Origin of the sequence: Hahella sp. CR1, assembly GCF_029813005.1 — a bacterium.
GTDB lineage: Bacteria > Pseudomonadota > Gammaproteobacteria > Pseudomonadales > Oleiphilaceae > Hahella.
The window spans coordinates 1-57424 of sequence record NZ_JAPELK010000001.1 but is presented as its reverse complement, the minus strand read 5'-3'; the positions used below and the strand labels follow the sequence as shown (position 1 = coordinate 57424).

At 55.8% G+C, this 57424-nt stretch carries 55 protein-coding genes (1 of these 55 cut by a window edge); 39 read left to right on the top strand and 16 right to left on the bottom strand.

Going from position 1 to position 57424, the window contains the following annotated elements:
- From ONV78_RS00275 to ONV78_RS00205, 15 genes are all read left to right on the top strand, one after another.
- On the top strand, positions 1-151 hold the end of the coding sequence (locus ONV78_RS00275; protein WP_279500138.1) for a protein-tyrosine phosphatase family protein. It extends 350 nt beyond the left edge of the window; only the last 151 of its 501 coding nucleotides appear in the window; the start codon falls outside the window, past its left edge; the stop codon is at positions 149-151.
- Positions 152-367: 216 nt separating this feature from the next.
- A complete protein-coding gene (locus ONV78_RS00270; protein WP_127968078.1) occupies positions 368-1492 on the top strand; it encodes a TRAP transporter substrate-binding protein in 1125 nt (374 codons plus the stop codon).
- Positions 1493-1650: 158 nt separating this feature from the next.
- Complete coding sequence (locus tag ONV78_RS00265; protein WP_216738947.1) at positions 1651-2196, top strand: TRAP transporter small permease subunit; 546 nt, start codon at positions 1651-1653, stop codon at positions 2194-2196.
- Positions 2193-3479 carry a TRAP transporter large permease subunit gene (locus ONV78_RS00260; RefSeq protein ID WP_216738948.1) on the top strand — a complete coding sequence of 429 codons (1287 nt, stop codon included), beginning with the start codon at positions 2193-2195 and terminating at the stop codon, positions 3477-3479. Before ONV78_RS00265 ends, ONV78_RS00260 begins: the two co-directional genes overlap by 4 nt.
- Positions 3480-3540: 61 nt before the next feature.
- Entirely contained in the window at positions 3541-4881 is a 1341-nt protein-coding gene (locus ONV78_RS00255) for a cache domain-containing protein (RefSeq protein ID WP_216738949.1), read from the top strand.
- 10 nt (positions 4882-4891) lie between these two features.
- A complete protein-coding gene (locus ONV78_RS00250) occupies positions 4892-5515 on the top strand; it encodes a response regulator transcription factor (RefSeq protein ID WP_216738950.1) in 624 nt (207 codons plus the stop codon).
- A 47-nt stretch (positions 5516-5562) separates the two neighbouring features.
- Positions 5563-6048: an NlpC/P60 family protein gene (locus ONV78_RS00245; RefSeq protein WP_216738951.1), complete on the top strand. Its 486-nt coding sequence runs from the start codon at positions 5563-5565 to the stop codon at positions 6046-6048.
- Between the two features lie 22 nt (positions 6049-6070).
- A complete protein-coding gene (locus ONV78_RS00240) occupies positions 6071-6598 on the top strand; it encodes a tyrosine-protein phosphatase (protein WP_279500133.1) in 528 nt (175 codons plus the stop codon).
- A gap of 133 nt (positions 6599-6731) precedes the next feature.
- Positions 6732-7058, top strand: coding sequence for a hypothetical protein (locus ONV78_RS00235; RefSeq protein ID WP_216738953.1), 327 nt, complete (start codon positions 6732-6734; stop codon positions 7056-7058).
- Between the two features lie 263 nt (positions 7059-7321).
- A complete protein-coding gene (locus tag ONV78_RS00230; RefSeq protein ID WP_253938580.1) occupies positions 7322-8020 on the top strand; it encodes a hypothetical protein in 699 nt (232 codons plus the stop codon).
- Positions 8021-8702: 682 nt separating this feature from the next.
- Positions 8703-9326 (top strand): LysE family translocator, encoded by a 624-nt coding sequence (locus ONV78_RS00225; protein WP_279500130.1) that lies wholly within the window; start codon positions 8703-8705, stop codon positions 9324-9326.
- Positions 9327-9338: 12 nt separating this feature from the next.
- Positions 9339-9857 carry an alpha-ketoglutarate-dependent dioxygenase AlkB gene (locus ONV78_RS00220; protein WP_279500128.1) on the top strand — a complete coding sequence of 173 codons (519 nt, stop codon included), beginning with the start codon at positions 9339-9341 and terminating at the stop codon, positions 9855-9857.
- Positions 9858-9868: 11 nt separating this feature from the next.
- A complete protein-coding gene (locus tag ONV78_RS00215; protein ID WP_279500126.1) occupies positions 9869-10573 on the top strand; it encodes an MOSC N-terminal beta barrel domain-containing protein in 705 nt (234 codons plus the stop codon).
- Between the two features lie 154 nt (positions 10574-10727).
- Positions 10728-11351 (top strand): hypothetical protein, encoded by a 624-nt coding sequence (locus tag ONV78_RS00210; RefSeq protein WP_279500123.1) that lies wholly within the window; start codon positions 10728-10730, stop codon positions 11349-11351.
- Between the two features lie 4 nt (positions 11352-11355).
- The gene (locus ONV78_RS00205; RefSeq protein WP_279500121.1) at positions 11356-11826 is read left to right on the top strand and encodes a hypothetical protein; all 471 of its coding nucleotides are present in this window, start codon (positions 11356-11358) and stop codon (positions 11824-11826) included.
- Positions 11827-12023: 197 nt separating this feature from the next.
- Here the strand turns inward: ONV78_RS00205 and pyk are convergent, their stop codons facing one another.
- Together pyk and gap are read right to left on the bottom strand one after the other, a co-directional pair.
- Positions 12024-13472: a pyruvate kinase gene (gene pyk / locus ONV78_RS00200; protein ID WP_216738960.1), complete on the bottom strand. Its 1449-nt coding sequence runs from the start codon at positions 13470-13472 to the stop codon at positions 12024-12026.
- Positions 13473-13497: 25 nt separating this feature from the next.
- On the bottom strand, positions 13498-14502 hold the full coding sequence (gene gap, locus ONV78_RS00195; RefSeq protein ID WP_127968092.1) for a type I glyceraldehyde-3-phosphate dehydrogenase: 1005 nt from the start codon (positions 14500-14502) through the stop codon (positions 13498-13500).
- A gap of 222 nt (positions 14503-14724) precedes the next feature.
- Between gap and edd the strand changes: the two genes are divergently transcribed.
- Genes edd through ONV78_RS00180 form a run of 3 tightly spaced genes read left to right on the top strand, consistent with a single transcriptional unit; the run spans position 14725 to position 18399 of the window.
- Entirely contained in the window at positions 14725-16548 is a 1824-nt protein-coding gene (gene edd / locus ONV78_RS00190) for a phosphogluconate dehydratase (RefSeq protein ID WP_279500115.1), read from the top strand.
- Positions 16541-17509 (top strand): glucokinase, encoded by a 969-nt coding sequence (locus tag ONV78_RS00185; RefSeq protein ID WP_279500113.1) that lies wholly within the window; start codon positions 16541-16543, stop codon positions 17507-17509. The genes edd and ONV78_RS00185 overlap by 8 nt, the downstream gene beginning before the upstream one ends.
- Positions 17510-17511: 2 nt before the next feature.
- Positions 17512-18399 carry an aldo/keto reductase gene (locus ONV78_RS00180; protein ID WP_279500111.1) on the top strand — a complete coding sequence of 296 codons (888 nt, stop codon included), beginning with the start codon at positions 17512-17514 and terminating at the stop codon, positions 18397-18399.
- A 31-nt stretch (positions 18400-18430) separates the two neighbouring features.
- Here ONV78_RS00180 and ONV78_RS00175 read toward each other — a convergent pair whose 3' ends face one another.
- The 4 genes from ONV78_RS00175 to ONV78_RS00160 form a co-directional block, all read right to left on the bottom strand.
- Positions 18431-18772 (bottom strand): YfiM family lipoprotein, encoded by a 342-nt coding sequence (locus tag ONV78_RS00175; protein ID WP_279500110.1) that lies wholly within the window; start codon positions 18770-18772, stop codon positions 18431-18433.
- Positions 18757-19449 (bottom strand): aspartate/glutamate racemase family protein, encoded by a 693-nt coding sequence (locus ONV78_RS00170; protein WP_279500108.1) that lies wholly within the window; start codon positions 19447-19449, stop codon positions 18757-18759. Before ONV78_RS00170 ends, ONV78_RS00175 begins: the two co-directional genes overlap by 16 nt.
- Positions 19450-19580: 131 nt before the next feature.
- Positions 19581-19970, bottom strand: a complete 390-nt coding sequence (locus tag ONV78_RS00165; protein WP_216738965.1) for a hypothetical protein — start codon at positions 19968-19970, stop codon at positions 19581-19583.
- A 204-nt stretch (positions 19971-20174) separates the two neighbouring features.
- Entirely contained in the window at positions 20175-22295 is a 2121-nt protein-coding gene (locus tag ONV78_RS00160) for an alpha-amylase (RefSeq protein WP_279500106.1), read from the bottom strand.
- A 257-nt stretch (positions 22296-22552) separates the two neighbouring features.
- Between ONV78_RS00160 and malE the strand changes: the two genes are divergently transcribed.
- The 5 genes from malE to ONV78_RS00135 all read left to right on the top strand — a co-directional run bounded on the left by malE (position 22553) and on the right by ONV78_RS00135 (position 27508).
- Positions 22553-23746 carry a maltose/maltodextrin ABC transporter substrate-binding protein MalE gene (gene malE, locus ONV78_RS00155; protein ID WP_216738967.1) on the top strand — a complete coding sequence of 398 codons (1194 nt, stop codon included), beginning with the start codon at positions 22553-22555 and terminating at the stop codon, positions 23744-23746.
- A gap of 128 nt (positions 23747-23874) precedes the next feature.
- Positions 23875-25425, top strand: a complete 1551-nt coding sequence (gene malF, locus ONV78_RS00150; protein WP_279500103.1) for a maltose ABC transporter permease MalF — start codon at positions 23875-23877, stop codon at positions 25423-25425.
- A 10-nt stretch (positions 25426-25435) separates the two neighbouring features.
- The gene (gene malG / locus ONV78_RS00145; protein WP_216738969.1) at positions 25436-26326 is read left to right on the top strand and encodes a maltose ABC transporter permease MalG; all 891 of its coding nucleotides are present in this window, start codon (positions 25436-25438) and stop codon (positions 26324-26326) included.
- A gap of 156 nt (positions 26327-26482) precedes the next feature.
- Positions 26483-26971: a hypothetical protein gene (locus ONV78_RS00140; RefSeq protein ID WP_279500099.1), complete on the top strand. Its 489-nt coding sequence runs from the start codon at positions 26483-26485 to the stop codon at positions 26969-26971.
- Positions 26972-27229: 258 nt separating this feature from the next.
- Positions 27230-27508 (top strand): RNA-binding protein, encoded by a 279-nt coding sequence (locus ONV78_RS00135; RefSeq protein ID WP_011394431.1) that lies wholly within the window; start codon positions 27230-27232, stop codon positions 27506-27508.
- Between the two features lie 255 nt (positions 27509-27763).
- Here ONV78_RS00135 and yjjX read toward each other — a convergent pair whose 3' ends face one another.
- Positions 27764-28291 carry an inosine/xanthosine triphosphatase gene (gene yjjX / locus ONV78_RS00130; RefSeq protein WP_279500094.1) on the bottom strand — a complete coding sequence of 176 codons (528 nt, stop codon included), beginning with the start codon at positions 28289-28291 and terminating at the stop codon, positions 27764-27766.
- A 144-nt stretch (positions 28292-28435) separates the two neighbouring features.
- Between yjjX and ONV78_RS00125 the strand changes: the two genes are divergently transcribed.
- Entirely contained in the window at positions 28436-28759 is a 324-nt protein-coding gene (locus ONV78_RS00125) for a TraR/DksA C4-type zinc finger protein (RefSeq protein ID WP_279500092.1), read from the top strand.
- A 21-nt stretch (positions 28760-28780) separates the two neighbouring features.
- Here the strand turns inward: ONV78_RS00125 and ONV78_RS00120 are convergent, their stop codons facing one another.
- Positions 28781-29944, bottom strand: a complete 1164-nt coding sequence (locus ONV78_RS00120) for a hypothetical protein (RefSeq protein ID WP_216738973.1) — start codon at positions 29942-29944, stop codon at positions 28781-28783.
- A 204-nt stretch (positions 29945-30148) separates the two neighbouring features.
- Here ONV78_RS00120 and ONV78_RS00115 point away from each other — a divergent pair, with 204 nt between their 5' ends.
- From ONV78_RS00115 to ONV78_RS00105, 3 genes are all read left to right on the top strand, one after another.
- A complete protein-coding gene (locus ONV78_RS00115) occupies positions 30149-31366 on the top strand; it encodes a methyl-accepting chemotaxis protein (protein ID WP_279500089.1) in 1218 nt (405 codons plus the stop codon).
- A 238-nt stretch (positions 31367-31604) separates the two neighbouring features.
- Complete coding sequence (locus tag ONV78_RS00110) at positions 31605-31907, top strand: STAS domain-containing protein (protein ID WP_279500087.1); 303 nt, start codon at positions 31605-31607, stop codon at positions 31905-31907.
- Between the two features lie 29 nt (positions 31908-31936).
- Positions 31937-33619, top strand: a complete 1683-nt coding sequence (locus ONV78_RS00105; protein ID WP_279500085.1) for a fused response regulator/phosphatase — start codon at positions 31937-31939, stop codon at positions 33617-33619.
- 27 nt (positions 33620-33646) lie between these two features.
- Here ONV78_RS00105 and ONV78_RS00100 read toward each other — a convergent pair whose 3' ends face one another.
- Both ONV78_RS00100 and ONV78_RS00095 read right to left on the bottom strand, forming a co-directional pair.
- Entirely contained in the window at positions 33647-34393 is a 747-nt protein-coding gene (locus tag ONV78_RS00100; RefSeq protein ID WP_216738977.1) for an MBL fold metallo-hydrolase, read from the bottom strand.
- Positions 34394-34492: 99 nt separating this feature from the next.
- The gene (locus ONV78_RS00095; protein WP_279500080.1) at positions 34493-35143 is read right to left on the bottom strand and encodes a hypothetical protein; all 651 of its coding nucleotides are present in this window, start codon (positions 35141-35143) and stop codon (positions 34493-34495) included.
- Between the two features lie 287 nt (positions 35144-35430).
- Here ONV78_RS00095 and ONV78_RS00090 point away from each other — a divergent pair, with 287 nt between their 5' ends.
- The 11 genes from ONV78_RS00090 to ONV78_RS00040 all read left to right on the top strand — a co-directional run bounded on the left by ONV78_RS00090 (position 35431) and on the right by ONV78_RS00040 (position 49442).
- On the top strand, positions 35431-35793 hold the full coding sequence (locus ONV78_RS00090) for a response regulator (RefSeq protein WP_011394441.1): 363 nt from the start codon (positions 35431-35433) through the stop codon (positions 35791-35793).
- Positions 35794-35822: 29 nt separating this feature from the next.
- A complete protein-coding gene (locus ONV78_RS00085) occupies positions 35823-37901 on the top strand; it encodes a chemotaxis protein CheA (RefSeq protein WP_279500078.1) in 2079 nt (692 codons plus the stop codon).
- A complete protein-coding gene (locus tag ONV78_RS00080) occupies positions 37885-38394 on the top strand; it encodes a chemotaxis protein CheW (protein ID WP_279500076.1) in 510 nt (169 codons plus the stop codon). The genes ONV78_RS00085 and ONV78_RS00080 overlap by 17 nt, the downstream gene beginning before the upstream one ends.
- A 45-nt stretch (positions 38395-38439) precedes the next feature.
- Positions 38440-40761 (top strand): methyl-accepting chemotaxis protein, encoded by a 2322-nt coding sequence (locus tag ONV78_RS00075; RefSeq protein ID WP_279500074.1) that lies wholly within the window; start codon positions 38440-38442, stop codon positions 40759-40761.
- 92 nt (positions 40762-40853) lie between these two features.
- Positions 40854-43190, top strand: a complete 2337-nt coding sequence (locus tag ONV78_RS00070) for a methyl-accepting chemotaxis protein (RefSeq protein ID WP_279500072.1) — start codon at positions 40854-40856, stop codon at positions 43188-43190.
- 81 nt (positions 43191-43271) lie between these two features.
- Positions 43272-45995 (top strand): methyl-accepting chemotaxis protein, encoded by a 2724-nt coding sequence (locus ONV78_RS00065; RefSeq protein WP_279500070.1) that lies wholly within the window; start codon positions 43272-43274, stop codon positions 45993-45995.
- A complete protein-coding gene (locus tag ONV78_RS00060) occupies positions 45995-46510 on the top strand; it encodes a chemotaxis protein CheW (protein ID WP_011394446.1) in 516 nt (171 codons plus the stop codon). The genes ONV78_RS00065 and ONV78_RS00060 overlap by 1 nt, the downstream gene beginning before the upstream one ends.
- Positions 46507-46806: an STAS domain-containing protein gene (locus tag ONV78_RS00055; protein WP_279500060.1), complete on the top strand. Its 300-nt coding sequence runs from the start codon at positions 46507-46509 to the stop codon at positions 46804-46806. Before ONV78_RS00060 ends, ONV78_RS00055 begins: the two co-directional genes overlap by 4 nt.
- Positions 46807-46819: 13 nt before the next feature.
- Positions 46820-47668, top strand: coding sequence for a protein-glutamate O-methyltransferase CheR (locus ONV78_RS00050; protein ID WP_279500058.1), 849 nt, complete (start codon positions 46820-46822; stop codon positions 47666-47668).
- A gap of 1 nt (position 47669) precedes the next feature.
- Entirely contained in the window at positions 47670-48305 is a 636-nt protein-coding gene (cheD, locus tag ONV78_RS00045) for a chemoreceptor glutamine deamidase CheD (protein WP_279500057.1), read from the top strand.
- Between the two features lie 51 nt (positions 48306-48356).
- The gene (locus ONV78_RS00040) at positions 48357-49442 is read left to right on the top strand and encodes a chemotaxis response regulator protein-glutamate methylesterase (protein WP_279500054.1); all 1086 of its coding nucleotides are present in this window, start codon (positions 48357-48359) and stop codon (positions 49440-49442) included.
- Here ONV78_RS00040 and ONV78_RS00035 read toward each other — a convergent pair.
- Positions 49439-49900 (bottom strand): GNAT family N-acetyltransferase, encoded by a 462-nt coding sequence (locus ONV78_RS00035; RefSeq protein ID WP_279500053.1) that lies wholly within the window; start codon positions 49898-49900, stop codon positions 49439-49441. The two genes, ONV78_RS00040 and ONV78_RS00035, sit on opposite strands and share 4 nt — an antisense overlap.
- Before the next feature lie 3 nt (positions 49901-49903).
- Positions 49904-50614 (bottom strand): UTRA domain-containing protein, encoded by a 711-nt coding sequence (locus ONV78_RS00030; RefSeq protein ID WP_279500051.1) that lies wholly within the window; start codon positions 50612-50614, stop codon positions 49904-49906.
- 363 nt (positions 50615-50977) lie between these two features.
- Between ONV78_RS00030 and ONV78_RS00025 the strand changes: the two genes are divergently transcribed.
- Positions 50978-53365 carry a metallophosphoesterase family protein gene (locus tag ONV78_RS00025; protein WP_279500049.1) on the top strand — a complete coding sequence of 796 codons (2388 nt, stop codon included), beginning with the start codon at positions 50978-50980 and terminating at the stop codon, positions 53363-53365.
- A 57-nt stretch (positions 53366-53422) separates the two neighbouring features.
- Here the strand turns inward: ONV78_RS00025 and ONV78_RS00020 are convergent, their stop codons facing one another.
- From ONV78_RS00020 to ONV78_RS00005, 4 genes are all read right to left on the bottom strand, one after another.
- Complete coding sequence (locus ONV78_RS00020; RefSeq protein WP_279500048.1) at positions 53423-54610, bottom strand: aspartyl protease family protein; 1188 nt, start codon at positions 54608-54610, stop codon at positions 53423-53425.
- Between the two features lie 659 nt (positions 54611-55269).
- Entirely contained in the window at positions 55270-55683 is a 414-nt protein-coding gene (locus ONV78_RS00015) for a hypothetical protein (RefSeq protein ID WP_279500047.1), read from the bottom strand.
- A gap of 5 nt (positions 55684-55688) precedes the next feature.
- Entirely contained in the window at positions 55689-56060 is a 372-nt protein-coding gene (locus tag ONV78_RS00010; protein WP_279500046.1) for a hypothetical protein, read from the bottom strand.
- Between the two features lie 16 nt (positions 56061-56076).
- Positions 56077-57424, bottom strand: a 1348-nt coding sequence (locus ONV78_RS00005; protein ID WP_279500045.1) for an RHS repeat-associated core domain-containing protein, incomplete at its 5' end; no start/stop codon positions are given.

The window sequence follows — 57424 nt, the reverse complement described above, 5'->3', positions numbered from 1 at the left end:
TGGCACGATCGCCGCCTCTTTGCTGGTGCGTCATGGCTGGACCCCAGAGCAGGCTTTCGCTGAAATCAGCTTGAAACGCGGCGTGGAAGTGCCGGATACGGACGCGCAGCGGCGCTGGGTGATAGAGCATGCCCGCGCCTTATCCCAATAATGTCAACTTCTCGTCTACGTAGTACTACTTAGATTGAGTCCGTAGTTATGCGGGCGTATTCGCCCACCGCCTAACGGCGCTAATACGGATAGAATTTGATCAGTCAAAAAGAGAGCATTTTGTGAAGCGCCCGGGTACGAGTGCGACGCGAGCCCATTGCCGTTTAACGGCGACGGCGGTTATTACGCGAAAATAAATATAAGAAAGGTACACAATATGACTCTTAAGCGATTCCTGAGAATCCTTCCCGTATCTGTTTTGTTGGCTTTCGGAATCTCCGGATGCAACGAATCCAGTCCGGCCGCCAGTGCGCAGGCCGCCTCCCCAGAAGCCAAAGCCCCGGAACAAGTGTATACCTTGAGACTGGCGGAAACCTGGCAGCCTAACTTCCCGATATTCGGCGATGCGCCCCGCAATATGGCGGCGATGGCGGAGAAGATGTCCAATGGCCGGCTGAAAATCACCATTGATTCCGCCAACAAGCACAAAGCGCCCTTCGGCGTGTTCGATATGGTCAAGACTGGCCAGTATGACATGGGGCACTCCGCCTCCTATTACTGGAAAGGCAAAGTGCCTGAGACGCTTTACTTCACCACCATGCCTTTCGGCATGATCGCGCCGGAGCAATACGCCTGGTTTTACTACGGCGGCGGCATGGATCTGATGGAGAAAGTCTACGCCAAGCACAACATACTCTCGTTCCCTGGCGGTAATACCGGCAACCAGATGGGTGGTTGGTTCCAGAAAGAAATCAACTCGCTGCAGGACCTGCAGGGTCTGAAAATGCGTATTCCTGGGTTCGCCGGCGAAGTGTTGGCCAAAATCGGCGTGAGCCCCACCAATATCCCATCCGGCGAGCTGTATACCGCGTTGGAGCGTGGCACCATCGACGCTCTGGAGTGGGTCGGTCCTTCTCTGGATTTGCGGATGGGCTTCCACAAAATTGCGCCTTATTACTACACCGGCTGGCATGAGCCTGCGACCGAGTTGCAGTTTATGATCAATAAGAAATCCTGGGAGAAACTGCCTGCGGACCTGCAGGAGATTCTGCGGGTATCCATGCGCACCGCCGCCTACGACATGTATATTCAGTCCACTCACGAAAGCGCGGTGAATTGGGCGACCATTCAAACGGAATTCCCCAACGTCAAACTGCGCACGTTCCCCAAAGAAGTTATCGCCGCCATGCGTAAGGCGAACGACGAGCTGCTGGCGGAAAAAGCCGCTACCGATCCCATGGCTGCGGAAATCCTCAAGTCGCAGCACGATTACATGCTGAAAGCGCGTCGCTGGACCGAGATTTCCGATCTCGCCTACCTCAACAGCCAACCCCAAGGCTAATCGCAGTTAAACCCGGAGCCGCTCAGACAGAGCGCGCCTCCGGCGGAACTTTCACTGGCGTCTACAAAGCGCCTGCCTGTTATAGGCGGGCCTGAGGAGGCGCTGTGTGTGGGAGCAATCTGCTGGAGGGCTGTCCTGCGCCCGGGCCGGAGTGGAATATGCAGTGGATTAAGATCTTCGATCGCCTGTTCGAGCGGGCGTCTCACCTCTGCGGCCTTATCGCCGCAGGCTGTTTCCTGCTGATGCTGGTCAACGTGTTTTATGACGTGGTGATGCGATATCTGTTCAATCAGGTGTCTATCGGCATGCAGGAATTGGAGTGGCATCTGTTCGCCGCCGTCTTTTTATTAGGCGTTCCTTATGCGCTGCGTACGGATGGCCATGTGCGCGTGGATGTGCTGTATGAAGGCTGGTCGGATCGAGTGAAAGCCATCGTCAACATGGTTGGGGCGATCGTATTCGTCACGCCATTCTCACTGCTGGTGATGTATTTCGGTTTTGGCTTCACCGTGGATGCTTTCGATCTGATGGAAGGCAGCGGCGATCCAGGCGGTTTACCTTATCGCTGGATCATTAAGTCATTGATTCCTCTGTCCTCTCTGCTGATTCTGCTGTCCGGCCTGGGCATGATCACTCAGGCGCTGAGAGTGCTGCTGTTGGGAGAGAAGTACGCAGAGTCTCATGCGAAGGAGGGCTTGGCGTGATCGGCATTATTATGTTCGCGGTGGCATTGCTGATGTTGATGTTCGGCTTCCCCGTCGCATTCACTTTTGGCGGCGTGGCGTTGGTGTTCGGCTTGATCGCCCAGGGGCCGGAGCTGTTCGCTTTTATGCCGTACCGCATTCAAAGCATCATGGAAAATACCGTGATGATGGCCATTCCCATGTTCATTTTCATGGGGTTGGTGTTGCAGAAGACACGATTGGCGGAGCAGCTGCTGGAGGCCATGGGACGTCTTTTTGGCGGCGTGCGCGGCGGCTTAGCCATTTCCACCGTACTGGTCGGCGCCTTGCTGGCGGCTTCTACGGGCGTGGTCGGAGCCAGCGTGGTGGCCATGGGGCTGATTTCATTGCCGGTCATGCTGAAGTACGGCTATCACAAGGGTTTGAGCACCGGGACCATCTGCGCCTCCGGCACCTTGGGGCAGATTATTCCTCCCTCTATTATTCTGATTATTCTGGGCGATGTGATGGGCATTCCCGTAGGCGACCTGTTTCAGGCGGCGGTGGTTCCCGGTGTGGTGCTGATCGTCGCCTACATTGCCTATATTCTGATCGTCGCCTGGCTGAATCCCGATATGGCGCCGGCATTGCCGGACAACGGCGAGAACCGGGCGCAGCAGGTGAAAATCGCGCTGTTCTCTATCCTGCCGCCATTGGCGTTGATTCTGGTGGTGCTGGGTTCGATCTTCACTGGCGTCGCGACGCCGACGGAGTCCTCCGCTCTGGGGGGCGTGGGCGCCTTGCTGCTGGCGGTGTGCTATCGCCAGTTTTCCTGGAAAATGGTGTGGGAGTGCAGCCGCGAAACCGTGACGGTCACCGCCATGGTGTTTGCGATTCTGCTGGGCGCGACGGCGTTTTCCATGACCTTCACCTATGCGGGAGGCGATACGCTGGTGGAGCACTGGATGACGCAATTGCCCGGTGAGAAGTGGGGCTTCCTGATCCTCACCATGCTGGTTATTCTGGTGCTGGGATTTTTCATCGATTTCGTGGAAATCTCTTTTATTATTGTGCCGATCCTGGCGCCGGTGGCGGAATCGCTGGGCATCAGTATGGTCTGGTTTGCGGTGCTGATCGCCATGAACCTGCAGACCAGCTTCCTGACGCCGCCGTTTGGGTTTAGTTTGTTCTATCTTAAAGGAGTCGCTCCGAAAGAGGTGACTACGATGGACATCTACCGGGGCGTGACGCCATTCATCATCCTGCAGGCGCTGGTGCTGATTTTGCTGCTGGTCGCGCCAGGGTTGTTTGGCTTTGAAGTCTGATTGAGGCGATGCGCAGGGAGGCGCTCCGCCAGATCCTGTTTATCTGCTGGAGGCTTGCGTCATGACGCTGCGCACTAAAGTTGTTCTGTTGGCGTTAGCGCCGTTGCTGCTGATTTCCATCGCATTTGCGCTGGCGATGGTGAATCTGGCGGATGAGCTGGCGCAGCGTGAACTGGAGACCTTTGAGAACAATCTGCTGCGCTCCAAGGAAACAGCGCTGAAAAGCTATGTCAGCATCATGCGCATCACCTCCGGCTACCTCATTGAGAAGGCGGAGTCCGACGAAGAGGCGAAGCGCAGCATTCAGGAACTGATGCAGCGCATGCATTTCAGTGAGGACGGCTATTTCTTCGCCTACACCCCCAGCGGCGTGAATCTGGTGCACGCCACCCAGCCCGGACTGGTGGGCATGGACCTGCTGAATATTAAGGACAACAACAGTAACTACGTTATCCGCAATCTGCTGGCGCGCGCCACGGAAGGCGGCGGCTTTCACAACTATCTCTGGCAGAAACCCACCTCCCGGGTGACTGTGGACAAGATCAGCTATGTGGAGTCCCTGCCGCCCTGGAACTGGATGTTCGGCACTGGTCTCTATCTTGATGATATTCAACAGGAGATGGAGCTGATCAAAGACGGTGTGGACGAGAACGTGGCGGATGCGCTGCTGACCTTCGTCATTATCGCCTTGCTGGCGGTGATGGGTGTGCTGATTGCATCAATCTGGTTCAACGTGCATGAACATCGCCTGGCGGATCAAAGCCTCAAGGAACTCAGTCATAAAACGGTGCAGTTGCAGGAGGAAGAGCGGCGAAGGGTGTCGCGGGAACTGCACGATGGCATCAATCAATTGCTGGTGTCGGTGAAATATCGTATCGAGACGGTGCTGGGCCTGCTGCAGGAAAGCCAGCAGACCTTGCGCGAACCTCTGCTGAAAGGGCGGGAAACTCTGAAGCAGGCGATTCAGGAGGCGCGGCGTATCAGTCACGACTTACGCCCCAGCATTTTAGACGATCTGGGTCTGGTGGCGGCGTTGGAGCATCTGGGCGAAGATTTTGAAGAGCGCTCCGGCATCGACGTATCCGTGTATCTGCAGGTATCGGAAACCAAGTTGGATGAAGATATCGCCACGACCCTCTACCGCATCGCCCAGGAAGCGTTATATAACGTGGAAAAACATGCCGGCGCCAGGCAGGTGACGTTACGCCTGGAGCAGGATGCGGAAGGGCTGTTTCTGGAAGTGAAGGACGACGGCGCAGGATTTTCGTTGCGGCGTCTCGGCCACGGCAGAGGCATCGGGATTCGCAATATGCGCGAGCGAGTGGAGTTTCTTGGCGGAAACTTCAGTGTACATTCGGAAGAAGGCAAAGGGACCTGCATTCAGGTGACCTTCATGGGATAAAGAGACAAGAATGATAAGACTGGTATTGGTTGACGATCATATTCTGGTGCTGGAAGGCATCCGCGCCCGGCTGGAGCAGGAGCCGGACATTGATGTAGTGGCTCAGGCCACCGACGGTCAGCAGGCGATTGAAGCGGTGGCGACCCATCAACCGGATGTCGTGATGATGGACGTGAGCATGCCGCGCATGAACGGCATCGACGCCACGGAGTATATGGCGCAGCACTTTCCCGATACCCGCGTGCTGATTCTCAGCATGCACAACAATAAAGAGTATGTGTCGCAGATTCTGCACAAAGGCGCCAAGGGCTATATTCTTAAAGATGTGTCTGTGGATGAAATGATTCGCGCCATTCGCACAGTGTATGAAGGCGGCACCTATATCAGCAGCGGCGCCTCCGCAGCCCTGTTTTCCCAGCCGCAGTTGCGCGGCGAGACGTCCGCCAGTCTGACTCACCGGGAGGCGTCAGTATTGAAGAAAGTGGCGGAAGGCAAGAGTAACAAGGCGATTGCGGAAGAGCTTGCCATCAGCGTGCGTACAGTGGAAACTCACAGGCAGAATATCAAGGCGAAACTGGGACTTAGCTCCACGGCGGAATTAACCAAGTACGCCATTAAGCATGGGTTAATGTAAGTCGGTTTATCGTTTCGCCTGTCAGCGCAAGTTTAGAGGATCGGCCGATGCGTATATCCGGGTTCATATTAATCACCATTCTGATGGCGTTCGCCTCCGGGTGCAGCTCTGTGCGGGTGAATCATCCGCCGACGGCGATACCCTCTCCAGAACAAATATCCAGCCCTGTCGCCGCCGCTTTGTATGACCAGTATGACGAGTGGCGCGGCGTAGACTACCGCTATGGAGGCCTTGATAAGTCCGGCGTGGACTGTTCAGGCCTGGTGTATCTCACTTTTCAGGAGCGTTTCGACGCCAGGCTGCCCAGAACCACGAAAGGGTTGGCGCAAAAAGGGCGTCAGGTGAGCCGCAAAGAACTGCAGCCCGGCGATCTGGTGTTCTTCAAACCCGGCGGCTGGAAAGGGCTACATGTCGGCATTTACGTGGAAAATAACCGTTTCCTGCATGCATCCACCAGTAACGGCGTGGAATTGGCCTATCTGCATAACGGCTACTGGGCCGACCATTTTTGGCAGGCGCGGCGGGTAAAGTAAGTAAAGACAAGCGTCGTCTAGAGTGATTCCCAATCTGCGTGACGTCGGAGAGGCAGTGAACTGCCTTTCCGGGCGCGAGTTAATGCGTGAGGGCGTGTTATTCCGCGGCGGCACGGTTAATGAGCTATTCAGCGTGTCAGAACTTCCGCCCGTGGATTGCATCCTTAATCTGAGAAGCGGTCCAGATCAAGTCTTTGTAGGCAAAAAGCAGCTCCATATTCCCGCCGTGGACAGTGTTGAAAATTACGTCACAGCAAGCGGCGCGGTGCGTAACTGGCTCAATCGAGTGCTCGCGGCAATATGTGCAGACGCCGCCTTCCCGCTTTTGATTCATTGCACGGCGGGTAAAGACAGGACCGGCGTTGTTGTCGCGCTGATCCTTGCTCTCATTGATGTGCCTCAAGACATCATTGTTGAAGAATATCTTCTGTCCGACGGCGTAGCGGATAGCGTTAATATAGAAACCGCCTTACAAGGCATCGGCAGCGCATCTGATTATGTGTACAGTCCTGACGTGTCCGCCTTTCTCAAGCAAGCCTTGCTAATCTGATTTTAGGTGACAATCCGTAGCGGTTTTCTTGCGGCGGAATTAACCAATTTTTAATCAACTAACGCCAGTCTAAACAGGTTTCTTTCCTTTATGATGGTTCAATTTAATATTGAACCCTTGTGTGGGACTGACCATGAAAATGACGAATCTTCTTGAAAGGAAGTTGATCGGCGTCGATCCATTTTGGGTCGTCAGAATCGACTATTCTCCTTTGACCGCAAAATTGTGTCTGGATCTCACACCGGAGCCGGAATCCGGCATCGTTACCAGAAGAGCAATTTTTTCCGGGGTCACTACCTGCAAAGCGGATTATTTTGACGCCGTCGGCGACGCTGACTATATGCCCACTGTTATTGGCGTGCTGAGCGCGCAGAAAGGCGCGCAACAAAAGATTATCGTTACGACGGATGCGTTCGAACTGACCTTTGACTGCGCTGGAGAGCCCGAAATCGACCTCTAATTTCACAAAATTTTTCCCGCCATGCACATTTGAGACTGTTTGTCAGCCCTTATAATTTTCGGTTATCTCTTTATAATGTTCGGCCCTCTCGAAGTTAGGTCTTCGAGCAGGAAAAAGAAGAGTGTGCGGCAACGAATTTGAGGTTTTTGGTGATAGTTTTTACTGCTACCGATCAAGTTACGGGGAAAGTTTTTGCGGGCAGCACCCGCAGGTCATTGGAGGATCATTGGGGGCATTTGTTGGTCCAGGAATCCGAAGGCGCAATGGGTGAGTTCTTTGAAACTCTGCGGTCCAGCGGCGCGGACTCTTTCAAAATGGAAGAGTGGGGTTATTCTGATAACCCTAAAGAACTTCGGGAAATGTTGGCTGAAGCGATGGAAGCGCTGGGCGCCAAAGCAATCAAAGTCACACTGACTCGACCAGAGAACAAATCCAAACCATCAATGGATCTGATGAAAGAGTTGGAAGCATTGAAACAGGAAATGTCGGACGGCTCTGACGATCCCGACTATACGCCGAAGAAAAAAGAGGCTGTGGTTAAGCCGGAAGCTCCAAAGCCCGCCCCTAAAGCGGAACCGAGACCACTGCGTCACACTGCTTCCACCCGTGAGGCGGAAGAGATGCGCGCATTGATTGCCGGTATCGAGGCCCGCCGTCGCGGTGGGACCAAAGCGGGGCAGAAGGCGGCGAAGAAAGCCGGCGCTGCAGGTCTGGCGAAAGCAGCCAAATCTGCGACTGGCGCAACCGCTCCCGCTCCAGTGAACCGTCCCAAGCTGTCTGAAGGCCGTACTGGCTCAGCAGCGAAGGAAAAACGCATTCGCGAAGCGATTGCGGCTGAGAAAGCGGAAATGGAAGCGCAGAAGCGTAACCAGGCTTCAGAAGAAGCGAAAGAAATGCGCGAGATCATGGCGCGTTTGGATCAGCGCACCAAAGAAGGCGCGCGTATCCATCGTCGTCTGTAGTACAGCGTGTTCTAAGCAGGGCTCTGTGATCAACAGGCCCTGCGACCTCTCCCGAATATCCTCTCTTTCCTCATCTGTAGTAAGTATAGTAAGCAACACTGTTATCTATTCCAGACTTGTCCCTGTTCGTCTTCCTGATGTTGTCGGCGCTATTTTGCCGAACGCGTTTCTAGTGCTATGATGCCGCCTCTCCGCCGTTAGGCGAGAGGAACAACAATGACGGAAACATCAATGGAGGTGTGTCATGCGTACCAAATACGAAGAAATGCTGTGCTTTCGAGGTCATCAGTAAGCGCAGGAAAGGTTATCCATCTGAAACTCAGGTGAAGCGCGGCTACAGAGTCGTTCATGGAGACAAAGATCTGCATGAGAAGCTGGGGAGAAATGACCCCTGTCCCTGTGGCTCACGGAGGTTGTTTCAAACAATGTTGTCTTAAGTCAGGTTGCTTTCGACGGCGTTAACCGAGACGACTATTTCCGCTAAGCAGGCGCTTGCGACCCCCATGTTGGCAAGCGCGCAAAGTCAGACTTACCTAAGCCATCGCCGCCGCTCATGCAAGCGGGGCGATGGCCTCCAGATACTTCCCTATCTATACCTCCTTCTACTTCATTGACCCCCTGTGCGTGAGCGGGTTACATTGCTGGGAGCAATATTTGATCTACAGCGTTATGGCGGTGGCGTATGAGTCTGGATACCTATTTGATGTTTGTGGTGGCCTCTCTGGTCGTGGTGATGATCCCAGGGCCTTCCGTCATGCTGGTGGTCAGCCAGGCGCTGTCGTCAGGCAAAAGCTCTGTCGCGCCATTGGCGGCGGGCGTGGGATTGGGAGATCTGGTCGCCATGACTTTGTCCTTTCTCGGCCTTGGCGCTATTCTGGCGGCTTCCGCCTTTACGTTCACGATATTGAAGTGGGTCGGCGCGTTATATCTGGCCTATCTGGGCGTGAAAATGTTTCGCTCTTCCACGTCGCTGAGCGCTGACGATGGGCAGACGACTGGCGTCAGCGGGCGCAGTCAGTTCATCAGCGCGTTTATCACCACGGCGCTTAATCCCAAGAGCATCATCTTCTTTATCGCCTTCGTGCCGCAATTTGTCTCCACTGAGGCGGCGCTGGCTCCACAATTTGTCATACTCGGCGCTACTTTTCTGGTGTTAGGCGTTCTCAACGCCGCCATGTATGCGGTGTTCGCAGGCAAACTGCGCTCCATGTTACGTGATCCCAAAGCGCTAAAGCGTTTCAACCGCGTCGGCGGCTCCCTGCTTGTTGGCGCAGGCGTGCTAACCGCTGCGGCGAGGCATGGCTAGGCGGTTTGCGAGGTGATTCCCGATATCATTCTGCAAACGGCCTTTGTGGAACGCCCGGATGCGCTGTTTCGCGAGCTGAAAGATAACGTGGCGTGGGATGAACGTCTCAAAGCCAGGAAAACGGCGAGCTTTGGCGTCTCATATGATTATTCAGGCATGAGCTATCCGCAAACGGAGCTACCGGAAAATCTGGCGCGAGTAGGACGCGACATTGAAAAGACGCTGGGCTTTTACCCGAATAATTGTCTTTTGAACTACTACCCCGATGGCGAATCGTCCATGGGATATCACTCCGACTCCTCGGAAGAGCTGGCGCCGGGAACGGGCGTGGCGATCATTTCTCTGGGCGCCGAGCGGCGTATTTCCTACCGTAATAAAGCGGATAAGGCGCATGTTGTAACTTATATGCTCGAACATGGTGCGCTGCTGTACATGGATAAAGGCGTACAGGACCGCTGGATGCATGCGATTCCCAAAATGCCGGGCGTAGGGGAGCGCATCAGTCTTACATTCCGACTCATTCTCAAATAAGGAACCTTGGCATGCAGTCAATTGGAGCCGCCTCCTCCCTGTGGCGCTATCCGGTTAAATCACTACTGGGGGAAAAGCTCGACTCACTGGCGTTTGATGGACGCGGCGTGGTGGGTGACCGAATCTTCGCTGTCCGCAACGGAGCGGGTAAGTTTGGCAGCGGTAAGAACACAAGACGCTTCGCCAGGATAGAAGGGCTTTTGAGAATGAGCGCGAGCTCTGACGCCGACTCGGTATCGTTGCAATTGCCTGATGGGCGGGTCATGTCGAACGACCATCCCGACCTGAATCAAGCTCTTTCCTCCCTGTTGGAGCAGGAGGTAACTCTGGTGCGAGAAGAGGCTGTATCGCACCTTGATGCGGGGCCTGTACACCTGATTTCAACTTCAGCGCTGCACTGGTTGCGAGGGCTGCTGCCTGAGTCGCGTATCGATGAACGCCGCTTTCGGCCTAATATCCTACTGTCGACCACTGGCGTTGGCATGGTTGAGCATGACTGGCTGGGTAAGACCCTTTCCTTTTCCGGCGGGCTGCGTCTGCAAATTAGCGGACTGACTGAACGGTGCGTGATGACGGGGATGCGGCAGTCTGAATTACCCGATGATCTTATGATCCCCCGGACGATTGGCGAACATATGCAGTTTAATTTCGGCGTCTATGCGCAGGTGATAGAGCCCGGTGTATTGCGGCAAGGCGAACACGCTTTTTTAGAATGATTGCTCTGTGGCGCCATGGCTGAAAGTCATCGCACAAGATAAATAAGCTACGTCTAAACTTTACTTGTAATCCATACTTTTCACGTAATCCGTTAATACTGGAAGGCGCGACGCAGGAGGCTTCGTCCTATCCTCAACGCAAGAGGTAAGCGTCATGGCGTGGTTGGTGGCGGGAGCGGTCATTGCATTCATACTCTATCGCGTGCTGCTTAGTCGGGCGCGACGACAAGCGCTGAAGGCATTTCAATTTCCCGGTAGCATAAAGAGCAAGATCCAGAACAAATACCAGCATCTGAATGACTCGCAGTTAGAGATGGTCATGACAGGGCTGAAGGAGTATTTTGCGCTCTGCCAGCTTGGCGGTCGGCGCATGGTGGCCATGCCCTCGCAGGCAGTGGACGTGGCTTGGCACGAGTTCATATTATTCACCCGCGCGTACGAGCAGTTCTGTCAGAAGTGCTTCGGTCGGTTCTTACATCATACGCCAGCGGAAGCCATGCAGAGCCCCACTCAGGCCCAGAATGGCATTAAGACCGCATGGCGGCTGGCCTGTCATAAGGAAGGCATAGATCGTCGCAACCCAAGTCGCTTGCCGATGATTTTCTCGATGGATCACGATTTACAGATTCCTGATGGTTTTGTTTATAGCCTTAACTGCAAAGGTCCAGGCGGCGTGGGCTATTGCGCCAGTCATATTGGATGCGGCTCCGGCTGCGCCGGTGGCGGAGATAGCGATGGCGGCGACGGAGGATGCGGAGGCGGCTGTGGAGGAGATTGAGTTAATGAAAAGTAGTACGTCTGCGCCCGCATTTTTTCTTGAAGGCGTGGCGCAGGAGAGACATGGGGAAGTGGAGGACTGGTGGGCTGGCCTGGGTCACTCCATACAAGGTGAAATTATCGCTTTTTGGCAAGGGGATGCAGACTCGCCTTTGCAGACAACTATCGCCAATGTTAAGGAATACCTGGTCGCCAGCAAATCACATGAGGAAAGTGAGCAAGTAGAGGAGCTGGAGCCCCACTACCCAAACCGGGAGTTCTATGAGTACTTGGTGAATCATGAGATTTATCTGGATGTGTTCGATAAGCGCATGCATATCTGTACGGCGCATAAAGCGATACGGGAGAAGTTGCTGTTAGGTCGTTTACCTGCAGATTTCGTTTGCCCGTTTATGCGTTCGACATGTGTCGTCCGGCAGGCGCTCAAGCGGTTTGGCGACGAGGATATACAGTTGCGCTTGGTGACAGGCAGGTAGGAGGGGCTGAAATTTGGCGCATGTTGCGGAGCGTAAGCCCAAATCGCAGGCAAAAAAAGAGCAGGGTGGAATGGGGACTCCGGAACCCTGCTAAATCACTCAGATTGCGAGTGCGAGAGTGTGATCGAAAATGAGGAGGCCGGGTTAGACGCGGCCTCCCGCAAAAGTGGATAAAAAGCGTTTGGGACCCTTCATCCTTACTGAATAGAACCTCCTACGCGTACGATCTTCATCGTATTGGTGCCGCCCTGTGCGTTGACGTAGTCGCCCTTGGTAAGGATTACCAGGTCGCCGTCGGTCACTACATTGCGTTTCACCAGCTCATTCACCACCAATTGGTTGATCTCTTCGTTAGGATGCTGATCCGAATCGAAGGGGATCGTTTGCACGCCGCGGTACAGAACGACTTTGTGCTGAGTTTCATGGTGGCGCGAGAACGCGTAAATCGGCAGAGGCGATTTGATGCGCGACATCAACAACGGCGTAGCGCCGGTTTCAGTCATACAAATGATCGCCTTCACGCCTTGGAGATGGTTGGCCGCATACATCGCCGACAGAGCGATGGATTCGTCGATGCGGGCCATCCCCTCGTGAATACGGTGTTTGGATTGATGCGTGGACGGATGTTTCTCTGCGCCAACGCAAATCCGCGCCATGGCTTCCACCGCCTGCGCCGGATACTGGCCCACGGCTGATTCGGCGGACAACATGACTGCGTCGGTGTAATCCAGCACCGCGTTGGCGATGTCGGACACTTCCGCGCGAGTCGGCATGGGGCTGCTGATCATTGACTCCATCATTTGAGTCGCAGTGATCACCACCCGGTTCAGGGTTCTGGCCCGGGCGATAATGTGTTTCTGTACGCCGACCAGTTCTGCGTCGCCGATTTCCACCGCCAGGTCGCCACGAGCCACCATGACTGCGTCGGAGGCCAGGATAACAGCGTCCAGCTGTTCGGGATTATGAACCAGGTCTGCGCGTTCGATTTTCGCCATCAGGCTGGCGTTGGAGCCTTCCGCCTTCAGCAGCGCGCGCGCTTCATGCATGTCTTCCGGAGTGCGTGCGAATGAGACGGCGACATAGTCCGCGCCCAGTTTGGCGGCGGTCTTGATGTCTGCTTTGTCTTTATCCGTCAGCGCTTTGGCGGAAAGTCCGCCGCCTTTCTTGTTAAGGCCTTTGTTGTTGGAAAGTTTGCCGCCAATAACCACGCGGCAGATAATTTCCAAACCAACAACCTCTTCGACCAGCAGCTCCAGACGACCATCGTCAAGCAGGAGCGTGTCTCCGGCGGCGACGTCGTTCACCAACTGCTCATAGTCGATGCCGACGCGATCAATGTCGCCGGCTTCTTTGTCCAGGCGCGCGTCCAATACGAAGCGCTGGCCTGGCGTCAGAGTGACTTTGCCGTCGACAAATCGCGCGATGCGCAGCTTGGGGCCTTGCAGGTCGGCAAGAATGGCGACAAAACGATTTTGCTTGCGCGCGAGTTCGCGCACCAGTTCCGCACGGGCGATGTGCTCAGCGGCTTCGCCGTGGGAAAAGTTGAGCCGGACAACATCGACTCCCGCCTTGATAATGGATTCCAGCGCCTCAGACGAACTGGTGGCTGGACCCAGTGTGGCGATTATTTTGGTGCGACGTAACATATCTCTACCTCTCGTATGAACCGGATTATCTGGCGACCTTCATCAGAGCCAGCGTGTTGTCCAGCATACGGTTGGAGAAGCCCCACTCGTTGTCGTACCAAGCCATGACTTTTACATGGCGGCCTTTAACTTTGGTTTGGCCCGCGTCAAAGATGCTGGAGAACGCCGAATGGTTGAAGTCGGCCGATACCAGTTTCTCTTCGTTATAGTCGAGAATTGCTGATTTCGCAGCAGCTTCCCGCATGATTTGGTTGATTTCTTCTTTGCTGGTGTCTTTGCCCGCGATGAAAGAAAAGTCCACCAGAGAAACATTGATGGTTGGAACTCTGACCGCCATGCCGTCCAGTTTGCCTTCCAGTTCCGGCAACACCAGGCCGATCGCCGCAGCGGCGCCAGTCTTGGTGGGGATCATGGATTGGGTGGCGGAACGTGCGCGGTACAGGTCCGAGTGGTATACGTCAGTGAGTTTTTGATCGTTAGTATAAGAATGAATCGTGGTCATCAAACCGCTTTCAATGCCTACGGCAGCCTGCAGAGCCTGAGCGACCGGCGCCAGACAGTTGGTGGTGCATGAGGCGTTGGAAATAACCTGATGGTCCGCGCTGAGGATGTTTTCGTTAACGCCGAAGACCACTGTGGCGTCTACTTCAGTCGCGGGAGCGGAAATAATCACTTTCTTGGCGCCGGCTTCAATATGAGCCATGGCCTTGGGCTTGCTGGTGAAGAAGCCGGTGCACTCGTAAACCACGTCTACGTTCAGGGCTTTCCAGGGCAGCAGCTTGGGGTCTCTTTGCGCGCTGATGGAGATACGGTCGCCATTGACGGTCATGGACTCTTCGTCATGGCTGACTTCACCGGAGAACCGCCCGTGAACTGTGTCATACTTGAACAGGTGAGCGTTGATGGCGGAGTCGCCCAAATCATTGATAGCGACTACCTGAATGTCTTTGCGATAGTTGTTTTCATAAAGGGCGCGGAGAACGTTGCGTCCAATGCGACCAAAACCATTAATAGCAACTCGAATCGTCATGCCAATCCTCCAGGTGGGGAATTTTTTGTTTTCACATGTAGTAAATATAACAAAATAATTTCTGGAATGGTACGGTCATGTCGTGATTTTGATCAATTAATCTTGTAATATTACCAAATAATTGAGTTTTTCCTCGTCGGGCTTGGCGTTACCCGCGTATCAGCGCAGCCCCCCGGCGTTCAATTGGGACAAACAGACGAACATATAAAAGAGCGATCAGCTATGCACCCGACTGTAGACAGAGTTACCCGACGCATTATCGAGCGCAGCAAAGCCACCCGAGCAGCCTATTTGCAGCGCATGGAGAACCTGAAAAACAACAAGCCGCAGCGTAAAACGCTGGCTTGCGGCAATCTGGCGCATGGTTTCGCGGCCTGTACGCAGTCGGATAAAGATGTGCTGCGTTTGATGAATCAGGCTAACGTCGCAATTGTCTCCGCCTACAACGACATGCTCTCCGCCCATCAGCCCTACGAAACCTATCCAGAAGTGATTCGCAATGCAGTGCGGGATATGGGCTCCGTGGCGCAGTTCGCTGGCGGCGTGCCCGCCATGTGCGACGGCGTGACGCAGGGGCAGCCGGGCATGGAGCTGAGTCTGTTCTCTCGCGACACTATCGCCATGAGCACGGCGATTGCTCTTAGCCACAACATGTTCGACTCCGTCCTTTTATTAGGTATTTGCGACAAAATCGTGCCTGGCCTGCTGATTGGCGCGCTGAGCTTCGGTTATCTTCCTTCTATATTGATTCCCGCCGGTCCGATGCCATCAGGTCTGCCTAATAAAGAGAAGCAGCGCATTCGTCAGCTTTACGCCGAAGGCAAAGTGGGCAAAGACGAACTGCTGGAATCGGAAAGCCAGTCTTACCACAGTCCAGGCACCTGTACTTTCTACGGCACCGCCAACAGCAACCAGTTGCTGGTTGAAGTGATGGGCTTGCACCTGCCAGGCGCGGCGTTCACACATCCCAACACCCCGCTGCGGGAAGCGTTGACCAAAGAAGCGGCGCAGCAGGCGGTGCGTTTGTCCGCGCCCAATGGCGGCACGCTGGGCATGGCGGATATGGTGGACGAGAAAACCATCGTCAACGCGTTAGTGGCCTTGCTGGCTACTGGCGGCTCCACCAACCACACTATGCACTGGGTGGCGATCGCTCGGGCGGCGGGTGTGATTATCAACTGGGACGATTTCTCAGAGCTTTCCGACGTGGTTCCTTCGCTGACCCGGATCTACCCGAACGGTCAGGCGGACGTGAATGCATTTCATGAGGCCGGCGGCACGCCTTTCCTTATTAAGGAACTGCTGGGCGCGGGTCTGTTGCATGACGATGTGGAAACGGTAGTGGGCAGAGGCTTGAGCCGCTATGCGCAAGGGCCTGTGTTGCAGAACAATGAACTGGTCTGGAAAGACGCGCCGGCGGAAACCCTCAACCCCGCCGTACTGAGCTCGGCGGCGGAGCCGTTCTCTCCCAATGGCGGATTGAAAGTGCTGTCCGGCAACCTGGGACGCGGCGTTATCAAAGTGTCCGCCGTTGCGGAAGAGCACTGGGTGGTGGAAGCGCCCGCGGTGGTGTTTGATGACCAAAACGACCTGGGTGACGCTTTCAGCAGCGGCAAACTGAATAAAGACTGCATTGTGGTCGTGCGTTTCCAGGGGCCGAAAGCCAATGGTATGCCGGAGCTGCATAAGCTGACGCCCTATCTGGGCGTCTTGCAGGACCGTGGCTTCAAGGTGGCGCTGGTGACGGACGGACGCATGTCTGGGGCATCCGGCAAGGTGCCGGCGGCCATTCACGTATACCCGGAAGCCGCCAACGGCGGTCCGCTGGCGAAAGTACGCGATGGCGATATGATCCGCCTGGACGCTCGCAGTGGCGTACTGGAAATATTGACGTCTGCGGAAGAGTTTGACGCCCGCCCATTGGCGACGGCGAATCTGAGCGCGAATGAACTTGACTATGGCCGCGAGTTGTTCGGTATGATGCGCCGTCAAGCCAGCCATGCGGAAGCTGGCGCGTCTAGTTTCTGGAGTAGCGTCGATGAGTAAAGCGCAATACGCCCTGGTGGGCGATATTGGCGGCACCAATGCGCGTTTCGCGCTGGTGGCCCGGGATAGTTTCGAACTGGAGCACATCCAGGTGCTTCCTTGTAATGATTACGCCAATCTGGATGAAGCGGTGCGGGATTACCTGGCCGGCCATCCTGAAGCGGAAGTTCATGAAGCCTGTATGGCGTTCGCCTGCCCGGTGCATGGCGACACCATTAAAATGACCAACAATCACTGGACTTTCAACAAGGCCGACATGCAGGCCCGTCTGGGCTTTGACACGTTCAAATACGTCAATGATTTCACCGCCATGGCCCTGGGCACTCTGCACGTGACGGATGCGCACTTGCAGCAGGTGGGCGGCGGCGAAGGCAAACCTGGCGCGGCCAGATTAGTGATTGGCCCTGGTACGGGATTGGGCGTATCCGGTCTGGTGCGCACCATGACCGATTGGGCTCCGTTGTCCACCGAAGGCGGCCATGTCGATTTCGCGCCGACGGATGAAGTGGAAATCAGCGTGTTGCGAATCCTGAAAGAGCGTTTCGGGCGGGTTTCCGTCGAGCGGATTCTGTGCGGTGAGGGCTTGTTGAACCTGTACCGCAGCCTGTGCGAGATCGACGGCGTGGAGCCTGCGCACACGCAGCCTTCGCAAGTAACGGAAGCCGCATTGGCGAACAGCGACCTGATCGCTCATAAGACCTTAAAACTGTTCTGCGCCATTTTCGGACGCGTGGCGGGCAATGCGGCGCTGACTTTGGGCGCGCTTGGCGGCGTTTACGTGTGCGGCGGCATTATTCCCCGCTTTATTGAGTTTTTCCGCGGCAGCGATTTTCGCCAGTGTTTTGAAGACAAAGGGCGGATGGGCGACTATCTGGGCGGCATTCCGGTCTACGTCGTGACGGAGACCTACACAGGCTTGCTCGGCGCTGCGGAAGCATTGAAAAACCAAGAGGTGCATTAGTAGTGACGGATCAAATTCGGGCTGAGCTGCAAGAAGCCCCTTTGGCGCTGGGAATGATGCGCCTACTGGATTACCCGGAACTCTGTCCTGCGCCAGCATTAGCGGAGTGGATCGAGGCTCGCCTGGATCAGGGACTGAAGGTATTTGATCACGCTAATATTTATGGCGGCGGCGAGTGCGAGCGCCTGTTCGGTCTGGCGTTGCAAGCCGCTCCAGAGTTGAAGGAGCATGTGCGCCTGATTTCCAAGTGCGATATTGTCCCTCCCGCTGAGGACGGCTCCTCTGATTTCGTGAAGCATTACAACACGGAAGCCGCCTATGTGATGGCTTGCGTGGATGACTCCTTGCGCCGCCTGCAAGTGGACAGCATTGATTGCTTTCTATTGCACCGGCCAGATCCGTTGATGCCGGTGGAAAATACGGCGCGCGCGCTGGAAGACCTGCTGATGGCCGGCAAGATCAAGTCCATCGGGGTGTCTAACTTTCTGCCCGAACACTGGCGTCTGCTGGCGGACCACCTGAATGCGCCTTTGCTGTGCAATCAGATAGAGCTTTCCCTGCTGGCGAACCAATCCTTGTTTGATGGAACCATGGACGCTCTGCGGCGGGACCAGGTGCAGACGATGGCGTGGTCTCCATTAGGCGGTGGCGGATTCTCGCGGGTTCCTGCGTTGGGTGACGTCTTGGCCGCCATGTCGGCGCAAACTGGCGTGTCTGAGACCGGATTAGCCTTATCCTGGCTGAAACGCATCCCCGGACGGCCATTGCCGGTATTGGGCTCTTTGCGTGAATCCCGCATTAATGACGCGTTGGCCGGGGCTGGCCATGAGATGTCCCGGACTGATTGGTATGCGTTGCTGGAAGCGGCTCGCGGCCACTGCGTCGCCTGATCCAGCGCCTTGCGTCAGTCTGACGTGAGGCTTACAGGCACCTTGATGCGGCCAGCGAGCCCGTCAAGGCGCCTAACAAGTTGACCGCCATGTCCTTGTAACTCCAATACTTCCCTGCATAGTTTTCATCGTAATACTCTTTTCCCGCGCCGAATGTCATGGCCACTCCTACGCTTAACGCCGCGCTTCCACAGTCGCTGCGAGAGCCGCTGTCCAATTGATCGGCGGCCGCCGCGGCGAGAGCGGCGGAGGCGGTAAAGTGGGCGATTTTGTCTTTGCCCAGCCAGTCGCTGGGATCTTCGCGCAATGCGGCGCAGCCGCCCAAGGTTAAGGTCAGCGTTAGCGCGAACAGAGGTTTTATGCAGTGGCCCATTTCACCGCCATGGCGCAATGCAAGTCTGTGGTGTCGTAGAGGGGAATGGCGCAGTTTTCCGGGCTGACCAACAGGCCGATTTCCGTGCAACCCAGTATCACGCCTTCCGCGCCCTGGCCGGCCACTTCGTCTATGACGCGATAATAGAAGTCTCTGGACGAAGGCAGCAGCTCGCCCCGGCACAGTTCTTCATAAATGATCCGGTTGATTTCTTCCTGCTGCGCTGGTTCCGGTGTGATCACTTCAATACCGGTGGCGTCATGAATGCGTGTTTTGTAGAAATCTAACTGCATCGTGTAGCGGGTGCCCAGCAGGGCGACTTTCTTATGGCCGTTGCGCTGAAGCTCGTCAGCGGCGGCATCGGCTATGTGCAGCAGAGGAATAGAGATACGACTCTCCACTTCCGGCGCGACTTTATGCATGGTGTTGGTGGCGATCAACATGGCTTGGGCACCGGCGCGCTCCAGGCCAGCAGCGGCTTCCGCCAGCATGTCGGCGAGACTGTCCCAGTCCTGCTGCGCCTGCAGACGCTCAATGTCGGCGAAGTCAAAACTGTGCAGGAGGAGTTTGGCGGAGTGCAGACCGCCCAGGGTGTCTTTAACTCCCTGATTGATGAGGCGGTAGTAGCTTTGGGTCGACTCCCAGCTCATTCCGCCCAGAATGCCCAGGGTTTTCATGGTCTGTTCCTTCTGGCGCAGGTTGATGATTTATAAACGGTTGAGTCACCACGCTAACGCCTGTGGCATTCTCTGGCAAGAGGATGCGCCCGCCAGCTTAAGCGTTTCGGCTTCAGGCGGGCCTGTCAGGATCAGACTTCGCGGTATTCCACTTTGTTGTCGTAAACCACCATGCGCGATTTGCCCGCCAACCAGGCGCGATCATAGGGCGAGATGAAGTAGACGCCGGTGATGAACAGGTAAAACACGCCAAACATGTAGGAGTAGGCGAAGGTGGCGATGCCGACGAACAATACGGCTGCGCCCATCAGATACAGCTTGAGTTCGCTGAGATCGGTGACGGTCGCCATCTGCAGCTGCTGCAGGATGATGAACAACTTGGTGGAGATGTAGACGGTTCCTGTGAAGACCAGGAACAAAAGGATGTTCGACCAAGTCACGCCGCCAAAAAGGAAATGAGCAGCGGAGAAAAATAATGAAACCTGGACCAATCGGGTAGGGGTTTTATCGCTTAATTGCATAACTGCGCTCCTTAGGCTCTGTTGATACTGCAAATACGCCCGATAAGTAAAATGGGATCGGTGGGGGGTAATGGTCATTCTAGACCATAAATTCCCCCTGGGGGATTACGACTTGGTTATTAATCAGCGGCAATTTGTAAGGATTTTTAGCCGCTCCGACGGTTGTGATGGGGTTCCGTCGGAGGCGAATGGGCAGGGAGGCGCTTAACGCCGGTTTTCTGTGGAGACGATGATGACGCGGTCGGCGCCCTGAGTGCGGGCGAATGCATAAGGCGCGTCGCTGAGCTTCTGATGCTGGCCCGCGCCAATGGCGGCATGCCGTTGGCGGAACTGGCCGATCTTACGCCAATGCGCCAGGATTGCGTCCACAGCGCCGGAGTCAATCTCCGCCCAGTTCATGTCGGAGCGGGTTCCCTGGCTGGGGTCAGAGCCGGTGGGGCCGAAGCGGCGCAGACTTTCGTCGCCGTAATAGATTTGCACCGCTCCAGGCGCCAGCAACAGCGCAGCGGCGACACGCTTTTGCAGCTCCGGCGATTGCTTGGCCAGGGTGCTGAACAGCTGGGTGTCATGGGAGGAAATATAGGTCATGACGTTGAAGTCATGGTCGCTGTTCAGCTTATCTGCGTAGTCGCGGTATACCGGTTCCAGATTGGACAGGCAGTCCGCTCCCTGGCGGGAGAACTTACGTTGAAAGTCGAAGTTGATCACCGCGTCGAAGCCGGCGTCGAAATAGGCGCTCTTGCTGACATCATGAGGAAACACCTCGCCCACCATCCAGAAGGGGGCGTTAAACCCCTCGGGAGCGTCGTGCTGATTGCGATATTCCGCCAAAGCGACTGTCGCCTCCTGCTTTAACGCCAGCCAGGACGCTGGCTCCACATGTTTGACGGTGTCTACCCGAAATCCATCAAGGCCGTATTCGCGCACCCAGTGGGTGAGCCAGCTGACCAGATAGTCCCGCACTCTTGCGTTGGGAAGATCGCGGGCGCCCGTATCAGGTTTATTGCGCAAAAAGGCGGGCAGGGCGACAGTCTGGTCGGACTCGGTTTTAAAGTCCGGCAGAAACGCCAGCGAACCTTTGACGGGATCGACGCCAGCGTTGGGCGGACTGTCGTAGTTATAAATACCCGCCCGCACCCAGTCGCGGCCCCACCAGTCCGCCCATTTGTCGTGGTCGTAATTGATGTTGGCGTGATAGCCGTGGAAGTTTTCATTGCCGCTGGGTTTCCAGTCGCCCCAGCGTGGCGGCAGGTATTGTTCAAAACCGTCGAACAGGCCGCCGAAGCCGAAATCCTGCATATCCTGCAGGGTGGCGTAGCCGGGGTGGTTCATTACAACGTCGAACAACACCCGAATGCCTCGCTTGTGGGCCTGTTCAATCAATGTCTTCAGCTCCGCCTCCGTGCCCATGTTGGCGTCCAGACGGGTGAAATCAAGGATGTAGTAGCCGTGATAGCCATAGTGGCGGAAATCGCCGCGATCGCCGCCGCCGACCCAGCCGTGGATCTGTTCGAAGGGCGGCGACACCCACAGCGCGCTGACGCCCAGGGATTGCAGGTAGTCGAGTTTGCCGATAAGGCCGGCGAAGTCGCCGCCATGGAAGGTTCCGATCTCCTCTGCGCCATCCGCCTGGCGTCCGTAACTATGATCGTTATCCGTACGTCCGTTGGCGAAGCGGTCAGTGAGAGCGAAATAGACGGTGGCGTTGTCCCAGGTAAAGGGTTGCGGGGTGGCTGTGTCCGTCTCAAGCAGCATCAAGCCCTCGCTGTCGGCGGCGGGCGTCAAACTGATCTTGCCGTCTATGACTTGGGCGCGCCGACCGGAGTAGAAGTCGCGCACCCACTCTCCATCCTTGAAAACTGGCGCGACCTGAATGCTTTGCTCTTCTATGGCGGGCGCGCAAACCCCGGTCGATGTGGATTGGGCGTTCGTCTTTGGCGTGGTGGTCTGCTTGGGCGTGACGCGTTTGCTGACGCGGAAATGCGGCTCATCCCCCTGATTCAGCAAAATCTGGTAGACGCCGGCGGTTTCTATTTGCAGGATGTAGTCCCCATGCAGATCCGGCTCCAGATTCACCTTGCGATACAGCTTGATGGCGCCTGCCGGTGCGTCTGCGTCGCCGAAGAGCAAATGGTACTGGCCAGGCTCGAACTCGCCGTAGGCCAGCTTCTGGTCAGCGCTGGGGGTTTCAAAACGCAGCGCCACCGGAGACGCTCCGTCTATATAGACCCAGCTTGCCTGAGGCCCGGCTGTCGGCTGATTGGCGCAAGCGGTGAGGAGCGTCGATAGATACAGGGCGGGTAGCAGAACACGGGGTCTGGCCATGTTGGAAACCTCTTGTTTTATTCTTGGATGGGCGGACCAGGCGACGTTCAGACGTCTTTAACAGACCCTAATGGAAGCAGAATAGACGGCGGGAGAGTAGGTGGAATTAGGGGGAGGAGTCTACTCCCCCCCTATACGCCTATGGGATTAAAAATAGGGATGATGCGGATCTTACTCATATGGCGGAGTATCCCTAAACACATAATGCCCCCACATGGCTTGTGGACAACAACAATAACCCACAGAGAGGTAATACAATGAAAGCTTGGCAAAAGCTTGTCGGCTCAGTCGCAGCCTCATTGCTAGTGTCGGCCGGAGCGGTTTCGAGCGCGCATGCCGATATAGAAGAAGGGAAACTGGTTGTCTGGATAAATGGCGACAAAGGTTACAACGGACTACAGCAAGTCGGCGATTGGTTTGCGAAAGACACCGGCATCGAGGTGAGCGTCGCCCACCCTGATAATGTCACCGATAAATTTCAACAGGCCGCCGCTACCGGCAACGGGCCTGATATTTTCATTTGGGCTCACGACCGTTTTGGCGAGTGGGCGAAGTCCGGTTTGATCTCTCCGCTGAATCCTTCCAAGAAAATCAAAGACGAAACCGTCGATTTCACTTGGGACGCGGTGAGCTGGAACGGCAAAGTCTATGGTTATCCTATCGCGCTGGAAGCGGTTGGTCTGATCTACAACAAAGATCTGGTCCCCACGCCCCCCGCTACATTTGAAGACGTCATGGCGCTGGACAAGAAACTGGCGGCGGACGGTAAGCGCGCCATTCTGTGGGATTACAACAACACCTACTTCTCCTGGCCTCTGTTCGCCTCCAATGGCGGCTACCCCTTTAAAAAGAACGGCGCAGGCTATGACGTCAAGGACACCGGCGTGAACAACGCAGGCTCCAAGTCCGCGGCGAATCTGATCAAGCAGTTGATCGATCAGGGCATGATGCCGAAAGGCGCTGACTACGGCGTCATGGAGTCCAAGTTCAACAAGGGCGAAGTGGCCATGATGATCAATGGTCCCTGGGCCTGGGGCAACCTGAAGAAGAGCGGCATCAACTTTGGCGTGGCCATGATTCCTTCCGTCAACGGCGAGCCCGGCAAACCCTTCACTGGCGTCCTGGCGGCGGCGGTCAACTCCGCCAGCCCGAACAAAGAGCTGGCGATCGAGTTTATCGAGAACTACATGCTGAATCTGAAAGGTCTGAAGATGGTGAACGACGACGTGCCTCTGGGCGCGGTGGCCAACAAGGCCTTCATGAAGGAGTTGTCCGCAGATCCTAATATCGCCGCCACCTTCAAGAACGCGGAAATGGGCGAGCCCATGCCAAACGTTCCTGAAATGGGCGCTTTCTGGTCCTCCATGGGGCCTGCGCTGCAAAACATCACGTCTGGCAGACAGAGCGTGGATGAGGCGTTGGACATGGCGGCGAAGCGCATCATTCGCTGATGCGGCCGCTCGGGCTCATGGACGGGCCCACGCCTGATCGGCCTCGCCGACAGGGTAGCGACCTTTTTCCGGCGACGCCGGAACAGCACGACCATTATTGATCAGACGTAGCAATAGGGGCTATATACATGCTAACTCACGCCCTTTCGTCACCTGTTGTAGATAACAAGCGACCCATGACAAAAGCAGTTTTCAAGTGGGCGACGGTCGGAGCCGTACTGTTATTGGCTCTATATTTGACTGTCGCACTGTACGTCCAGAACCAGATCGCCTTCGCGCTGCTGTTTCTGGTGGTAATCGGTTCGGCCGCTTATATCTTCAGCAGTCCGAAAGCTTATGCACACCGCTATATTTATCCCTCCATCGCCGGCATGGTGGTGTTTATTATTTTTCCCCTGTTGTACACCGTCGGCATAGGTTTCACTAACTACAGCGCCAGTAACCTGCTGTCTCAGGAACGGGTGCTTGAGCAACTGCTCAGCCAGCGTTTTCAGACTGGCGAAGAAAGATACGATTTCAAGCTCTATCCTACGGACGACAAATTTGTCATGCGCCTGGAGAGCCCTGCGGGACAAAGCTGGGCGTCCGCGCCATTCAGCTTCAGTGAACTGCAGAATAGCGCGTTGGCGGTGGCCCCGGTCGAACAGGCTGCCCCGGATACCCAACCGCTGGGGATCAAAGACGTCATCAAGCTGAAAGAAGACCTGAAAAGTCTGTCCGTCAATCTGGAAGGCGGCGCTTCGTTAAGCCTCGCCGGACTGCGCAACTTCGCGCCCATGCAGTCGTTGTACGGCCTGCGTGACGACGGCAGCCTGGTGAATCAGCAGACTGGCGTGGTCTATGCGCCGAATCAGGATATTGGTTTCTACGAAGGCCCTCAGGGCGAAACCCTGTCTCCGGGCTGGACCGTCACCATTGGCTGGGACAACTATGTGCAGGTGGTTACCGACTCCAGCATCCGTGGGCCTTTCATTGAGATCTTCGTGTGGACGCTGGCGTTCGCCACCATGACCGTGCTGTTTACTCTGGCGGTAGGTCTGGTGCTGGCGAATATCCTGCAATGGGATCAGCTCAAGGGCAAAGGCTTCTATCGCATGATGCTGATCCTGCCTTATGCCGTGCCCGCCTTTATTTCCATTCTGGTGTTCAAGGGGTTGTTCAATCAGAACTTTGGTGAAATCAATCTGGTGCTGGAGAACCTGTTCGGCGTGCGTCCGGACTGGTTCAGCGATCCCGCGCTGGCGCGCACCATGATTCTGATCGTCAACACCTGGCTGGGTTATCCCTACATGATGCTGTTGTGCATGGGATTGCTGCAGGCGATTCCCCGTGATCTGTATGAGGCCTCCGCCATGGACGGAGCGACTCCGTTGGATAACCTGTTCCGCATCACCTTGCCGCAGATCATCAAGCCGTTGATGCCTTTGTTGATCGCCAGCTTTGCATTCAACTTCAACAACTTCGTGTTGATCGCTCTGTTGACCGGCGGCGCGCCGGATATTATCGGCGCCACGACACCGGCGGGCACCACGGATCTACTGGTCAGTTACACCTACCGCATCGCTTTCCAGGATTCCGGGCAGAACTTCGGTCTGGCGGCGGCTATCGCTACGGCGATCTTCATCCTGGTGGGTTCGCTGTCGCTGATCAACCTCAAGTTGTCCAAGATAAAGGTATAGGAGCGTTATTATGGCGATGGTGCAGCCGCGTTCAGTGCGCTATCGGGTCTGGGCGACCCACTTTGGACTGCTGTGTTTTATCGGGATCATCCTGTTCCCGCTGCTGATGGTGGTGTCGATCTCCTTCCGCACCGGCAACTTCGCAACCGGCAGTCTGCTGCCGGAGCATCCCTCTCTGGAGCATTGGTCGCTGGCTCTGGGCATTCCCTATACCCAGGCGGACGGCACGGTGCTGCAGCCGCCGTTCCCGGTGCTATTGTGGCTGTGGAACTCCATCAAGATCGCGGTGATCTCCTCCGCGCTGATCCTGTTGCTGTCCACTACCAGCGCTTATGCGTTCGCCCGTCTGCGCTTCAAGTTCAAGGGCGTGATTCTGAAGTCCATGCTGATCTTCCAGATGTTTCCGCCGGTGTTGTCGCTGGTCGCGCTGTACGCCTTGTTCGATCAGATCGGCAACCACGTGAGCTGGCTCGGTATCGACACTCACGGGGCGGTGATTCTCGCTTCGCTGGGCGGCATGGCGTTGCATATCTGGACGATCAAAGGGTATTTCGAATCCATCGACCGCTCGCTGGAGGAGGCCGCCATTGTGGACGGCGCCACCACCTGGCAGGCGTTCCGCTACATTCTGCTGCCGCTGTCGGTGCCGATTCTTGCGGTGGTGTTCATCCTCGCTTTCGTGATGAACATCATGGAGTACCCAATCGCCTCCATCCTGCTGTTGGATGTGAACAACCTGACCCTGGCGGTGGGTGCTCAGCAGTATCTCTATGAGCAGAACTATTTGTGGGGAGATTTCGCGGCGGCGGCGGTGCTGTCCGGGCTTCCCATCACGCTGATTTTTCTTTATTGCCAGAAATGGATTGTGGGTGGACTCACTGCAGGTGGGGTGAAAGGGTAATCGCGCAATCATCCTCTCGTCTTCCAAATTATTCCTTGCGCGTACCCGGCCAGACGGCCGGGTCTTTTTTTGTGCGCCAGTCGAGTTTTTCGAACTGGGTCTGAGTATTCCTCTCCCGCTGTGATAAATTGAATCTCCTGATAAGGAGATTCCCTAATGTTCCCGCGAATTTCGTTAATTATCGCAGCTTTATCCCTGACCGCCGGACTGGGCGGCTGTTCCGCGTTTTCCAAACTGCCGGACTATATGGCGAAAGAAGACGGTCGGCCCCACGGTTATTCCGAAATTGCGTTGCCGGAAGGGGGTTATCAGGTCAGTTACGAAACCTACAAGAAATATGAATTGGTCGAAGTGGAAGAGCTGGCTATTCGGCGCGCCGCAGAGTTATCGGTAGAGCAGGGCGCCAAGGGGTTTGATGTCGAGAATACCCTGTGCTTCAAGGAATACCAGTTCGATAACGTGCCGGAGCAAAGCGCGTCCGGGCGTACTGTCACGCTGGCTTCGGCGGCGGGTCCTGTCTCGGTGCCGGTGGATGAACCCAACTTCCCCGGTTATACCCGCACCTTCGAGGTCAGGAAGTGCTTACTTAAAATCAAGTTGTTGCAGGATCTGGACGCCCCTGGCGAAGGGGGCGGCGCAAGTTGACGCTGTCGCATTCGTCACGGGTGAATAAAGGGTTGGCGGTGGTGATATGTCATCAATTGGAAATGGGAATGTTCCATAGTTAAATCATTTGACGTTTTGCCACTTTTGTTCCAGATTTGTATGCATTGTGCGCAGGCGCGAGAGCGGGCCTGCAACCGAATTAGCCAGCGGTTGGCTAGTCACTGACGATAATTGGAGCGTTTGGTTTTCGTCAGTGTGATTGCTACAGGCGCTCGTGACAAATAATGAGATGGTGAGATGAATATTTATGTTGGAAACCTGTCCTATCAGGTAACAGAAGACGATTTGCGGGAAGCGTTTGCGGCCTATGGCGATATCAGCAACGTCAATATCATCCGCGACAGAGATACCGGCCAGTCCAAAGGATTCGGCTTCGTAGAAATGTCCGATAACGGGCAGGCGGAAGAGGCGATTCAGAAGCTTAATGAAAGCAATCTGAAAGGCCGTAACATGAAAGTTAACGAGGCTCGTCCCCGGGAAGAAAAGCCAAAGCGTAATTTCAGACCTCGCCACTAATTTGTCATTGTAAGGAAAATAACCGTTCACCGGCTTAGCCGGGCGGCGATTTTTGTTCCTTACTGAGCGATGCTTTGTAGCAGCCGCTTCCGTTCGTCCTGAACGGAAATTGTGCCGCTAAGCGCGCCTTTGCTTTTCCAAACCCGGCCTTGCGCCGGGTTTTGGCGGTTTTCTTTGTATCGGTGAAAACGTCGGATCGTGGCTAATGTTTATTCTGCGTCAGCGGAGAAAAACAGCGTCGACGGATGAGACGGCTTAAATCCGAACCTCTGGAAGCGTAAAGCGGGTGAGCGCCAGGATCAGCGTGTCTGCGTACAGGCTTTCGCGGCTGAGCAACTCTCGGGTCAGCAGTCCGATTGCGCCTGTCTGTTGCTTGCTGTTCTGCGTTCCAAATAACCGGTCGTTGGCTTCTCCCAGCTCCATTCCCTGATCCATCATTTCGACGACGGCTTGCGGTAGCGGCAGCGCTGCTGAACGCGCGTAACTGATATCGTCCCCGTGTCCCACCGCCACCCAGGCGACCGCGAACAGTTGGGAGCGAATTCGGTCGACGCCGCCTTCAAAGCTCACCCAGTAGTCGGCTGAAGGGTGCGCTTCCCGCGCCGCCTGCACCCGGTTCAGGGCGCCTTGCAGGGTTTCGTCGTCGGTGAGGGGTTGAGACGCGACGCCGGATTCGGTTCCGGCGCCGACGCAGTGAATCTGCGAATCGGGAAAACAACGACCGAAGCCGTTGCGCGCCGCATTGACTTTAACTGGATTGACGGAGGCTACGATGACTTCCATAGACATCTCTCTGTTGCAACAAAATCGCAATTAATACTTGTTGGTTTGCGGCGAATCAAGCCATATATTCTGTTTAATGACATTCTTGCCAGGGAGAGCAATACCAGCCTGGGATACTACCGTAAGCATCGTGAAGGAGAGATTATGCAGCAGTCCCACATTAAGAACAGGTTGTCCGAGCAACTGTCTGAACTCATTACGCGTCTGGAAGACATCACCCGTGACCTCACCTCGGAGCATTCCGCAGACTCGGCGGAGCAGGCCCAGGAGCGGGAGAATGACGACGTGCTGAATGCGCTCAAAGTCGAGACGGAAATCGAGATCAATCAGGTGAAGAAGGCCCTGCAACGGCTACAGCAGGGTGAGTATGGCGTCTGTGTCGCATGCGGAGAGGAAATTCCCGAGTCCCGCCTGCAGGTGTTGCCTTTCGCAGAGCTGTGCGTCAGTTGCGCCAGCAAGTCTGAATAACCACTTCCCCAGTATTACTTCCTATGACTCCAGGCTGAACTGCTCCAAGGCGCGGTTCAGTTCTTCAGGAGGCAGTTTCATCATTTCGGATATTTGCTGGATCAGCTGACGATTTCCCGGATTAACCCGCAGACCCTGATGGAAGATGTCATTGGTGGTGAAGATGGCGTTGTCGATGATCGACATGATGGAGTGTTCCTGCTCTTCCGATAACCCCAGTGTATTCAGGGCGAACACCATTTGTTCGGCGGCGTTCTCGGTGGCGCTGATGATTTGGTCCGCCACGTCCGCGTAGCGCTTGTCGATCTCGTCCAGCACCGTCTCCGCTTTGGACGTCAGTTGTTTGAGAATCTCCACCTGAAGTTCCGTGGTGCGGCGGTCGTCCAGCGCTTTCACCCGGCTGTCCATGCCCTGCACCAGATAGAACAGATTGTCGCGCAGACGTCCGCAGCGTTTATCGTCACCCAGCGGCATGTTTTTCACCAGTAGCGACACCTGGTCGAAGTTGATGAACAGGCGGCGTCCGGCGGCATGCAGGCGCCCCGCGTCCTGAAAATGTCGCAGCAGACGGCTTTCCAGGTCTCGGGAGAGGCCGTTGGGCTCCATGTTTTTTTCTTCGAAGCGCCCGCGAATCTGCAGACTGCAGCGCACATCGTAATTATTCAGCGCCTGAAACAGGCGTTGTCCCAGCTCGTCGAAGTTATTGCAGTCGGCGGAATCCAGCAGGAAGTTGATATTGACGCCCATATCGCCGCTGTCAGTCATGGCGGACATGGCGACGTCGTGGGTGAACTGCAGTTGCGACTTGAGCTGTCTGTTGGCGATGAGATTGATGATGGCCTTGTTGATGCGGGCGATAAACTCTTCCGACGGCGTATTGGTGGGGATGACGTCATCCGCGCCGGAGTTGAACAGCGCAATGGTGTCTTCGACGCTGTTGTCGGAGGTCAGGCATATCAGAGGGGTGTCGCCGATCTGGGTGTCCTGGCGCAACATGCCGAGAGTCATTTGCGCCTCTTTCAGCGGTTGCTCCACACAGAGAATGATCGCATGCCATTGGCCATCGTTGATCTTTTCAATGGCGTCGTGCAGTTCGCTTTGTTGCAGTTCCAGTAGGCTCAGGCTGGCTGTCTGCAGGGGCTCGGGCAGCGAGCCTATGACCAGACCTGCGTATTTCAGACCCATATGAAACTCCTTGCCGATGATCCGTATTCCGCTTTTTCGCATGGTTATTCCAGAAGCATAGCGCATTTTTCCGGGTTGGCTGCGATGCGTCAGCGCTGATCCCGGGAACCCTGGTTTATTTTGATCAGGGTCTATTTTTTAAACGGCGTCGGCAGGTTGTTCTATAGTTATTAAATCCATTTCTAACAGCTTTTCTGGAATCCTATGCTTTCAATGTCACAGAACCTCATGGCGAAAGATCCAATCGTATTGGCTGCCCTGGGAACGGGACTGGCGACGCTTTGCGCGGGTTGGTTAACCTCGGGATTGCTCTCCGCCGGACTGTTCACCGTCTCCAGCCTGTCATTTTTCGCTTCCTGCCTGATTTCCGACGGCAAGCAGAATGAGAGTAAAGGAGAGGAAGAGCGACAGCGACAAAGCAGCGAGCGCGACTTTCAGAGCGCGGTTAAGGAAATCGACAATTACGCCAATGGGCAGTTGGCTTCCATCAGCTCGGATAATCGCGACCTGGCGGACACCATCAGCAATAACATCGAGTTACTGGGGCAGGCGTTCGTTTCTTTGAGTGAGTTGACCAACCATCAGAACGAGCTGGCCAAGGAAATTTTTGAGCGGATGAAGGGGAAAAAGAACGACGCTAAGAATCCAGTCAAAAAAGAAAAAATCGAGGACAACATCAGCATCGAGTTTTTCGCCAAATCCCTGGATCAGGTGATCGGAACCTATGTGGAGCTGCTGGTCAGCGTCAGTGAGAAAAGCGTGAATGCAGTGCATCGCATTGAGGATATGGTCACTCACATCGACCAGATGTTCTCCCTGCTGGGCAACATTCAGGAAATCGCCGACCAGACCGACCTGCTGGCGCTCAACGCGGCCATTGAAGCAGCGCGGGCGGGCGAGGCCGGACGCGGCTTCGCGGTGGTGGCGGACGAAGTACGGCGCCTGTCGCGTACTTCCAGCGATCTCAACACGCAGATCAAGGGCAAGGCCAACGAAACCAAAGACGCCATCAGCAAAGTGCGGGCGATTGTCGGCGATGTGGCCTCGCTGGATATGAAAGACGCGCTCAATGCGCGCAGCTACATCGACCAGATGCTGCACACCATGCGGGAAGTCAATGATGAGGTGAATGACGCCGTGGGGCGCATGACCCAGCTCACCAAGGAAATCAAACAGTCCGTGGACTCCAGCGTGCGCGGTCTGCAGTTTGGAGACATCGCCATGCAGACCTGCGGCCGCATGATGAGGCGGTTGGAAACGCTGAATAACGCCATGCTCTTGCAGTCGGAAGTCTGCGGCAAAAGCGCCCGGAGTGCGGATATCGGCAAGATCAGAGAACGTCTGGACTCCCTGCACAACGATACCAGCAAGCATGGCTCCGCCAAGGCGGCGGAATCCGGCGCCGATATAGAGCTGTTTTAATTTAGAGATCCGGTTCGGGCCCCGAGTCGACGGGTCCAAAACGCCGGCGAGCGCGTAGAAGGAATTATCAGCAGGCAAACGGCGTGGCCATGTTTGTCTGCACGCGACAGGACATGCGCAATCGGGTCCTGTCTCCCGCGGCTTGTCGCCGCGCAGGCGCATTTTTGCGTCTGGTGATTAACAAGACGACGTGGTCGCCAGGTTAATCCGTCAGATCAATCTCAGGGAACAGGGCGTTATGACAATAGAAACCAAAGTCACCTCGGACGGCGCCGCCGTCACTATCTACATTCGCGGACGTTTCGATTTCAGCGTGGTGAACCAGTTCCGGGAAGCCTATGAGGCTCACAAGCAAAAGAAGCATTTCTACATCGACATGCGGCAGACCGAGCACATGGACAGCTCGGCGCTGGGCATGCTGTTGAATATGCGCAGCTATCTGGGCTCCGATGCGGTCAAGATTGAAATCGTCAATTGCTCCCCCGGCATCCGCAAAATTCTAGAGATAGCGAAATTTGACAAGAAGTTCGCCATTAGCTGAGCCCGCGCGGCTTTGTGAGGGGGATCGGTATGAATATTCTGGTGGTGGACGACGATATGTACAGTCGTCAGCTCATGGGGTTCGTATTGGAGGAAGGCGGCCACAAGTGTGAGTTCGCGGAGTCCGGCGAGCAGGCGCTGGAGATCTGGCGCAAGCAAGGCGCGGATGTGGTGCTTATGGATGTGCTGATGCCGGGGATGAATGGCTACGAAGCGGCGCGCATTATCAAAGAGGAAGCCGGCCAGGAGCATATCCCCATCGTATTTCTGACCGCGCTGGATGATGACCGGGCCCTGGTGGAGTGCCTGTCCATCGGCGACGACTTTCTTGGCAAACCGGTTAACTTCGTTACCCTGCAGGCGAAAATCCGCGCCCACTCGCGGACCCTGGCGCTGAACCGGCAAGTAGTGGAGCAAAACCGCGAACTGGCCTATTTCCACACCAAGGTGCAGGCCGAGCATGAGATGACCCAGCACATCATGACCGCGGCGCTCAAGCTCAGCGCCAAGGATGTGTATGGCGTTCGCTACCACTGCACCGCGCGCTCCACGTTTAATGGCGATCTGGTCTTGCTGAAAGAGAAGCGAGACGGCGGCGCCTATGTGCTAGTGGGAGATTTCACCGGCCATGGCTTAGCCGCTTCTGTCGGCTCTATTCCTGTGGCGCAGGCGTTCAGCACCATGTGCGAGCGTAACCTCTCGGTGAGCGAAATTTCTCTGGAACTGAACAAAATCCTCAAGCGTTTCCTGCCTCCCACCATGTTCTTCGCCGCCTGTCTGCTGGAGATCAACCCTACCCGCAGCAAAATCGAGGTATGGGCCGGCGGTCTGCCGGACGCCTTTATCGTAGGCGGAGACAACAAGATCCGGCGCATCATTCATTCCGCCCATATGCCTCTGGGAGTGATGGATATGGACGAGTTTGAATCTTGGACGGAGATGATCTCCGTCACCCCGAAAGACCGTCTTTATATCTACACCGATGGCATCACCGAATGCCCCAACATCGCCAACGAGATGTTTGGCGAAGATCGCCTGCGTGAAGTGCTGGAGTCTGGCAAGGATAATCTGTTCGACGCTCTGATCGAGGCGGTGCATGAGTTCAATGACGACCCGGATTTACAGGACGATTTATCTCTGGTGGAGCTGAAATGCGAGCCGCCGCCTGAAGCGGTATGCGAAGCCTCGCCGGATCAGGAGACAAAGGGCGATGAGACGTCTCCCAAATCCAATCTGCCGGAGTTTCATTTGGAATTGCACTGGGGCCCTGATCAGTTACGCGACTCCGATCCGCTGATGATTTTGCGACAGTGGCTGGGCAGCCACGCGGTGGTGCGTAATAACAAGGAAGTCGTGTTTATGGTGTTGGCGGAGCTGTTCAACAATGCGTTGGAGCATGGCGTATTGGGATTGTCGTCATCGCTGAAAGACGAAGAAGAAGGTTTCGATCGCTACTACCAGGAGCGCGGCGCCCGTCTGCAAAAACTGGAGGACGGTTACGTCAGCCTGCAGGTGCATTTATCCAACACCCGTCCGGCGCGCATGATGGTGATGGTCAGCGACAGCGGACCCGGATTCTCCATCAAAGTGGAGGATCTGGACTGCAATGACGAGTCTTTCGGTCGCGGCTTACCGCTCATTAAAGCGCTATGCGCTGAGTTTGAACTGGACGGAGAAAACTCCACCGTCAAAGCGCTGATCGAACTGGATTAAGCGCGCCGGGGCGACAGGAATGTCGCCTCAACGATTAGCGGTGCGTAACGCCGAGCCCACTTCCAGTTGCTCCAGCCAGTCCAGGAAGCGCCCCACGTCATCGTCTTTGAAAATGCGTCCGTGTTGTGGCGCCATGTACTTGATATCCAGCCGCCGCACTCGGGCGACCCAATCATTCTTGGCGGTATTGGACGGCATCCAGCGCTTGTGGAACAGCTCCATGTAGCGGGTGTGCTCCTTGAAATTCTCCACGAACAGCGGCGGTTGTCCCGGCTCCAGGGAGGCGCCGATATCGCCGCTCATCAGAATCTTGAGCTCTGGATCGTAGACGTTGAAGTTGCCGGAAGAGTGCATGTAGTGGGCGGGAATAAGCTGCAGATTGACGCCGTCCAGCTCCAGCACGCCGCCGTCATCCGGCAGGGCGACGTATTCGATATGGCTCATGCCGAAATGGCGGATGAACCCTTCCCACAGCCAGGGCGCATGCAGGCGCGCCTTGGGCAGCGCCTGATCCCAGAGTCCCAGCGAAGAAATGATATCGGGGTCCTGATGGGAGGCGAACAAATCAGTGATCTCATGGATCGGCGCCCAGTCCAGCGCGCACGCCAGCATGGCGGAAAACAGCTCGATGCCGCCAGGCTCCAGTATCAGCAAGCGGCGGTCGGTGCGCACCATATATTGATTGGTGTCGATGATTTTTTGGGGTTTGCCTGTGTCTCGGCCGCAAATAATCCATTTATGGCGTTTGCCCTGCCATAGCGCTTCGGAATGCATGGACGCTGCTCTCCACCTGTCTGCTACAGGAAACGCCAGACCGCGCGCGTTTCCGCATTGTTGTCGTTCAATGCCTGCTGTGTTCCGAGGCGGTTGGCGTCAGGTCAGCAGGCCCATCAGACGCAGACCGATTGCAATGCGTTCGCTGATGCGTTCGGCCGCGTTTTCTATATTCTCGGCAATGGTGAACAGGGACTCCTGAAAGGGACCCGCCCGGGACGCCTCAATACGACAGTTGGCGACGATGGACTTGAGGGCGCGGGTGCAATCCCTGATCTCGGTCAGCAGTTTACGCACGCTGCGATAGTAGCCGTTGGTGACCTCTTCCAGTTGCGCCTGATCCTTCAGATTACGCTGCAGAATCTCACGCAACTCCTCCGACTTCGCCTCATTGGCGCGCATGGATTTGTTCAGCGCCGACGCGAACTTCTGCTGGTTCATCAGTCTCACCGCGCTACGGGAAAGCTCTTTGGAGGCCGCGCCGATATCCGCGGCGCACACCATGCTGCGGGAGGCGATTTCCTCGATGAATTGGGTGATGCCGCTGAAACCTTGACCCCATTCTCCGGCGCGGGCGGTGATGGCCTGGGCGTTTTTGGAGGAAATGGCGATGAGTTTGGCGTAGTGAATGGTGCTTTTCAGTTCGCTGGCCAGGGTCGCCGAGGCGACGAAACGGGGTATGGAGCGGCCCTCATACTGACGCACGAGTTCGTCAATGTCTTCCTGCTTCAGCACATTGAGTTCAGCCATTGTCGCGGATCGTCCGTTCCTGATCTTTTCTTCAATTAAAGCGGAAGTTTTCGCTTTTACAACTCGCAGAGCCTCATGGCGAAGGCTTTCGCGTCCCTTTCGCGAAACCGGTGCGTCTCGCGTTCTTTGCTCCTGTGATTTTTAAATATGCTGCTATGCTTTTATTTCAGGTTCCGGTTAAGTTTTGAGCCGTTATTCTGTTTGAGCCGTATAAGACAGTAATCTGGGTTAGTTCGGGAAACCTGACCGGTTTATTGCGCACAATCAAAAAAAGTGTTGGGGACTATATGGCAAAGATACTCGCAGTGGATGACTCCGCCTCCATGCGCCAGATGGTGACGTTCACACTCAAGGGAGCCGGATACCAGGTGGACGAAGCCGCCAATGGTCAGGAAGCGCTGAGCAAAGCGAAGTCCGGCAAATATGATCTGGTGATCACCGACGTCAACATGCCCGTCATGGACGGCATCTCCCTGATCAAAAACCTTCGCGCGGAAGGGGCTTACAAATTTACCCCGTTGCTCATGCTGACCACCGAGTCCGGCGCGGACAAAAAAGCGGAAGGCAAAGCGGCGGGCGCGACCGGGTGGATCGTCAAACCATTCAACCCGGATCAACTGGTCGCCACGGTAAAAAAAGTCTTGGGATAACCGGCCTGACGCCGGCTTAGGAGAGTCGCATGAGCATGGACCTCTCTCGCTTTCACGATGTCTTTTTTGAAGAAAGCTTTGAAGCCGTCAACACCATAGAGGCGAGCCTCTTGGAAGTGGATCTTGACGCGCCTGACCCTGAATCGATCAACAATATTTTCCGCGCCGCTCACTCCATTAAAGGGGGAAGCGCCACCTTTGGTTTTTCCCAGGTGGCGGCCTACACCCATGTGATGGAGAACCTGCTCGACGAAGTTCGCGCCGGCAAACGCCGTTTGACCCAACCCATTGTGGACGTGTTGCTGGAGTCCGTTGACGCGCTGCGCCTGTTGCTGTCCTCCGCCAAAGCCGGCGAGGACATTCCCGAAGAAGAATTCGCCCAGCATAAGTCCAAGCTGGAAGCCATTTCCAAGGATCAATCGTCATTGACGACGTCCACGGCTTCGTCAACCAGCGACGCAAGCGCTCCCGCCGCAGATTCAGCAGGCGGGGACGATGGCGTCGCCGGCTGGCGCGTGGTGTTCACTCCGCACAAGGAAATGATGCAGCGGGGCAACGATCCTTTGCGTCTGGCGAAAGAAATCGCGTCCCTGGCGGAAGGCGACGCAGAGATCGAATGCGACATCAGCACCTTGCCGGACTGGGAGCACTTTGAACCGCTGAACAGCTATTTGGGCTGGACCGTGAGGCTGCGTAAACCGGTGGACAAAGCCGCCATCGACGACGCTTTCGCCTGGGTCGAAGACGAGTGCGACATGGCTATCGTCCCCATTCCTAAGGCTCAGGCGGCGCCGACGCCAGCAGAGGCGGAGGAACCTGCCGTGTCCGCCGAGCCTGCGCAAACGGCGGAGAAAAGCGCTGCCCCCGCCGCGGCCAAACAAGCCAAGCCTGCAGCGGTGGCGGAAAGCCAGTCTATCCGCGTCGACCTGGACAAGGTGGATGCGCTGATCAACATGGTGGGCGAGCTGGTCATCACTCAATCCATGTTGAACATGTTAAGCGAGGATGAAGCCTTGCAGGGCATGGAGAAACTGCTGCAGGGACTGACCCAGTTAAAGCGCCAGACCCGGGCGTTGCAGGAAGGCGTCATGCAGATCCGCATGCTGCCGATCTCCTTCTGCTTCAATCGCTTTCCGCGCATGGTGCGGGATTTGAGCCGGCAGCTGGGTAAAGATATTGAACTGATGCTCAGCGGAGAGAATACCGAGGTCGATAAAACGGTCATTGAAAAGATCACCGATCCTCTGGTGCATCTGGTGCGCAACAGTGTCGACCACGGCATTGAAAACCCGGCTGATCGCGTCGCCAAGGGCAAGCCCGAACATGGCTCTGTGTACCTGCGCGCCTATCATCAGGTCGGCAATATCGTCATTGAGGTGGAGGACGACGGCAAGGGGCTGGACCCGCAAGTGCTGCTGTCCAAAGCCAAACGTAAAGGGCTGATTCCCAGCGACGCTATCCTTAATGAAGCGCAGATTTTTGAATTGATTTTCCTGCCTGGTTTTTCCACCAAGGAAGAGGCCAGTGACTTGTCCGGCCGCGGCGTCGGCATGGACGTGGTGAAACGCAACGTGCAAAGCCTCGGCGGCAGTATTCAGGTGGAGTCGGAGCTGAATCGACGCACCCGTTTCACTATCCGATTGCCTTTGACTCTCGCCATCATGGACGGCCAGCTCATTTCGCTGGGCGAAGAACTTTACGTGATTCCCCTGGTCACCATCATCGAGTCCCTGCAGCCGGACCCCTCCATGATCAACCGGGTGGCGGGCACTCATGAGACCATCAAACTTCGGGGCGCCTATCTGCCGGTGCTGCGGTTATCGGAGGCGCTGGATGCGGCGCAGAACGAAGGCGAAAAACCCAAGCCGCTTACAGATGGCATTATTGTGATCGTCGAGCATGAAAGCCGGCGCTTTGGCTTGTTCGTGGATGAGCTGCTCAGTCAGCAGCAAATCGTCATCAAATCCCTCGAAGAGAATTACCGCCTGATTCCTGGCGTATCGGCGGCCACCATTCTCGGAGACGGCAGAGTCGCGCTGATTCTGGATGTCGGCGGCCTGTCGCAACTGCAAAAAGATTCGGAAATCAGTTATGCAGATGCAGGTTAAACAACCCCTTGAAGAAGATCAGGATGCGGAGCAGCAGGCGGAACAGGAAGATGAATATCTGACCTTCAGCCTGGCGGATGAAGAGTACGCCGCCCCCATCATGCTGGTGAAGGAAATTCGCGCCTGGGAGCCGGTGACGCGGGTGCCTTACGCGGAGCCCTGGGAATGCGGTCTGATCAACGTGCGCGGGGCCATCGTGCCGATTATTGATCTGCGCAAACGCATCGGACTGACCAAGCTGGAATACAACAAACACACCGTCGTGGTGATGTTCGCCTTCGACTCAGGAGGGCGGGAGCGGGTGCGAGGCGCGGTCATTGACGCGCTCAACGATGTGGTCCGCTTTCCCTCCCGCAAAATCCAACCCTCGCCGGAATTACGCAAACGCAAAGCGACGCAGTTCGCGCAGGGCGTGGTCGAATATGACGGTCGCATGATTGTGATGTTGGATTTGATCCGGGCCTTGGGCATGGACGTCGAGAAAAGCGCGTAAACGCAGGGCGCAAACAAGAATAACTTCAGGATATCGGGGAAGGACATGACGCTAAAACGTACTCTATGGCTGGCGGGAGCAGCTGTTGTTGTTATCTTCGCTGTGATCGTGACGGTGCTGGTGGTGCAAAACGGTTCCACCGTCGCTAACCAGAATCAAATGGAGCGGCTGACCGAAGTGGTCCGGGTGATGGGCAATCTGGACATGCGACGGGAAGGCATGCGCGGGGCCACCTATAACTATGCCTATGGGGTGGAAACGTCCAATCAGACTGTGCTGGAAGGAGTCCGTCAGGACTACGCAAACTTCGAAACGGCGATACGCCGCAACGTGGACACGGTGCTGAACACCCACGTTTCTGAAAAAGTATCCAGCGCTATGAAGGACGCTGTTCCAAAAGTGGAAGCCTTTCTTAACGCCGCCAATCAAGTGATGCAGAGTCAAACCATCGCAGCGTTGCATTCCAATACGCCGGCGTTCGCCCGTGAGTTTAATGAGCTGGAGACCCGCACCCTGGCGCTGAAGGATCTGCTGAAGGCCGAGCGTGATCGAATTCTACAAGGCAATCACCAGGAAATTCGCACGGCGTTCGCCACGGTGATGGGCATCGTCATTGTGGGATTGGCCATTATCGGCGCCGGTCTCTGGCGCTTCGGACACAATCTGCTGGGGACATTGGGCGAAGAGCCGGCGGTGCTGGAGAGCGCCGCCGTCGCCATCAGCGCAGGGGATATGGAAGCGCAGATGACAAAGGCGGGCGGAGTCTACGGCAAGCTACGGGAAATGCGCGATGAGCTGAAAGAACGCATTGAGCGCGACCGCCTGCAACTGATCATCACCACCCGCCTTAAACAAGCCATAGAAACCACCTCCACCGCGCTGATGGTGGCGGATGAGAACTTCAATATTGTCTACGCCAACCCCGCCGTGAAAAAAGTGTTGAAGGACGCCGAGGTGCAAATCAAAAAGAAGCTGCCTAACTTCAACGCTGACAAACTGGAAGGTGTTTGCATCGACAGCTTTCACCGTGACCCGTCCCACCAACACCGTCTGCTCCGGGGATTACGCCAGCCTTATGACGCAAACCTGCAATTGGGAGACGCCCATTTTGACCTGAAGGCGGGAACGATCCGCAATGAAGCCGGAGAGATCCTGGGCTTTGTGGTGGAGTGGCGCGATATGACCGAGCAGGTGAACACGGAGGCGGAAGTGCAGCGCATCGTGGAATCCGCGCGCAAGGGCGACCTGAATGTGAAAGTGGCGCTGGAGGGCAAAAAAGGCTTTTTCCTGACCTTGGGAGAGGGTCTGAACGCCCTGGTGGAAGTGATGGCCGATGTCCTGAGCGATATCAGCAAGGTCATGGAGGCGCTGGCGGAAGGCGAGCTGCAAGGGCGCATGCGGGATGATCACGAAGGCCGCTTCGCCGCGCTGGCGGAGACGGTGAATGGCAGCATGGTGCGCCTGGACAATATCGTCTCCCAGCTGATTCAGAGCAGTGACTCCGTGAAGGCGTCCAATCAGGAAATCTCCACCGGCAATAACCAGCTTTCCGAAAGAACTGAAAAGCAAAGCTCCAGCCTGGAGGAAACCGCCTCCAGTATCGAAGAGCTATCCAGCAACGTCAGCAACACGGCGGATAACGCGCGGCAGGCGGATCAGCTATCGAGCCTCACCCGCAATACGGCGGCGGAAGGCGGAGAAGTGACCCAGCGGGCGGTGAAATCCATGCGGGAAATTAACGAAGCCAGCCGCAAGATCGCCGAGATTATCGGCGTCATCGACGACATCGCCTTCCAGACCAATCTGCTTGCTCTCAACGCCTCGGTGGAGGCGGCCCGCGCCGGCGAACAGGGAAGAGGGTTTGCGGTGGTGGCGACGGAAGTGCGCAATCTGGCGCAGCGCAGCGCCACCTCGGCGAAAGAAATCAAAGACCTGATCGAAGACAGCGTGAAGAAAGTGCAGGCCGGCTCCAATCTGGTGGATGAGTCAGGTCAGAAGCTGGAAGAAATTATCGGCAACGTGAAAAAAGTGGCGGATCTGATCTCCGATATCGCCGCGGCGACGGAAGAGCAAAGCTCCGGTCTGGATCAGGTGAATCAGGCGGTGATGGAGCTGGATGACATCACCCAGCAAAACGCCGCGTTGGCGGAAGAAACCGCGTCCTCGGCGGAGACTTCGCTGGAAAGCGTCGAGCAAATGGCGCAATTAATGTCCTTCTTCAAGGTGCGTGGGGGTGGGGGAAGCCCTCCAGCAAGATCACCGAAACCTAAACTGACGCCTGTGCCTGAACCGGTCGCGCGACAGTCCAGGCAGCCTGCCGGCAAGCCGAAAACGGAAGGCGGAGAGGATGATTGGGAGGTGTTCTGAAGGGCTGCTTTCCAAAGGGAGCCCGGAGACGACTCAGAGAATGCTAGAAACGATATTCCTTTTATAACAGACGCTACTCGGAGGGCCGAAACATGTCTCTAAAGCGTACGCTGTGGTTGGCGCTAATTCTCCTCACTCTGGTATTTACTGTGATCGTCGTCGCCCTGGTGGTGCAAAGGTCCGCGAACAATACCAATCAAAATCAGATGGAGACCGTCGTCGTCGCCGTGCGGGCGGCGGGGGATCTGGACATGCGTCACGACGGCATTCGAGGCGTTGTTTATCAATTCGCCTACGGCATGGCGGAAGGGCTCAACGAAGATATGCAATTGGCGCGCGACGACTTTGTCGAGCACGAAGCGGCTATGCGCAGTGATGTAGATGTGATTGTGAAGTCGAATATCTCAACGGCGGTGCGTGAGGCTCTGGAAGACGCAAAACCCGATATAGAGAGCTACTTTAACGGGGCGAAAGCGGTTTTGGGCAGCGCGTCGCTCACTGGCGTCGAAGCCAATACGCTGAGGTTCCAGGAGTCGTTTGAAGTGCTGGAAGAAAAGTTGGGCGCCTTGAGCGAATTAATCGAGGGCAGCACCAGCAGTATCGGCGAAATGAATCACGCTGAAATGAATCGCACTTTCACGATAGTGCTGGTGGTGGTGCTGACGGGGTTGCTGGGCGGAGCCTTCGGTATCTGGCGCTTTCGTAAATGGCTGTTTAACGTGCTAGGAGGAGAGCCTCTTGAGCTGCAAAACATTGCTGGCGCAGTCTCCGAAGGGCGCCTGGATGAGGCCATGGAAGAGCGACCAGGGGTGTACGGAAGTTTGTTTTCCATGCGCAATATGTTGCGGGAGCAAAAAGAGCGGGACCATATCCAGATGGTGCGCATGTCGCGGCTGCGCCAGGCCATAGAAACCGCCAGCGTGGGATTGATGGTGGCCGATGAAGAGTTCAAAATCACCTACATGAACCCCACTGTATCGCGGGTATTGAAGAATGCGGAGTCTGAAATCCGCAAGCGCCTGCCCCAGTTCGACGCCGATAACCTGATTGGCGAATGCATCGATGTCTTTCACAAAGATCCCAGCCACCAGCGTCGTTTGTTGAGCCAGCTAAAACAGCCCCATAACGCAAGACTGCAATTAGGTAACGCCTTTTTTGATTTAACGGCGGGGACGATTCGCGACAAAGAGGGGACCATCCTTGGCTTCGTGGTGCAGTGGAATGACATTAGCACGCAGATTGTCATCGAGCGTGAAGTGCAGGAAATGGTGGATAAAGCCAAAGTCGGCGACCTGAAGAAACGCATTGGCCTGGAAGGCAAAGATGGCTTTGTACGTACGCTGGCGGAAGGGCTGAATGAACTGATCGGCGTCGTTGATCTGGTGCTGGAGGATGTCAGGAACCTGATGCAACGTCTGGCGGAAGGCGAGCTGCAAGGGCGCATGCGCGACGACTACAAAGGCGGCTATGACGATCTGGCGCAGGCGGCCAACACCAGCATGGAGCAGTTGGACCGCATCATGCGCCAGCTCATCGACAGTAGCGATAGCGTGAGTTCGGCGAACCAGGAAATTTCCAGCGGCAACAATCAGCTTTCGGAACGCACGGAGAAGCAAAGCTCCAGCCTGGAGGAAACCGCCTCCAGTATCGAAGAGTTATCCAGCAACGTGCGCAACACGGCGGACAACGCCCGTCAGGCGGATCAATTAGCCAATCTGGCCAGAGACGCCGCCGCCACCGGTGGCGAAGTCACCAAACGCACTGTTTCATCCATGGGCGAAATCAATGAAGCCAGCCGCAAGATCGCCGAAATCATCGGCGTCATCGACGACATTGCGTTCCAGACCAACCTGCTTGCCCTGAACGCCTCGGTGGAGGCGGCCCGCGCTGGAGAGCAAGGACGCGGCTTTGCGGTGGTGGCGACAGAAGTGCGTAATCTGGCTCAACGCAGCGCCACCTCGGCGCGGGAGATCAAAGACCTCATCGAAGACAGCGTGAAGAAAGTGCAGGCCGGTTCGAAGCTGGTGGATGAATCCGGCAAGAACCTGGATGAAATCATTCTGCATGTGAAAAAAGTCAGCGATTTGATCTCCGATATCGCCGCCGCCACGGAAGAACAAAGCTCCGGGCTGGCGCAGGTCAACAAAGCGGTCATGGAGCTGGATGAAATCACCCAGCAGAACGCCGCGCTGGCGGAAGAGACCGCCTCATCGGCGGAATCCTCCCTGGAAAGCGTGGAGCAAATGGTGCAGTTGATGTCGTTCTTTAAGGTCGACGGCAGTCAGGAAAGCACCGTCAGCGCGCCAACGTCCGCGCCTCGCCCAAGAGCGGTCGCTGAGCCGGCGGCCAGGAAAACGTCCAAACCAGCGGCGGCCAAGCCTGCGCCAAAAAAAGGCTCAGGGGACGACGAGGATTGGGAAGTATTCTGATGAGACTCTTCATGTGGCGTAACGGGATAGCGCGCAACCACCCGTTAATGGCAAGGGACGATTGATCATACCGGAGGGTGTATGTTCAAAAAGCTAAAAGTCTGGCAGCAGTTACTGATATTTGCACTGGTCTTCTCACTCCCTCTGGCGTTCTTGTTGGGGAAAAGCGTCGTCGACGCGCAACGGCTATTGAATGAAGAGCAGTTGGGTCAACAGGGCTTGGAGATTATTCGCTTGGTGATCCCTGTTCAAAAGCTGACGGCGGAACACCGGGGAACGACCGCCTTACTGAAAAATGGCGATAGCAGCGTCACCGGCGCCTTGCAAGTTAATGAGGGCAAGCTGGATGCCGCCTGGCAAGCCCTGCTGGACATGGCCCGTCAACATGATCAGGCGCTGAACTCACTGCAGGAACTTCAGTCGCTTCATAGCGACTGGACCCGCTTAAAAGGCGGCTATGGCGGCTTGAGCGGCTCCGACAGTTTCGCGCGGCACACAGATATCATTCTGGGGGTGGACGACTACTTTAAGCATGTGGCGGAATACTCCACGTTAGCGGTAAACCATGATGTCGATATCCGCTTTCTGACCACGATCAACACTGTGAATTTACCTGTGCTGGTAGAAAATATGGGCAAACTCCGCGGCGGCTTTGCGGGGCAGTTGGCGCGCTATGTGGAGACGGGGGACACGGACCTGACCACGCTCGCGCAGGCGGTCGGTTTGGGCAACGCAGTCATGCAGCGGCTGTCGGACGTAGAGCACAATATTGGATTGATTGCGGAACGTTATACTGAATTACCGCCCTTGCTGGAGAAGGCGTTAGGATCGTCCCGCAGTGTGGTGACGAAAGCCCGCGAACTGACCGGAGCCATAGACAGGAATGAGATCATCCCAAGAGATAGCGGCAAGCAGTTCTTTGCGGATGCGACAGCGGCGCTAACTCATTCTTTCGCCTTGTGGGACAGTGCTACCAATGCATTAGCCAAGGCTATCGAGGCGGATATCGCTAGCGCCGTCCTCGCCCGAAATCTAACCGTTATTGTCGGCGTCTTGATCATCGTGGCGCTGCTCGCATTGGGATACTTCATTGTGCGTTCCATTACTGGCAGCCTGGGAGGCGAGCCCGCGGAGTTGGAGGCTATTGCGCAAAATATTGCTGCGGGGCGTCTTGAACAAAAGCTGGAGGACCGCTTTGGCGTATACGGGCAGCTGCGGATCATGCGCGATCAGTTACGAGAACAAAAAGTGAAGGATGAGGAACAGCTTGTGCGCATGACGCGTCTGCGTCAGGCCATGGAAACCGCCAGCGTAGGGCTGATGGTGGCCAACGAAGAGTTCAAGATCACTTACATGAATCCCACAGTGAAGCATGTGCTGAAAAATGCGGAGTCTGAAATCCGCAAACGCCTGCCCCAGTTTAATGCCGACAATCTGCTCGGCGAGTGCATCGACGTCTTCCACAAAAACCCCGAACATCAGCGCCGCCTGTTGTCGCAGCTCAAGAAGCCCCATGACGCCAGACTACAACTGGGCAACGCCTTCTTTGACCTGACGGCGGGAGCCATTCGTGATCAAGACGAATCGATCCTGGGATTTGTGGTGGAGTGGAACGACATCAGCTCACAAATCGCCATTGAGCGCGAAGTGCAGGAAATTGTCGACAAAGCCAAAGCCGGCGATCTGAAGAAACGGGTGGGTCTGGAAGGCAAGGAAGGTTTTGTGCGCACCCTGGCGGAAGGGCTGAATGAGCTGTCTGACGTCATCGATCAGGTGTTGGTGGACATTGACGCGGTGATGCAGCGCCTTGCCGATGGCGATCTGCGGGGGCGCATGCGGGAAGACTATCATGGTCAGTACGCCAGCCTTTCCGAGGCGGTAAATGGCAGTATGGTGCGCCTGGAAGAAATCATTTCGCAACTGAACCAAAGCAGCGAAAGCGTGCGCGCTTCCAATCAAGAGATCTCCACTGGCAACAACCAATTGTCTGAGCGGACGGAAAAACAAAGCTCCAGCCTGGAGGAAACCGCCTCCAGCATCGAAGAGCTGTCCAGCAACGTACGCAACACCGCGGATAACGCCCGCCAGGCGGATCAGCTCGCCAACTTCGCGCGCAGCGCCGCCGCCAAAGGCGGAGAGGTCACGCAACGAACCGTTTCCTCTATGGGCGAGATCAACGAAGCCAGCCGCAAAATTGCGGAGATTATTGGCGTCATCGACGACATCGCCTTTCAGACCAACCTGCTGGCGCTGAACGCTTCAGTAGAAGCGGCGCGGGCCGGCGATCAGGGACGGGGCTTTGCGGTGGTGGCGACGGAAGTGCGCAATCTGGCGCAGCGCAGCGCCACCTCGGCGCGGGAGATCAAAGACCTCATCGAAGACAGCGTGAAGAAGGTGCAGACGGGCTCTCAACTGGTGGATGAGTCCGGTAAAAATCTGGACGAAATTATTCTGCATGTGAAGAAGGTCAGCGATCTGATTTCCGACATCGCGTCCGCCACTGAAGAGCAGAGTTCCGGTATCGAGCAGGTCAATCGGGCGGTGATGGAGCTGGACGAAATCACTCAGCAGAACGCTGCGTTGGCGGAGGAGACCGCCTCCTCGGCGGAGTCTTCGCTGGAGAGCGTGCAGCAGATGGTGCAGTTGATGTCCTTCTTCAAAATGGATGGGGCGGCTGACGAGCCAGTGACCACGAAGTCAAAACCCGGCAAAGCGCAGGCGCAGCAAACCAAAAAAACCGCTAAGGCGGCAACGCGACCGCAAGCGGACAACACGCAAAAAGACGAAGACTGGGAAGTGTTCTGATGGATAAGCGACAGAATGCGCAGCAGAGCGCGGACAATAACCTGCAATTTCTGACCTTCTGGCTGGGTGAGGAGTCCTATGGGCTCGATATCCTGCGCGTGAGGGAAATTCGGGGCTGGAACAAACCACGGGAAATTCCCAATGTGCCCAAGTACATCAAGGGCGTCATCGACTTTCGAGGCGGCATTGTGCCCATCGTCGACCTGCGGGTGCGTTTCGCGTTGCCCAAGGCGGATTACGACCGCGAGACGGTGGTGATCATTGTCTCCGTGGAGTTGGACAAGGCCGACGGGGCGGAGCACCACACCATGGGCATGGTGGTGGATCGGGTGGCGGACGTCATGGATGTGGCGGAGAAAGATATCAAGGCGCGTCCGCAACTGGGCTCGAAGCTCGATACCCGCTACCTCACCGGCGTCGTCAATCGCAATGAAGGCATGGTGGTGCTGATCGATGTGGACAAACTGCTCGATCCGGAAACATTCACCCAGATGGAATCCTGGAGCAAGGAATGAGCGAACAACATCAAGGCAATGAATCCGGCGCTATTAAGTTGCCCGGCACGTTTTCCATCAGTTCGGTGGAAAAAATCTATGAACAGGTGAATGGCGCCTCCGCCTCGCAACGCATCAAACTCGATGGTTCGGAGGTGGAGGTCATGGACGCGGCGGCGCTGCAACTGCTGCTGGCGGCGCAAAGGCGACAGGCCAGTCATGGCGGTGGCGTCGATTGGCTGGAAGCGTCGGACTACATGAAGCAGATCGTGCGCATGTTGTCCCTGCAGTCGCAACTCCCTGGTCTTGCAGACTGAAGGAAGGCGGCTTATGAACGATAAGCTGCATACCGGCGAACGGGCGCGGGAATTTAATTTCACTCAGGAGCATTTCGCCAAACTCAGCGCCCTGAGCTACGACCACACCGGGATCGTGGTGCAGGACAATAAGTATGAAATGTTCTACTCACGTCTGGCCAAGCGCGTGCGTGCGCTCAAGCTGAGCAACTTCGATCAGTACGTGGCGTATCTGGAGCGGCACAAGGACGAAGAATTCACTCATTTCATCAATGCGCTGACCACCAATCTCACGTCCTTTTTCCGGGAAAATCATCACTTTGAGTTTTTGCGCGACAAGGTGGTTCCAGAACACGCCAAGGCCGGCGTCAAAGAATTCCGGGTATGGTCGGCGGGCTGCTCCACCGGCGAGGAAACCTACTCTATCGCCATGACCCTGGCGGAGGCCACGGAAGCCACCAAGATGAGCTGGCGGATCACTGCGTCCGACATCGACACCGAGGTGCTGGGCAAGGCGCAGCGCGGCGTTTATCCCCTGGAGCGCGTCGAGTCGATTCCCGCTGCGGTCAAGAAACGCTGGTTACTGCGCGGTAAGGGCGCCAACGCGGGCATGGCGCGGGTGTCTGCGGAGCTGCAGAAAAACATTGAGTTCATGCAGGTGAACCTGATCAAACCGTTCTCCTTTCAGCACAAATACCATGTGATTTTCTGCCGTAACGTGGTGATCTATTTTGATCGCGAAACCAAACAGAAACTCATCGCCCGCTATGCGGACAGCCTGGTGGACAAAGGCTACCTGATCATGGGTCATTCCGAATCCCTGCACGGCGTGTCCAGCCAGTTTGTCTCCCTGGGGCAAACCATTTATCAAAAGGTGACCTAGCGTGAACTCCGCACAGAAAAAACCGCAACCGCCGCCGCTGAGTCTGCCTTGGTTCCAGAATGTGAATCGCTTCTGGGTGCAGAACCAGAGGCGCTTCATGGCCAAGATTATGCCCGGGGAGTATTACGTCACCAACCAGCAGGAATTGATCGGCACTGTGCTTGGCTCCTGCATCTCCGCCTGCGTGCGCGATCCGTCCTCGGGCGTGGGCGGCATGAATCACTTTATGCTGCCGCAAAATGCCGGCGGCGGCCGCATGGATATCCTTAGCGACGCGTTTCGCTACGGCAACTACGCCATGGAGCATCTGATCAACGACGTCATGAAGCTCACTGGCAAACGCAGCACTCTCGAGGTGAAGATATTCGGCGGCGCTAATGTGATTCGCGGCATGAGCAGCGTAGGGGAGAAGAATATCGACTTCGTGCGCCGTTATCTGGAGGTGGACGGTTTCAAGATTATGTCGGAGGACGTGGGCGGCGATTACCCGCGCAAGATCCTATATGACCCCTCCAACGGCAAAGTCATGATGAAGCGTCTGAAGTCTCTGCATAACGATACGGTGATTCAGCGTGAAGAACATTATATGGACGAGTTGAGCCATACCAAGGTCGCGGGAGATGTGGACTTGTTCTGAGCGGGATGGAGGTTTCCGGCGCATTTGAACGAATAATGACGAGGCACAATTATGAGTAGCGGAGCGGGGAAGGTATACAAAGTCCTGGTGGTGGACGATTCAGCGCTGATGCGCAAGATTCTGGTGGAAATTCTCAATCAATCGCCACAGCTGGAAGTGGTGGACACTGCCGGCGATCCCTATCAGGCGCGGGATAAGATCAAGGCGCTCAGTCCGGACGTCATCACTTTGGACGTGGAAATGCCGCGTATGGACGGGCTCACTTTTCTGCGCAACCTGATGCGTTTGCGTCCCATGCCGGTGGTGATGATTTCCAGTCTGACCGAGCAGGGTGCCGCGGTGACGCTGGACGCGATGGAGTGCGGGGCGGTGGACTTCATCGCCAAACCCAAGATCGATTTGCGCGAGGGCATCGAGGAAAAGGCCCAGGAAATTATTGATAAGGTCATCACCGCCGCGCGCATCCCTCACGACAAACTGCTTCTAAAGCAACAACGGCTGCAAACGCAGCATCAGAAAGTCGCCGCCGGCGAGAGGCCGCAACCGGTTTTCGCCACCACGGACAAGCTGATCGCCGTTGGCGCTTCCACCGGCGGACTGGACGCCATTCGCGACCTGCTGGATGGGTTGACCATGGACCTGCCGGGCATCGTCATCACCCAGCATATTCCCGGCGCCTTCTCGCGCTCCTTTGCGGAACGTCTGGACCGACGTTTGCCGATGAAGGTGGAGGAGGCCTACGACAACGCTCCCATCACCATGGGGCGGGTGTACATCGCCCCTGGCGAATATCACCTCGAAGTGGTGCGCACCGGCGCCAAGTACGTGTGCCGTCTCAGTGAAACCCCGCCGGTGAATCGTCATCGCCCCAGCGTGGATGTGTTGTTCGACTCAGTGGTCAAAGCCGCCGGCGCCAACGCCATGGCGGTATTACTGACCGGCATGGGCAAGGACGGCGCCGCTGGACTGCTGCGTCTGCATGAAGCCGGCGCCTACACCATCGCCCAGGATGAAGCCTCCAGCGTGGTGTGGGGCATGCCCGGCGCGGCGGTGAAACTCAACGCCGCCGATGACGTTTTACCCCTGGAAAAAATCGCCGCCTCGGTGAAGCGCTGGTATGCGGAGAACCCTGGCTAGGCGCGCTGATCGCCGTCGCGCGCCAACTCGACAAAATGCGCATCTTCCCCGGTAATCCGGTAGCCATGGCGACGGTAAAAGCGAATCGCCCCATGGTTATCTTTGAAGCTGGAAAGGGTGATTCGGCGCTGCGTCTCTTGCGCCAGACGATGTAACTGCGCCATCACCTGCGACCCGAGTCCCTGACTTTGCGCCTCTCTAAAAATCAGCGCCAAATGCAGATGCAGCGCGTCCTCATGCAACCGATAACAGAGCAGGCCGACCCGTCTGTCGGCGCTGACGATCCAGTACAGATCCTCCACCGCGTAGCGGCTGTGGAAGCGCTGGGTTTGATAGTCTTCATCCCATCCGAACGCGGTGTCGATGGACGTATAGAGCCCCGCTTTGTAAGCGGCGAACGCCTCGCTGAGCTGGTGTGACTTGAGAGAGATAAATCTTACGTCGGCGTCTTCGCGCATGCCTCAGCTACCTTGTCCTTTCACCCGCATTTCAATGGCGTCGTGCAGCCAGAATTCTCGCTCCAGCGCGATAGGTTCGCCAGTGACTTTCACCTGCCGCTCCAGTTTCAGAGAAGGGCAGCCCTCCCGCACCTGCAAATGTTGCGCATGGCTGTGGCTGAGAGGCGAGGAGGAGATGCTGACGTCCAGCTCTCTGGCCCGATAGCCGTATTGTTCCCGCACCAGTGCGGTGAGAGACCCGGCCAGATCGTGGGAGAGCAGATCAGGGAAGGCGGATTCCCGAAAGTAGCAGACTTCCAGCAGTACCCAGCGCTGGTCCACTGCGCGGCGACGGGTGACGACAAAGGCGCTCTGCGTCGGCGCCTGTTTCAGCGCTTTGCTGACCTGAATCGGAGGCGTCTCCCGCCCGGCGCTGAGCAGTTCCGTGATCAGCGCCCGATGCTGGTTGATCGCTTCTTCCTGAATACTGCTGCTGCGGGTGGGATCGTAAATAAACACCGGCGGCGCCACGAACCAGCCCATGCGATTCAGACGATAGATCAATCCCTGTGACTCCAGCGCGTGCAGGGCGTCGCGGGCGCTGACGCGGGAGACTTCGAATAGGGCGCATAAGGCGCGTTCCGAGGGAAGCTTGCTGCCGGCGGGCAATTCGCCGTTGAGAATGCGCTGCTGCAGTTTGGCGGCGAGAGACAGATAAGCGGCTGCCTGATTCACAATTCATTCCTTACGTCTTTTCCGGCGCGGACCCGCGTCCGGTGTTGGCTTTGGCGCATTACAGCGAATCGGCATGACATAAATATGACAGTCTGGTTCGTACCAGCGGTCATAAAACTGCCTTGTTTATGAAATTTTATGGAAATTCCAATGAAATATTCCAACCTTATCTTGGTCCGAACCAGATGATTCGCCAGTTATTAACACGACGCTGATATTGACGTGTTGGTAACCGGGCGCCGGGATGCGCCTGCGAGGCGGCAAGCCGCGAAGACAGGACCTGACACATCCAGGCCCTGTCGCTTCAGACAAATAGAGGGACGCTGTTTGGCTGCCGGATTCATAACCTACAAGGAATATCTCATGCTTCATAAACGACTTGCCTGGTTGGCCTGCGGTCTCGCCTTCGCTCTGGCCGGCTGTTCCGGCGACCAGGACCCCACCGACCCGCCTGACTCTGATGTCGAGCCGCCGAGCAGCGCCGCCGCGCCGGATTTTATCGTGCAACCCTATCTGCAGGCTCCCGCATCTGACCAAATGACGGTGATGTTCGAAACCGGAGAAAGCAATGCGGAAGTATGGGTGCGCCCCTTCGACGGCAAGGGCGAATTCACCCGCGTCAGCGCGGAGTCCCATTCCCTTGACGGCTTGGTGCGTAAAGCGCCGATACATCAGCTCAGCTCCAATACGTTGTATGAGTACTACGTGGTCACCAAGGTGTTGGGGGAACAGCGGGCGACGCCGCGTTACGCTTTCAAAACCTGGCCCCAGGCGGGGGATGGCGTGGAGCAGGCGCGCATCATCGCGTTGAGCGACACCCAGTTGGATCGTGATGAGTACGCCAAGGTGCTCACCAATGTGGTGAACCAGGGTTTTCTGCAGCATGAATGTGACGCCGCGCAACCGCAGACCTGTGCGGAAAACATCGCCGCCATCACGATTTCCGGCGATGTAGTGCAAGTGGGCGGCAATCGCCAGAACTGGCGCGAGCAGTTGTTCGGCAGTCTCGCCGCCATCACGCCCTATGTGCCGCTGGTGACTGTGCCCGGGAATCACGATTATTACAGCGACGCTGAATTACGTCTGTACCGCAGCTATATGGCGCCGCCGGAAAATGGTTCTATCGGTTACGAAGACAAGTGGTACTACCTGGACTACATGGACCTGCGTCTGGTCGGGCTGGACAGCTACACGATCTCCGGCGCCCATGGCGCGTTCAACCGGGATACCCTGGCGGTGCAACGGCAGTGGCTGAAAGAAACGCTGAACGACGCGGAAGTGCAGGGCAAACACTTTGTGCTGGGGATGTTCCATCACGGTTGCCTGTCGGAAATGTGGAACGTGGGAGAGAGCATCGGCAGTTGTGAAATGGTGGCGGAGCTGGAGCAATACAGCGCTCGCACCGGCGCGGTGACCGGGCATCTTTTCGGGCACACTCACGCCTATTCCCGAGGTCAGTCACGGGATGTGAACCACTTGTGGCTCAACGCCGCCAGCGCCTCCGGCTACATCGAACCGCTGGACGATGCTGATCATCAGGCCAAGCAGATCCGCGATTACGATACTTTCGAAATCAGCCGCAGCGAGTTCGGCTATAACCTGCTGACCTTCCATTTCGGCGACGCGCCGACGATGACGCTGGAGCGCAAGAAAGGCGGCTTTGACGGCGACACGGAATTCTCTGTGGTGGACAGCCTGACCTTCTCCGTCGAGGACAATATCAATCTGCCGCTGGTCACGGCGGGAACCGGTGAGCAGGACGCCAGCACCGTGGAGCTGGGCGTGCAGGTGGCTATGCCGGATGCGGTGCGCGCGGTTCATTGGCAAGTGTCGGAAAGTCCCGAGTTCGACGGCGCGGTTTACGATATCTGGGGCAACCGCACGCGCCGCCAGAATCTGTACTACGGTCCTGCCGATGAGGTCGAGGGCGATCATGAAAGCGGATATGTCGCTATCGATACGCAGGCGGATGCGGACATTTTTAATCTGCAGTTGAGCGACATGTTGAGCGCCAGTTCAGTGCGTGTCGGCGGCGATGACTACTATCGCTGGAACAAGCGCTACAGCGAGCAGAACACCCATACTTCCAGCTATGACGCCTACGCAGGCCAGAGTCGGCCGGAGCTGGCGCTGCGTCCGGGTACGACCTGGTATTGGCGCGCACGAGTGCGGGATGAACATATGAACTGGTCCGCCTGGAGTGACGTCGCCAGTTTCGATATCGCCGGAACCCGCACCGATAACCTGATTATCAATGGCGATGCGGAAGCCGGGGACATGAGCGGATGGAATCTGCAAAAAGGCATGATGAACGCCATCACCGCCAACGACAACGGTGGTTTTGGTCCCGCTGAAGGAACCTATTATTTCGCCGGACGCGGCTTTGGCAAAGGCGCGCCTTCAGACTGCTGCGAGGAGCAGGTCATACAGGAAATTGACCTGTCCGCCTACGCCACGGAAATAGATGCTGGCGACGCCTACGCGGAGTTCAGCGCCATGCTCTCCACCTGGAGCGGCGCCGATGAACCCCGTCTGCAACTGATCGCTTTAGACTCTGGCGGCGCTGAATTGACCTGGGCGGGAGATGACGTCCTGACCAGTAAAAGCTCGCAATCCTGGGAAGCCCGTCAGGTCTCAGGCCAGCTCCCCAGCGGCGCCCGCACCCTGCGCGTGAGCATGGGAGGCGTACGCAAAGCCGGTAACGATAACGATGTGTACTTTGATGATTTGAAGCTGTTTTTGTATTACTGAGGGGAGTGCGGAAAGCCGCGCTTCTGCATTGCTTCCGCATTCGAACGTTAACGGGGATCAGTCCGTTAACGTTCTTTCCCTTTTCAGCTTGGCCGCGCCGCCCTCCCACGTGAGTTCAATAACGTCGCCTTCCGACATCGCGCGCATGGCGCTACGAATGCCTTCGCAAGAGGTGTTGGCAGGCTCTCCGTTAATGGACGTGATGGGTTGACCGACCTGCAAGCCCGCAGCCTTGGCGGGTGAATCGTTCCAAACCAGGGAAACCCTCGGCGTCTCCTCGAAGTTCAGACCAAACCCATACGATGAGCGCGAGAAAGGCCCGCCGCGATACGGGAGGAAGTAAGCAGAGGAAGACCGTGAATCCAGCGTGACGATGAAGTGCTCCAGCACGGATGCGCCAATCAGACTGGGCGGCGATTCCCGCAACAGCGCGCCGACCCGCCCTAACTCAACATTGCCGATCGACAGGTTTTTAAACTGCATTTTCAGTTGTTCTTTGTTTGGCGCTGCGCCGCCCAACGAGCCACCGAGCGAACCCGCGCCCGAGAGGCTGGCGCCAACGCCGCCGTTGCGCTTTGCGCCCACGAAATCAGGAGGAGAAACCGCCAGATACTCAGGCGAACCGGTATCAAACATTGCCTTGCTTTTGGCCTTGTCCGCGAACTGAATATCGAATATCGGCGCATGCGGATAACCGAAATCATACAGAGTCTGCTTTTTGGCTTTATCGAGGTGGTCGAGCTTCGATAACTCGGAATGACAACGCAGTACGGAGGAGGATAAATCAATCTGCCAGGCGCAAAGCGGCAGTACTTCAGAGCCGAGTACGCCATCAAACAAGCACTGCGCTGTCTTTGGAAAATCCGCTACGAAGAGCGGCGTTTTATGAAAAACCGTTCCCCCAACATTCAGATCCGCCTGCACAATCTCACTCTCGACGATCGTTCCGTGGGAATCTCGCCCTTGGCGTTTGTCGATGGCTTTCAGCCCTAACTCCTGCGCAAGCTTCGCGCTCATCATCGACGGCGAACCGGTGTCAAAAACAAAACGCCGAGGCGCGCCGCCAATTTCCACTTCAACAAATAACTTGTTAGCCAGAACCTCCAGAGGGAGCTCGAAAGAGAACGCCTTCTCCGCGACGTAAGGACCCTCCGTCACCCAACCCGGCGCCTCATCGGACGCGAACGATAGGGAAGAGACGGCGACCAGCGCGACGAGGGGAAGAAAGGCTTTTGGCAACTTCATATCGGTGTCCTGTAGGCAGTGAATGGAAGGCGAATACCCTGAGCTGCTGAGAGCTATCCGAATCACAGAATCATTGGCGCCAGAATCGCCACCACTTTTTCACAGGCCCCCGGGGATTACAACTGACCTCACTACGCCATTCAAAGCCCTTTCTGTCCTGATTTCTCGCAGCGCAACTTCCATCCCGGCAGGATAACGACGCCTCGGAGCGCCAGTGCAGGAGTAAATCCTCTACAAACTGAGGAGGTAATTGATACTCATGGGCGTTTATATAATGAAAAACCGCCAAAGGCAGAACATAGCGAATGTCGCCTATCTCAACCCAGAACTCCCCGTGGAACCTCTCGTCAGCATCACACATCTCACACGCATGTTTGCCCAACTCCCCATCATGGGCAAAATGACATTGCCGGAAATGCTGCAGAATCTCCAACACGAAATCAGGATTGGGTCCAATACTCGGAACAGAATCCCCCAACCAGCCAATCGTCCGAACGTTTGAGTCTCTGTGCATCTCTGGGCAGTATGCGTAATGGTGGAAATCTGGGATTTTCATATGGCTGTAGTAGTAAAGGGGATAGCTTTTGGAGTGGCTTATACGGAGTATTTCAGATCACTCTTAGTGACTGAATGATAATACTCGCTGCATCAGAGATGCCTTAGTCTCCAATTTCTATTTCTGTTATGGCTGAATTAATGACGTCAATATCCCCTGTTACAGGGTTTCTGGCCGAAGCCTGGTACTGTATCGAAATGCTTCCGGACTCAGGTAGGTTGAAGTACTCATTTAGAACAAGGCTGCCCCTGTATGAACTATGAGGCTTGATTTCTATATAGTCATCAGGAAACGAAGACGGTTTTACTTTTATATTTATCCTTCTTTTTATCTCTTTTCCTTCTGCATTTAATGACAAGCATGAAATTGTGTATATGCCATTATGGAAGGTAAGCTTTTTGTCTAGGAAGTAGCTTGTTTCTCCTATGTTACTAAAAATGACAGTGATGCTTAGAGTTCCATTGGTGCTGTTTGTGATTATACTGGCTTCTGCTTTTTGACTATTTGAGCTTTGCATTGTTTTTATTTGAATGCATTAAGATTTGTTTTTCTTTTTATCCAGCTTGCTAATTGAGATGATATTTCATATCTTTTGGAGAAAACATGTATTTCGAAATCATTTTTTTCTTTTATTTCTTTTTCAAGGTCTGAAGGCAGTAACGAGTCTGTGTAGCTTATATAATCAAGCCCATATAATGCATTAGGGGTGTCTTGAGGGGCTCCGTATAGGGCAACTCTAAAATTACTATCCTCTGCAATAAAGGAGATAACGTCATCTCTTTGAATCTCTTTGAATTCTATAAAGTTAAACGTATTTTTTATCTTTTCAAAAACTGTATGTATTTCGAGCTCTGGCTCAATACATATCATTCCTATAAATCCAGGGTGTTTCACTTGTGGCTCCAGATAGTTATTGGCTGTCTATGAAAGAGGGAGTGTCTCCGTCTTTCATGTTTTTTGATATTTCTTCGCTATTCCATATTCTAAAATCTATTTTTTCCTCCGTTCTAAATCCAGTTGGGTCATCGTGTTCATTTTTGTATGATCTATTTTTTATCGATTGACCTTTCGGATACTTGCTTTTTAATTGAAGGTTTAGATCGTCTATGTCACTTATTAAATCATCAGAAGCTAAAGACCTCAGTCCTTGCCATCTATTGCGATTACTTCTCATTGCGTCACTAACAACAAAAAAGTCGACATCCCAACCCTGCTCATCTGTATAGGGTTTATCATTTTTGAAAGCAACGCTTTCATCGAATTTTACTCTCTGCTTCGCCTGGCCCAGCTTGTGTGGTCCTTTCATACCTGTGGTCATACTTCCTCTAAAGCCAACTTTGGCGCTAGGGTCCATTTCTTTGACTTTTGCAATGATTGATTTTAGCGCAGGCATTTGCGCTATATCTTCCATGATCAGCTTAGCCCTTTGTTGAGCTGATAACATGGCGTTATTTTTTATATCCAACTCACGCAGATAGTTAAATTCAGCTGCACGCTGTGCGATATTCTCAGCACTGTAAACACTGTCCTTGAGTGCAGGGGAAGTCGGAGGACAATCTCCCGGCTTCGCCGTCAACCCAAACGGGTCAACCCATCCCACCGGATTTGGCGCATATTGGTAGGTATTGGCGCCGCCCAGGAGGCCGATGGGGTCTTGGTTGATGAAGCGGCCGCTTTGCGGATCATAGTATCGGTGGCGGTTGTAATGGAAGCCGGTTTCTTCGTCGTAATACTGACCTTGGAAGCGTAGCGGGTTGTGGACGCTTTCTACGTCTTGCAGGGCCAGGGCGCCGTAGGCTCTGTAGCGGGCGGACCAGACCAGGGTTCCTTCGGCGTCGGTCATTTCCTGGGGCGTGCCCAGGTGATCCAGGTGGTAGTGGTAGACTTTTTCGTCCTGGATGAACGCCAGCGGGCGGAAGGAGTCGGGTTCGTAGACGTAGAGCTTGCGCAGGTGCTGGCGTTGTTCGGACAGCAGCACATCGCCGTTCCACAGGAATTCCGTCTGCCCGAAGGCGTCCTGTTTTGATATACGGCGGCCCAGGGCGTCGTAACGGTATTCGGTGCGCTGGCCGTCTTTCTCCACCGCAATCAGCTGGTTCTGCTTGTTGTAGACGTAGCGGGTTTCCAGTTTGCCGCCTTTGCCGCGACGTTCGCGGATCAGGTTGCCGGCGTCGTCATAGTCAAAGTGGCGGTCGCCATGGAATTGCAGGCGGTTGCCTTTTTTCACCGCGCTATCGCTTTCTCCGCTCAGGATGTTA

What these genes read in the sequence shown, in the direction of transcription:
- ONV78_RS00270 (WP_127968078.1), top strand. Translation starts at nt 368, where the DNA reads ATGACTCTTAAGCGATTCCTGAGAATCCTTCCCGTATCTGTTTTGTTG.
- ONV78_RS00265 (WP_216738947.1), top strand. Translation starts at nt 1,651, where the DNA reads ATGCAGTGGATTAAGATCTTCGATCGCCTGTTCGAGCGGGCGTCTCAC.
- ONV78_RS00255 (WP_216738949.1), top strand. Translation starts at nt 3,541, where the DNA reads ATGACGCTGCGCACTAAAGTTGTTCTGTTGGCGTTAGCGCCGTTGCTG.
- ONV78_RS00250 (WP_216738950.1), top strand. Translation starts at nt 4,892, where the DNA reads ATGATAAGACTGGTATTGGTTGACGATCATATTCTGGTGCTGGAAGGC.
- ONV78_RS00245 (WP_216738951.1), top strand. Translation starts at nt 5,563, where the DNA reads ATGCGTATATCCGGGTTCATATTAATCACCATTCTGATGGCGTTCGCC.
- ONV78_RS00235 (WP_216738953.1), top strand. Translation starts at nt 6,732, where the DNA reads ATGAAAATGACGAATCTTCTTGAAAGGAAGTTGATCGGCGTCGATCCA.
- ONV78_RS00230 (WP_253938580.1), top strand. Translation starts at nt 7,322, where the DNA reads ATGGGTGAGTTCTTTGAAACTCTGCGGTCCAGCGGCGCGGACTCTTTC.
- ONV78_RS00225 (WP_279500130.1), top strand. Translation starts at nt 8,703, where the DNA reads ATGAGTCTGGATACCTATTTGATGTTTGTGGTGGCCTCTCTGGTCGTG.
- ONV78_RS00215 (WP_279500126.1), top strand. Translation starts at nt 9,869, where the DNA reads ATGCAGTCAATTGGAGCCGCCTCCTCCCTGTGGCGCTATCCGGTTAAA.
- ONV78_RS00210 (WP_279500123.1), top strand. Translation starts at nt 10,728, where the DNA reads ATGGCGTGGTTGGTGGCGGGAGCGGTCATTGCATTCATACTCTATCGC.
- ONV78_RS00205 (WP_279500121.1), top strand. Translation starts at nt 11,356, where the DNA reads ATGAAAAGTAGTACGTCTGCGCCCGCATTTTTTCTTGAAGGCGTGGCG.
- pyk (WP_216738960.1), bottom strand. Translation starts at nt 13,472, where the DNA reads ATGTTACGTCGCACCAAAATAATCGCCACACTGGGTCCAGCCACCAGT.
- gap (WP_127968092.1), bottom strand. Translation starts at nt 14,502, where the DNA reads ATGACGATTCGAGTTGCTATTAATGGTTTTGGTCGCATTGGACGCAAC.
- edd (WP_279500115.1), top strand. Translation starts at nt 14,725, where the DNA reads ATGCACCCGACTGTAGACAGAGTTACCCGACGCATTATCGAGCGCAGC.
- ONV78_RS00185 (WP_279500113.1), top strand. Translation starts at nt 16,541, where the DNA reads ATGAGTAAAGCGCAATACGCCCTGGTGGGCGATATTGGCGGCACCAAT.
- ONV78_RS00175 (WP_279500110.1), bottom strand. Translation starts at nt 18,772, where the DNA reads ATGGGCCACTGCATAAAACCTCTGTTCGCGCTAACGCTGACCTTAACC.
- ONV78_RS00170 (WP_279500108.1), bottom strand. Translation starts at nt 19,449, where the DNA reads ATGAAAACCCTGGGCATTCTGGGCGGAATGAGCTGGGAGTCGACCCAA.
- ONV78_RS00165 (WP_216738965.1), bottom strand. Translation starts at nt 19,970, where the DNA reads ATGCAATTAAGCGATAAAACCCCTACCCGATTGGTCCAGGTTTCATTA.
- ONV78_RS00160 (WP_279500106.1), bottom strand. Translation starts at nt 22,295, where the DNA reads ATGGCCAGACCCCGTGTTCTGCTACCCGCCCTGTATCTATCGACGCTC.
- malE (WP_216738967.1), top strand. Translation starts at nt 22,553, where the DNA reads ATGAAAGCTTGGCAAAAGCTTGTCGGCTCAGTCGCAGCCTCATTGCTA.
- malF (WP_279500103.1), top strand. Translation starts at nt 23,875, where the DNA reads ATGCTAACTCACGCCCTTTCGTCACCTGTTGTAGATAACAAGCGACCC.
- malG (WP_216738969.1), top strand. Translation starts at nt 25,436, where the DNA reads ATGGCGATGGTGCAGCCGCGTTCAGTGCGCTATCGGGTCTGGGCGACC.
- ONV78_RS00140 (WP_279500099.1), top strand. Translation starts at nt 26,483, where the DNA reads ATGTTCCCGCGAATTTCGTTAATTATCGCAGCTTTATCCCTGACCGCC.
- ONV78_RS00135 (WP_011394431.1), top strand. Translation starts at nt 27,230, where the DNA reads ATGAATATTTATGTTGGAAACCTGTCCTATCAGGTAACAGAAGACGAT.
- yjjX (WP_279500094.1), bottom strand. Translation starts at nt 28,291, where the DNA reads ATGGAAGTCATCGTAGCCTCCGTCAATCCAGTTAAAGTCAATGCGGCG.
- ONV78_RS00125 (WP_279500092.1), top strand. Translation starts at nt 28,436, where the DNA reads ATGCAGCAGTCCCACATTAAGAACAGGTTGTCCGAGCAACTGTCTGAA.
- ONV78_RS00120 (WP_216738973.1), bottom strand. Translation starts at nt 29,944, where the DNA reads ATGGGTCTGAAATACGCAGGTCTGGTCATAGGCTCGCTGCCCGAGCCC.
- ONV78_RS00115 (WP_279500089.1), top strand. Translation starts at nt 30,149, where the DNA reads ATGCTTTCAATGTCACAGAACCTCATGGCGAAAGATCCAATCGTATTG.
- ONV78_RS00110 (WP_279500087.1), top strand. Translation starts at nt 31,605, where the DNA reads ATGACAATAGAAACCAAAGTCACCTCGGACGGCGCCGCCGTCACTATC.
- ONV78_RS00105 (WP_279500085.1), top strand. Translation starts at nt 31,937, where the DNA reads ATGAATATTCTGGTGGTGGACGACGATATGTACAGTCGTCAGCTCATG.
- ONV78_RS00100 (WP_216738977.1), bottom strand. Translation starts at nt 34,393, where the DNA reads ATGCATTCCGAAGCGCTATGGCAGGGCAAACGCCATAAATGGATTATT.
- ONV78_RS00095 (WP_279500080.1), bottom strand. Translation starts at nt 35,143, where the DNA reads ATGGCTGAACTCAATGTGCTGAAGCAGGAAGACATTGACGAACTCGTG.
- ONV78_RS00090 (WP_011394441.1), top strand. Translation starts at nt 35,431, where the DNA reads ATGGCAAAGATACTCGCAGTGGATGACTCCGCCTCCATGCGCCAGATG.
- ONV78_RS00085 (WP_279500078.1), top strand. Translation starts at nt 35,823, where the DNA reads ATGAGCATGGACCTCTCTCGCTTTCACGATGTCTTTTTTGAAGAAAGC.
- ONV78_RS00080 (WP_279500076.1), top strand. Translation starts at nt 37,885, where the DNA reads ATGCAGATGCAGGTTAAACAACCCCTTGAAGAAGATCAGGATGCGGAG.
- ONV78_RS00075 (WP_279500074.1), top strand. Translation starts at nt 38,440, where the DNA reads ATGACGCTAAAACGTACTCTATGGCTGGCGGGAGCAGCTGTTGTTGTT.
- ONV78_RS00070 (WP_279500072.1), top strand. Translation starts at nt 40,854, where the DNA reads ATGTCTCTAAAGCGTACGCTGTGGTTGGCGCTAATTCTCCTCACTCTG.
- ONV78_RS00065 (WP_279500070.1), top strand. Translation starts at nt 43,272, where the DNA reads ATGTTCAAAAAGCTAAAAGTCTGGCAGCAGTTACTGATATTTGCACTG.
- ONV78_RS00060 (WP_011394446.1), top strand. Translation starts at nt 45,995, where the DNA reads ATGGATAAGCGACAGAATGCGCAGCAGAGCGCGGACAATAACCTGCAA.
- ONV78_RS00055 (WP_279500060.1), top strand. Translation starts at nt 46,507, where the DNA reads ATGAGCGAACAACATCAAGGCAATGAATCCGGCGCTATTAAGTTGCCC.
- ONV78_RS00050 (WP_279500058.1), top strand. Translation starts at nt 46,820, where the DNA reads ATGAACGATAAGCTGCATACCGGCGAACGGGCGCGGGAATTTAATTTC.
- ONV78_RS00040 (WP_279500054.1), top strand. Translation starts at nt 48,357, where the DNA reads ATGAGTAGCGGAGCGGGGAAGGTATACAAAGTCCTGGTGGTGGACGAT.
- ONV78_RS00035 (WP_279500053.1), bottom strand. Translation starts at nt 49,900, where the DNA reads ATGCGCGAAGACGCCGACGTAAGATTTATCTCTCTCAAGTCACACCAG.
- ONV78_RS00025 (WP_279500049.1), top strand. Translation starts at nt 50,978, where the DNA reads ATGCTTCATAAACGACTTGCCTGGTTGGCCTGCGGTCTCGCCTTCGCT.
- ONV78_RS00020 (WP_279500048.1), bottom strand. Translation starts at nt 54,610, where the DNA reads ATGAAGTTGCCAAAAGCCTTTCTTCCCCTCGTCGCGCTGGTCGCCGTC.
- ONV78_RS00015 (WP_279500047.1), bottom strand. Translation starts at nt 55,683, where the DNA reads ATGCAAAGCTCAAATAGTCAAAAAGCAGAAGCCAGTATAATCACAAAC.